Below are 57,671 nucleotides of genomic sequence, written 5' to 3'. Positions count from 1 at the left end.
GCTGGTGTCGGCCGCGCTGGCCGCCCACGACGAGCGGGACTGCGAAGCCGACGACGCGCACGCGGCGCTGGCTCGCGTGCTCGAGCAGAGCGTGGCGCATCGGCTCGACGTCCTCGACGACGACGTGCGGCGCATGATCGAGACGATCTGCGTCGTCACCTCCGATGACGGACCCCTTCCGGCCACGCTGCTCGACGACCCCGAGCGGGTCGCCGCGCAGGGCTACGCGGAGGGACTCCTGCTGCGTGGCGGTCGCCCGGTGCCGATCGTGCAGGTGTCGGTGCGGTCAGGGCTCTCCGTGGGTCGGCTGGTCGACCTGTTCTCGAGCTTTCCCGGCGGCGTGGACCCGCTCGCCGGCGCGGGCCCGGCCGTACTCGCCGGGGTGCGTCACCCCCAGCTGACGACCGCGCTCGTCGAGCGCGGCGACCAGCTCCTCGAGGCCGACCCGCAGCGGGCGCAGCAGCTCTACGGGGCCGCCGCGCAGGCCGGGGCGACCTCGGCCGACCTCGCGGCCAAGCGAGCGCAGGCCACGTGGGCGTGCGGCGACATCGACGGGGCCGCCCAGCTGGTCGACGAGGCGATCGCCGCCGCGGATGGTTCCCCCGCCATGTCGGCGCGCGTCGCCGACACCGCGGCGGCGACCTGGTCGATGCGCGGCATGCTCGAGACCGGGTGCGGCTTCTATGACGTCTTCGCACCCACCGGTGCCGAGGCATCCGTCCGCGCCATGGTGGCCCGCTACGGCATCGGCGACGCGGCGTCGGCAGCGGAAGAGCCCGAGACCGCCTCGAAGGCGGCACCCTCGACCCTCGGCGTCGCGATGAGACTGTTGCGACGTGGGCTGATGGCGACGCTGACCCCGGACCGGGCCGAGTCGGCACTGGCCGATCTGGTGCGCGCATCGCACCTCTACACGTCGTCGCAGAGCTCCACGCCGATGCCGGAGCACCCGGCGGTCATCGCCGCGATCGTCGCCGTCAGCAGTGGCGACCTCTCGGCGGCCCGCTCGGTCATCGACGCCGCCGTCGAAGGACACACCGGCACGCCCTGGATGCTGTCGCGGCTGCTGCTGTGGCGCTCGTGGATCGCGCTGCAGCAGGCGCGGGGTCCCCAAGCCCGCGAGGCACTGGAGTGCGCTCTGGCGCTGGCTCCCAAGGCCGCACCGCGCGACGATCTGCTGGTGCAGGCGATCCGGATCGGCCTGGCCCGGCGCTACGAGGACGCGACCGCCCTCTCGCAGGCGTGGGACAGCGCTCGGGGCCGTCTACTCGACGCCGATGTCGACCTCTACACCCTGCTGCCGCTCGCGGAGTTCGTGTGCGCCGGCGCCCGCCTCGGTGACTCGACGACGACCGACCAGATGCTCGAGAAGGCGCTCGGCATCGTCGAACGACTGGGCTCACCCGCGCTCTGGTCCGCCCACCTTCGATGGGCCGGCATCCAGGAGGGGATCCTCAGCGATCACCCCGACGCACTGAGTCCGCACGCGCACGCGCTCGTCCACGCCGCACCGACTAGTCATGTCGCCGCCACGATGGCGAAGGCGGGGCGGCTGTGGACGTCGGTGCTCGCAGGTTCGGTGGACGCCGACGAGGTCGAGTCGGCGGCGCAGGCGCTTGCGGGGATCGGATTGCAGTGGGATGCCGCACGCCTGGCCGGCCAGGGAGCGGGACGCGCGTCGGACCGCAAGGTCTCGGCTCGTCTGCTCGCCTGTGCCCGGGAGCTCCACCCGCCCGAGAACGTCCGCTCGACGGACGCCGACATGGAGACCACGGGCCCGATCCGAACGGTCTCGGTCGCGGGCTTGAGCGAGCGTGAGACGGATGTCGCGCGCCTCGTCGTGCAGGGCAAGACGTACGCCGAGATCGGCGAGACGATCTTCATCTCCCCGCGCACCGCGGAACACCACATCGCCAGCATCCGGCGGCGTCTGGGCGCCACCTCCCGCTCGGATCTGATCGCCAAGCTGCGGGTCGCGCTGTCGCACTCGAGTGCACCCGAGGAGGGGTCATGACGGTACCCGGCCCGAACCCCCTAAGGAGCCCCCACCGATTCGGGGAAACCCCCGATTCGCCGATTGTGAGAACCACCTAATCTCAGGCATGAGTCTTGAAGTGACAGGAGCCAAGTCATGACAACCCCGCTGGCAACGATTGCCGACGCACTGATCGAGTTCATTCTCAGCCTGCTGAACGACCCGGCGGCAGCGGAGGAGTTCGAAGAGGATCCGCAGGGCACACTGTCGCGCGTCGGGCTGAGCGACGCGTGTGTCGAGGACGTGCGCGCTGTCGCGCCCGTCATCGTCGACCGCCCTGACGTGCACCCCAAGCCCCCGGTTCCGCCGGCCCCTCCCGGACCGCCGTCGGTCGAGAGGGAGATCTGGAACATCACCAACAGCTTCGCGATCGACAACCGGGCGACGATCGTCGACCAGTCGGTCAACCAGAACATCTGGGCGGACGGCGACGTCAACCAGATCTTCGACCAGGAAGCCGTGGTGAACAGTGGCGACAACGGCGCAGCCGCCGGCGAGGACGCCGATGTCGACAACTCCGACACCGACACGACCGTGGGCGATGTGGCGATCGGCAACGAAGAGACCACCACCAACATCGACGGCTCGTTCAACGACGGATCCACGAACACCGAGACGACCGTCGACGTGGACGCGGAAGAGTCGTTCAACGACGAGTCGACGGATGTCGCGGCCGACGTCGAGGTGACCGAATCGGTCAACGACACCACCACGACCGACGTGACGACCGCGGTCGATGTCTCGAACGACGGGAACTACGAGTCGGATGACGCCACGTCCGTCTCGGTCGAAGAGATCTACGTGGAACCCGAGGCCGAAGAACAGCTCTAGGACACGACGTGACCGCACGCAACGACGACGACCACCCGCGCACCCTGGCTCAGCCGGGGCGCGCGGGCGGTCGACGTAAGCCGCCTCCTCCGACCTTCGACGGTGGGCAGGAGCAGCCGGCGCCTCGCCCACAGACGGCGCGCGGATCTGGCCGAAGCACTTCGCCCGTGCCACCCGATGCCGTGCCACCGCCCCCGTCGGGCGCCCAGCCGATCGGCCGAGTGCCGGTGGCCAGGGTCCCCGCGTCGGAGGTGCATCCGGCACAGCCCGCGCCGCAGGAGGGGACACCTCAGCGCGGACGCGGCACTCCTCCGCCCCGGCGTGAAGCACCCGAGCGCCCGCCCACGACGAGTCCCAACGCGGCCCCGGTCCTCACCAAGCGTCCGCCGCCGTTCACCGTCCGGGTGAGCCAGTTCCTCTGGGTGATGAGCCTGCTGGCGGGTGGCATCGCGGTCGTCTATCTCTTCGTGATCCGCGAGGACCAGGTGCCGCTGATCGCCGACTCGGTACGCACCGTCGCGGAGGGCCGCAGCGACGAGACCTACACGGCCGCCGCCGACATCATCTTCTGGTCGGTGTTCGGGATCGCGGTGGGATTGCTGCTGTGGCAGATCGTGCTGCTCGTCTCGTTCTCGAACCGCAAACCCAACGTCAGATGGTGGCAGCTGGCGACGGTCGTTGCGCAGATCCTGCTCTTCCTGCTGTCACTGGAGATCATCGCGGTGGGCGACAACGGGCCTCTGGTCCGGCAGGTGTTCCTCGCTCAGTGGGGACTCGCTCTCATCGCCCTGCTCTTCAGCACCTTCCGCGGCGCCCTGCAGTGGACCGCCCGCCGGCACGACATCCGCCGCGCCGGTGAGGACGGCGGATCCGAGTTCTGACGCGATCTCGTCGAGACTGCGGATGACCACGCGTGCGGCTTCGACCGTCGCGCGCTCGGCGAGCGGCGACTGACTCAGTGTGCGCCAGTGGACGAGCAGCTCGTCGAGGCGCTCGCGCTGCTGCGTGGGACTCGACATCTCATCGAGACCCAGGCGCGCTGTCGCAGACGTTCCGTCTCCGCCGATGATGCGTTCCGCGGTCCGGGCATCGGACGAGCCGAGCGGCAGACCGGCAGCGCGGGCGCGAGAGAGCAGTGACAGCTCCCGCAGCGTGTGCGCAGTGGCGTAGATGCGCTCGATGCCGCCGCGGATGTCGTCCGTGCCCGGAAGCGGCCTCTCGCGGAGAAGCACCTCGAGGGCATCGAGCACTCCGCGCACCTTGAGCGCCCCGGCGCGCGTGCGGAACTGCTCACGGATGAACTGCTGCAGCTCGTTGAGACCGCTCTGCTGCACGAGCTGTTCCGACAGCTGTGTGGAATCCCTCGCGCCTCCGCGGATGAGGGCACTGGCGAGCCGTACCCCGAAGATGCCGAAGCGACCCAGCAGTGCGCGGCGCACGTCGACGGGGAGCGTCGTGAGATCGGACGGCCGCGTGAAACGGTCGGCCGAGACCATGAGCTTCTCGCGGCTCGCCCGGTCGAGATCTGCCAGTTCGCAGAACGCGGCGAACTCATCCTCGCGGAGCGTGCGCGCGCTCTCTGCCAGCAGCCCCGCCACCGGCACGACGCCGAGCGACAGCGACGACAGATCGCCGTCCTTCTCGTAGCGCCGGGCGACCTTGCCGGCCGAGAGCATCGAGTCGATGCGGCCGGAGCCGATCTCGTCCGCCCGCGACAGCACCGCCACCGCATTGACGGTCTGGGATGCCCCCGCCGCCGTGTCGCGGAAGGACTCCAGGAACTTGAGATCGGACGCGTGCATGTGCCGCATGAGGTAGACGATCGCGTCGGCCGACGACGGCTCGGTGTCGGGGGTCAGGAAGTCCGTCGAGCGCGCCGACACGTCGCGCGAGAGCGACGCGATACCGGGCGTGTCGATGAGGATCAGCGAGCGCAGACCGGTCGAGGGCCACCCGACATCGATCCACGCGACATCCTCGGCCGCGACTTCGCCCAGATCCAGCACCAGGTGTCCGTCATCCCGCCGGATCGGCATCCGTCGCGGTGGTCCGTCGTGGGGATGCATAGTCACCATCGGGGTGGCCGAGTAGCGATACCACGTGACGACGCGCGTGCATTCACCGGCGTCCGTCGGCGCGAGCTGCTCGCCGAGCATCGCGTTGAGGAGCGTCGACTTGCCGGCCTTCACCATTCCGGCCAACGCGAGGCGCAGCGGCTCGCGCAGTCGCCGGTCGAGGTCGGACAGCACGTCCATGGCGTGCGGGTCATCGACGTACAGCTCCGATGCGGAGCGGATGAGCGCGCTGGCATCATCCTGAGTCGACAGCCTCACCGCTTCGCTGCCTCCACGGCACGCAGCGGGGGAAGCGTCGGGATCTTCGACTTGAGGGCTTCGAGCTGCTGGACCTGCTGCTGCAGCTCGCGGACCCGCTGATCGCGTTCGCCGGCGTACGAGCCCGCCGCCTGTTTGGCCGCGAGCACCGAGTCGGAGAGGGAGCGGTGCAGCTCATCGGCGATGCTGCCGAAGTGGTCGCGCGCCGCGCGCTGCACGATGCGCAGCCGGTCCTTCAGCTGCTTTCCGACCTGGAACTGCACTTCGTCTATGTGACGGCGCACAAGATTCTTCGCCTCGAAGCGCCGGCGGGACAGTCGCGAGCTCATGTCCTCACGATAGGCCCTGCGGCCCACCAGCACACCCGCCAGAAGGGACAGCGGATTGATGAGCGAGAGACCGACCAGGCCCGTGGCGAGACCCACCATCAGCACCCCGCCGTACGAGCCGCGCACGCCGATGTAGAGCTTCTCGCCGGCGCCCATCTGGCGGTGATCGAGGGCGGCGATGTCCTCCACGGCATCCAGGACGCCCTCGGTGTCGCCGACGTGGATGACTGGCAGGTCCCCTTCACCCTCGATGAACAGTTCGGCCACCTCCTCCGAGAGCCAGCGCGACCGCTCGTCCGTCCACACGAAGGTCTCCGACACGGCCGCAGAGATGCGCTGGTCGAGCCACTCGGTGAGTTGGTCCCAGATCGGTCCGGGGTCGCCGTCGTCGATGGCGTTCTCAGCCTCCCGCTGGACCTTGCGCAGGCGATCGCGCAGGTCGTGTTCCATGTCGGAGATGAGATCGGCCACGCCGTCGTTGAGCTGCACCTGCCATTTCGACGAACGCCCCCGGAACTCGTCGGCGCGGGCCTTCGCGTACTCGAGCTGGGCGATGAGCTTCGGGGTGTCCTCGGGGTGCAGGATCGCCTCGAGCTCGGAGGTCAGCGACATCTTCAACTGGTCGACCACCGACACGAGGTCGTGCACCGCGCTGCGCGCCTGGATGATCTCGGCCCGGCCGAGCACCTCCTGACGAAGGTGCGACACGAGGGCGGGGAACCCGGATTCGATGTTGAGGTCGCGGTCGCGCTCCTCCGCCGCGATGAGCCGCAGGTCGCTCGAGACGGAGAAGATCGGCACGTCGCCGATGTCGCCCAGATGCGTGCGGTCGAGTCGCTCGATCTCACGCCACTCCGGGTACAGGTCGGTCTTGGCGAGGACGGCGGCGACGTTCGGTGAGACCCGCATGGCGTGCTTCAAGAACTGCACCTCGGGCTCGGTGTACTCCTGGGACGCGTCCGAGACGAGCAGCACCGCGTGGGCCGATGACAGCGCCGCCAGCGTCGCGAGCGCGTTGGTGGAGTCCAGCCCCCCGACGCCCGGCGAGTCGACGAGGCGAAGACCGCCCTTCAGGAGCTCCCGCGGCAGCACCACCTCGGCGGAGGTGACCTTGCGCTCGTTGCTGGGATTGCCGCTCTCCGACACGAACTGGACGAGATCCTCGATCGCGATCTGCTGCCGCCGGGGCTCGCCGTCTTCGGCGACCTGAATGGTCACCCAGGCGTCAGGCGTCTCGGCGTAGCCGACGGAGGTGGGAACACTCGTCGCGACGTCGTCGTCCACCGGGCACACCGGGGCGTTGACGAGGGCGTTGATGAGCTTGCTCTTGCCCTTCTTGAACTCGCCGACGACGATGACCCGCACATGGGGGTCGCGCAGTCGGGCGTGCGTGTGCTCCAGCCGCTGGGCGAGGTCATCACGCCCCGTCGACGTCGCCAGCGCACTGACGCTGTCGACGATCGTGACGAGCGCCTTGCTCGCGGCCGGCAGCACCGGCGAAGCCGCCAGGGCGTCGGCATCGGCCCCGCTCTTGTGGACGGCGGTACCCTCAGTCACCGATACTCCCCCTCGATGCACTCCCCCGCCTCACGCTACGCCACGTCTCGGCGTACGGGCAGGGGTGGATCGTTTGCGGTCCGCCGCGGGATTCCCGCGGACAATGGCCTTGCCCGGTCGTCTCGGGAGACGGCCGGGCAAGGCTTCAGAAAGTGAGATCAGAAGTCGACGAGGTCGTCGCCCGCAACATCTCCGCCAGGGCTGAAGAAGTTGCCGCTGTTCTCCCACTCGACCTCGTTCTCGACGTTGGTCACCTCGTAGTCGTTGAACGAGTCCTCGACCTGGACGTCGACGTCGGTCTCTTCCGAGTAGTCGTTGAACGAGTCATCGATCTCGACCTCGAACTCGTTCCACTCGTTGGTGGAGTTGTCCTGGAACGAGTCGCTGATCGTCGTGGTGATCCACTCGTTGCCGATGTTGACATCGCCCACCGTGGTGTTGACGGTCGAGTTGTCGACCGTGGCGTCGTCGCCGGCAGCGGCGCCGTTGTCACCCGAGTTGACGACGGCCTCCTGGCCGAAGAACTGGCTGACGTCATCGCCGGCAGCGACGTTCTGGCTGACCGACTGGTCGACGACCGTTGCGCGGTTGTCGAGCTCGAGGTGCAGCGAGCCCGCGGCCGCCGCAGCTGCCGCCGCGCCGCCGCCCATCATGCCACCGAGGTTCAGGTCGCCGCCGATTCCCGTGTTGTACTGGCGCACGCCGACCGTGACCGAGTCGTCGTTCAGCGTGGTCTCGTTGAACGAGTCCGTGATGTCGACGTCCACGTCGGTCTCGTTGTACGAGTCCTCGTTGCCCACGTCTTCGACATCGATGTCGGTGTCGATCTCGGTGTCAGTCTCGTTGTACGAGTCCTCGTTGCCCGAGTCCTCAACGTCGATGTCGGTCTCGTTGCCCGAGTCCTCGATGTCCACGTCGGTGTCGTTGTACGAGTCCGTGTTGCCGTTGTCCTCGTTGCCCACGACGTTGCCGACGTTGTTGTCGTCGTTGCCCACGACGCTGTCGACGTTGTTGTCCTCGACATCAACGTCGGTGTTGCCCACCTCGACGTTGTTGTCCTCGATGTTGCCGGAGTCGACGATGCTGCCGACGATGTTGTCTTCGATTTCGATGTCAGGCATGTCCCTGTCCTTCTGTCTGAGTGCCAGTGCGGCTGCTCCATCAGTGTGCGACTGGGGGGTGATGCGCAACATCGGGGATCCCCCCGGAGCCTCACCGGCTCGGTTAGGGGTTTGCAGGGGGTTCCGCCGGGCGGACCCCGGGATGGACACGTAGGCTCGGCGAGTGGAACTGTCCGAGCTCACCGCCCTGCTCACGCCCGAGGGGCTGCGCCTTCTCGACGCCACGCCGCCCATCGAATCGGCCGACGACGTCGCCCGGGCGGTGTCGCGACTGCGCAAGGACGGCCACTCGCCGGACCTCGTCTCTGCGGTCGTCGGCCAGGCCCGGCTGCGCGTGCGCGCCCGCGCCAAGTTCGGCGATTTCGCCGAACGGATGCTGTTCACCCGCGCGGGCCTCGAGCAGTCGACGCGCTTGTCGCTCGCGGCGCGCCACGGGGCGCGGTTCCGCGACGCGGGCTTCGCGCGAGTCGCCGACCTCGGCTGCGGCATCGGCGGCGATGCGCTCGGGCTCGCGGCGCTGGGACTTCGAGTGCACGCGGTCGACGCCGACGAGGTGACCGCCGCGATCGCGGCGTACAACCTGGCGCCGTTCGGCGAAGACGTCGAGGTGCGGCACGGCACGGCCGAAGCATCCGATCTGCCCTCCGTCGACGCCGTGTGGCTGGATCCCGCGCGCCGCACTCCCGGCCACGCCGAGACCAAGCGCACGCGCCCCGAGGACTGGTCGCCTTCTCTGGACTGGGTCTTCGACCTGGCACGACGGATGCCGGTCGGGGTGAAGCTCGGCCCGGGCCTGGATCGCGACCTCATTCCCGACGATGTCGAGGCGCAGTGGGTGAGCGCCGACGGTTCGACGGTCGAACTGGTGCTGTGGTCGGGCGCGCTCGCGCGCGAGGGCGTGCGCCGGGCGGCACTGGTGATGCGCGGCGAGACCGCTCACGAGCTGACGGCGGGCGCGGATGCCGAAGACGAGCCGGTCCGCGACCTCGGCGCGTATCTGCACGAGCCCGACGGCGCGGTCATCCGCGCACGCCTGATCGGCGACGTCGCCCGCTCGCTCGAGGCCGGGATGCTCGATGAGCACATCGCCTATCTCACGTCGGACGCTGCACTCACCTCTCCGTTCGTGTCGTCGTTCCGGGTGCGCGAAGTGCTGCCCGCCGACGTGAGGGGCCTGTCGAAGGCGCTCCGCGAGCGAGGCATCGGACGCCTCGAGATCAAGAAGCGGGGGGTGGATGTCGACCCCGCAGCACTGCGGACCCGTCTGAAGCTGAGCGGCCCCGAGTCGGCCACGCTGTTCGTGACCCGCATCGGCTCGCGCCGCACCGCGATCCTCGCCGATCGAGTCTGAGGCCTGGCGCGCCTGAGTCCCGCGGCGCTCAGCCCAGCAGGTTAGCGCGCGTGGCGGCGTAGAGCAGCCATCCGGCACTGTAGAGGATCGAGACGACGCCGATCGCGATCGCCCACACGCACATCGCACGGCTCTCGAGGGGGCGCCGCAGCGCCAGGATCGCCGAGATCACGGCCACCAGCCCGATCGGGAAGCCCCACCCGACGAAGAGCGAGACCACCAGCCCCACGATCGCGAACGCCAGCGCCCAGCCGGCGAGCCCGCGGTGCAACGCCGGCTCGCCCGAGGCGAGCCACTGGGCCGAGGGCGCTTCTTCCTCCGTTCCCGGCTCGACCGGAGCGGACTGCACCGTCACCGGGATCGGCGCGGTCGGCAACCGGCGGAACCCGCCGCGGTGCGCGCCGGGCAGCGGCGAGGCCTCCTCGGCCAGGGCGACGTCCGGCGACGGCCCTTCGACGACGGCGTCCGGCGCGGCCGGGGTCCGGGTCGGCGCGGGCTCGGGCCGCGGCGCGGGCGCGGGCTCGAGCTCGAGCTCGAGCTCGGGCCGCGGCGCGGGCGCGGGCTCGAGCGCCGGCGCGGGCTCGCGCGCCGGCGCGGGCTCGCGCGCCGGCGCGGGCTCGCGCGCCGGCGCGGGCTCGCGCGCCGGCGCGGGCTCGCGCGCCGGCGCGGGCTCGCGCGCCGGCGCGGGCTCGCGCGCCGGCGCGGGCTCGCGCGCCGGCGCGGGCTCGCGCGCCGGCGCGGGCTCGCGCGCCGGCGCGGGCTCGCGCGCCGGCGCGGGCTCGCGCGCCGGCGCGGGCTCGCGCGCCGGCGCGGGCTCGCGCGCCGGCGCGGACTCGCGCGCGGGCGCGGGCTGCGGCTCAGGCCTGGGCTGCGGCGCGGACGCGGGTTGAGGTTGAGAAACCACATCGAGGTTGAGACTCTCCCCTCCGCGCGGTTTCTCAACCGCGGAGTGGTGTCTCACGCTCTCGGCGGGCGGCTGGCCGGACTCAGAGGGCACGGACTCGAGATCGGACCCGCGCGCCGGCTCGGGCTGCGGCCGAGGCCCGGGGTTCGGGGAGGGGCCGGGCGGAGGCATCCGCTCGTCGTCTTTCATGCGGACTCCGCGACCTGGATCTCGGTGACGGGCAGGGTCGAGTCGGCCCCGAACTCGAGGGTCGAGGCCGGCCGGCCCGACATGATCAGCTCCGACGCGAGCGCCGCGATCATGGCGCCGTTGTCGGTGCACAGCGACAGCGGCGGGATGCGCACGGTCACGCCCTCGGCGACCGCGCGCTCGATGGCGACATCGCGCAGGCGGCGATTGGCGATCACGCCGCCGCCGAGCAGCAGGCGGGGCACGCCGTAGTCACGGCACGCGGCGAGCGCCTTCGTCACGAGCACGTCGACGACGGCCTCGCGGAAACTCGCCGCGACATCGGCGACCGGAACGGGCTCGCCCGCGGCCTGGCGCTGCTCGGTCCATCGCGCGACCGCGGTCTTCAGGCCCGAGAACGAGAAGTCGTAGCGGTGGCCGGCCATGTCGCTGGCCCGCGAGAGTCCCCGGGGGAACGCGATGGCGTTCGGATCTCCGGATGCCGCCGCCCGATCGATCTCAGGACCGCCCGGGTACGGCAGTCCCAGCAGCCGCGCGACCTTGTCGAACGCCTCGCCGGCGGCGTCGTCCATCGTCTCGCCGAGCAGCTCGACGTCGCTGGTCAGGTCACGCACCAGCAGCAGCGACGTGTGCCCGCCGCTGACGAGCAGCGCGACCGTGGGGTACTCGAGCGGCGGCGCGCCCGCGCCCTGCTCGTCAGAAGAGAGGATGTCGGCGGCGATGTGGCCGACGAGATGGTTCACGGCGTACAGCGGCTTCTCGAGCGAGACCGCGAGCGCCTTCGCGGCGCCGACGCCGACCATGAGCGCACCGGCCAGGCCCGGCCCCGAGGTCACTGCGACGGCGTCGACATCTGCGAGCGCGACGCCCGACTCGGCGAGCGCTGCCCGGATCGCCGGTTCGAGCGCTTCGAGATGCGCGCGGGCGGCGACCTCGGGCACGACTCCCCCGTAGCGGGCGTGCTCGTCCATCGAGCTGGCGATCGTGTTCGACAGCAGCGTGCGGCCGCGCACGATCCCGATACCGGTCTCGTCGCAGCTGGTCTCGATGCCGAGCACCAGGGGTTCGGCCCGGTTCACGTGCACACCCCGCCCTGCCATGCCGCCTCGGCGGTCGAGCCGCTCGCGTCCGAGACCGAGCCGTACTTCGGGCCCGAGTCCGAGCCCGCGCCGTACTTCGCGTCCGAGCCCCAGCCCGAGCCCGAGCCCGAGCCGTCGATCCGGAAACCGGAGCTCTCGCCTGTTTCCGGAGCATCCGTCATTTCCGCTCCGGAAAGAGTGCGATTCTCCGGTTTCCGGATCCGGTTCTCGGCAGGAGTCCCCGGATCCGGATGCCCCGCCCCGGCCCACCCGCGAAGGTCGAGCTTCATCACCACGGCGTCGACGTCGTCAGGCTGGTAGTAGCGCGGCTTGCGGCCGATCTCGAGGAAGCCCTCCGAGACGTAGAGAGCCTGCGCGACGGGGTTGTCGGCGCGCACCTCGAGGAACACCTCGCGCACGTCACGCTTGGCCGCCTCCTCGAGCAGTGCTCGCAGGAGTGTGCGGCCCCGGCCGCGACCCCGCGCGGCCTCGGCGATCGCGATGGTCTGGATGTCGGCATCCGTCGCCCTTTTCACGGCACGCAGACCCGCGTAACCCAGCAGCCGTCCCGCCTCTTCGTCGACGATGTACCAGCCGTGCGGCGAGGTCAGCTCTTCGCGCATCATCGCCTCGGACCACGCGTCGGTCGGGAACGACGCGCGCTCGAGCGCCATGATCGCTCCGAGGTCGCCGGGGGTGGCTGCGCGGAGAGTCACAGGTTCACCCGCTTCGGCGCGCCGGGCATCGTGACGTCAGGCGAGCGCAGATAGAGCGCGTCGGCCGGCGCGATCGTGCGCCCGGCCGAGAGGGCGCGGGCCGCAGCGAGCGCGAGCATGGCGGCGGGGATGCGCTCGGCATCGCGTCGGATGGCTTCCACCGTGCGCAGCACGTCGTCCAGTTCTTCGCGCGGGGTCAGGGCCGGCCCGTCGAGGCGCACGGGCAGGCCGTCGTCGTCCAGGCCGCGGTACACGGTGTACGCGAACTCGCGGCGGCGCGCGTCGGTGACGACAGCGAAGGCTTCGTCGGCGACGTCCTGGTACCCGCCGGTCAGCGCGTCGTGCAGCAGCAGCTCGAGCGCCACGGCGTCGTGACTGACGACCGGCACGACGGGGACACCCCGACCGAGCGCGAACGTGCGCGCCGCCGCGATGCCGACGCGGAGCCCGGTGAAAGGTCCTGGCCCCATTCCGGCGGCGACGTGCGAGATGTCGGAGACGGTGACGGATGCCTCGGCCAGCGCCCGCTCGATCAGCGTGCCGATCACCTCGGCGTGCCCGCGCGGGTCGGCGCTCTCGACCTGCGCGCGGATGACGCCGTCCGACTCGACCACCGCCACCGCGGAGCCGAGCGAGGTGTCGATGCCCAGGATCACGCCTCCAGCGTAACCGCGGGTCCGGCGCCCTCGCCCACTGCCCCGCCCCTGCCGCTCATGCCATTCCCACGCCGACCACGCCATTCCCACGCCGAGCATGCCGTTTCCGACGCCGACCACGCCATTCGCACGCCGAGCATGCCGATCCGACGCCGATCACGCCGGACAAGGTCGCGAACGAAACGACAAGCTCGGCGGATGCCGCGACAGGCTCGGCGGATGCCGGGGCTACGGGCGGCGCGTGATGGTCACCAGTCGCGGGGCATCGGCGTCGAGCTCGGCCTCGTGCGCGACGCCGTAGCACGCGTCGTCCTGACCACGACCGTGCCACTCCCGGTCGAACTCGACCTCCCACCAGGCCTCCCGCAGGCCGTCGACCATGCCGCGGCCCCACTCGACGATGACGACCGAGGCCTCGAAGTCGATGTCGAGATCGTCGAGCTCAGCCGGCGAGCCGAGCCGGTAGGCGTCCACGTGGACGAGCGGCGCACCTCCGACAAGGGACGGGTGCGTGCGGGCGATCACGAACGTCGGGCTCTGCACCGGGCCGCGGACGCTGAGACCCTGGGCGATGCCGCGCGTGAGGGTGGTCTTGCCGGCGCCGAGCGGACCGGTGAGCACGACGAGGTCGCCGGGGCGCAGCATCCGTCCCATCTCCTCGCCGAGCTGCTCCATGTCGTGCGGTGAGGGGACCTCACGCGTGCCGACCAGCGGATCCAGCCCGTTCACGACCACTCCTCGGTTCGCGATTCAGTCCCGGCGCGCGGCGCCCCGGCCCCCGTCCGCGGAACCCCGCGGCTCGCCCCGCGGAGCCCCACCCGGGAGACTGAATTCCGAACGGCGGCGGGGTTCATTCGGTCACCTGCCGGCGCGGAACGCGGGATCCGACGCGCGTGACGATCTCGTAGTTGATGGTGCCGGCGGCATCCGCCCATTCCGTCGCCGCGGGCGCGCCCAGTGTGGGGTCGCCGAACAGCACGGCCTCGTCGCCGACCGCGACCGGGGTGTCGCCGACGTCGACCACGAACTGGTCCATCGCGATACGGCCGGCGACGGTGTGCCGACGGCCGCCGATCACGACCGGCCCGCCGCCCGAGGCCTGGCGCGGCACGCCGTCGGCATAGCCGAGCGGCACGAGGGCGAGCGTCGTGTCGCAGTCGGTGTGATAGGCGTAGCCGTACGAGACGCCGGTGCCCGCCGGAACGCGCCGCACGGCGGCGACCGTCCCGCGCAGCGTCATTGCGGGGCGCAGACCGAGGTCGGCAGACGAGCGATCGTCGAACGGCGAGAGTCCGTAGATGCCGATGCCGATGCGAACGCACCCGAGCCGTGACTCGGGCAGGGCGATGGCCGCGTGGGTCGCGGCGATGTGCCGCAGCGGCGGCGCGAGTCCGAGCGTCGCCGCCTCGCCGACGGCCTCCTCGAACGTGCGCAGCGCAGCACGGTCGTCGTCGGCGGACGCGTTCGAGAGGTGGCTGAAGAGCGCGATCACGCGCAGCTTGCCGATGCGCTCGAGCCGGGCGGCCTCGGCGAACACGACGCGGTAGTCGGCGGGCGCGATGCCGTTGCGCGACAGTCCCGTCTCGAGCTTGAGGTGCACCGAGACGGGACGATCAGCGGATGCCGCGGCCGCGGCCTGCTGCAGCTGGTCCAGGCTCGAGATGCCGAGCTCGATCCCCTCGGCCGCGGCCCGCGCGAAATCGGCACCTGGCGGGTGCAGCCACGCGAGGACGGAGGCGTCGATGCCGCCGCGCCGCAGGGCGAGGGCCTCGGTGATGTCCGAGACTCCGAGCCGCGTCGCGCCGCCCTCGAGCGCGGCGGCGGCCGAGCGCACGGCGCCGTGCCCGTAGCCGTCGGCCTTGACGACAGCGATCACCTCGGACTGGGTCAGCCGGCGCAGGTGCCGCACGTTGTCGGCGATCGCCCCGACGTCGACGGTCGCCTCGCGCAGGGCGCCCACCGGCAGGCGGCTCATGAGCCCTCCTCCGCGGTCGTGGTGCCGGGGACTACGCCTCCGGACTCGGCGATGACGTAGGCGGTCGCGAGCCCCGCGTCGTGCGAGAGCGACAGGTGCACGGCGGTGATCCCCCGGTCCGCGATGACCGCGGCGGTCGAGCCGGTCAGCATGAAGTGAGGGCGGCCGGATGCCTCGGACGCGACCTCGATCTCGGTCCAGTGCACGCCGTCCGAACCGCCGAGCGCCTTGATGAGCGCTTCTTTGGCCGCGTAGCGCGCGGCGAGCGAATGCGGCTTGAGCGTGCGCTCCGAGCCGGAGAACAGCCGCTCGATCAGGCGCGGAGTGCGTTCGATCGTGCGCTCGAATCGAGCGATGTCGACCAGGTCGACGCCGATTCCGACGATCATGGAGCCCTCCCGCGCGCCGCGTTCGCGGCATCCGTCACCCTATCGCGCACGACGCACCGCACTCTCTCCGACGAGAAGGTGCCCTCCCGGCCGAAAGGGTGCCCACCCCGCCGACAAGGTGCCCACCTTCTGGCGGGCCAACCCCCTTCTCGCGAGCCAACGCACCTGCTCGCGAGCGAAGGCACCTTCTCGGCGGGAAGGAGATAGCGACGCCGCGGCGCGGTGCCCTACTCGACGGTGACGGACTTGGCGAGGTTGCGAGGCTGGTCCACGTCGAGGCCCTTGGCCGTTGCGAGGCCCATCGCGAAGATGTGCAGCGGCACCACGGCGAGGAGCGGCTCGAAGAGGGGCGCGGCCAGCGGGATGCGCAACACCTCGTCGGCCTTGGGCAGCACGGCGACGTCGCCCTCTTCGGCGATCGCGATGACGCGGGCGCCGCGGGCGCGGATCTCTTCGATCGACGAGATGACCTTCTTGTGCATCTCGGCCGATTGACGCGGCGACGGCACGATGACGAACACGGGCTGGCCGGGCTCGATCAGCGCGATCGGGCCGTGCTTGAGCTCGCCGGCGGCGAAGCCCTCGGCGTGGATGTACGCCAGCTCCTTGAGCTTGAGCGCGCCCTCGAGCGCGATCGGGTAGCCGACGTGGCGGCCGAGGAACAGCACCGAGCGGGTGTCGGCCATCCAGTGGGCGAACTGCTCGATGCGCGGCTGCTCACGCTCGAGGATCTGCGAGATCTTGGCCGGAATCGCCTCGAGCTCGCGGACGTGGGTTGCCGCATCCGCTGCGGTCACCACGCCTCGCACGCGCCCGATGTGCAGGCCCGTGAGGTACAGCGCCGTGATCTGCGCGACGAAGGCCTTGGTCGAGGCGACCGCGACCTCGGGACCGGCGTGCGTGTAGACGATCGCGTCGGACTCGCGCGGGATCGTCGCGCCCTGGGTGTTGCAGATCGACAGCGTCTTGGCGCCGTGCTCGCGCGCGTACTTGACGGCCATGAGCGTGTCCATGGTCTCGCCGGACTGGCTGATCGACACCACGAGGGTGTCGGGGCCGATCACCGGGTCGCGATAGCGGAACTCGTGGGCGAGCTCGACGTCGACGGGAATGCGGGTCCACTGCTCGATCGCGTACTTGCCGACCTGGCCGGCGTAGGCGGCGGTGCCGCACGCGATCACGATGATGCGCGAGATACCGGCGAACAGCTCGTCCATGCCGTCCAGCTCGGGGATGACGACCTCGCCGTCGCGGACGCGGCCGAGGATCGTGTTGCGGACGGCCTCGGGCTCTTCCGAGACCTCCTTGGCCATGAACGACGACCAGCCGCCCTTCTCGGCGGCCGAGGCATCCCAGGTCACTTCGAACGGCTCGACCTCGACGGAGTTGCCGTCGAAGTCGGTCACCTCGACGCCGGACGGCGTGATCGCGACGATCTGGTCCTGACCGATCGCGAGGGCGTTGCGGGTGTGCTCGACGAACGCGGCGACGTCGGACCCGAGGAAGTTCTCGCCCTCGCCGAGCCCGATCACGAGCGGCGAGTTGCGGCGAGCGCCGACGACGAGGCCTGGCTGGTCTTCGTGCATCGCGAGCAGCGTGAACGCCCCTTCGAGGCGCGAGACGACGCTGCGGAACGCCGTGACCAGGTCGCCGGTGCGGCGGTACTCGCGGCCGAGAAGCACGGCGGCGACCTCGGTGTCGGTCTCGCTGCGGAAGGTGAACCCTTCGCCGACGAGCTCGGACTTGAGCTCGGAGAAGTTCTCGATGATGCCGTTGTGGATGACGGCGAGCTTGTCGTCGTCGGCCAGATGCGGGTGCGCGTTGCCGTCGGTGGGGCCGCCGTGCGTGGCCCAGCGGGTGTGGCCGATGCCGGTCGTGCCGTCGGCGAGCGGGCTGGTGTCGAGATCGTCGCGCAGCACCTTGAGCTTGCCCGCGCGCTTGCGCATGCCCAGGCCGCCGTCGCCGTCGATCACGGCGATGCCGGCCGAGTCATAGCCGCGGTATTCGAGTCGTGAGAGACCCGAGATCAGGATGGCCTGGCTCTGCCGGGGGCCGACGTATCCGACGATTCCACACATGCGCTCAATGGTAAGCCGGGGGTTTTGCGAGGTACCTGAACGAATATTCCGGATGCCAGTGCCACAGCATCCGGAACCCGTCAAAGCTTGCGCAGCAGCACCGACTCCACCGTGTGGTCGGCGGCCTTCTGCAGCACGAGGTTGGCGCGGTGCCGCGTGGGCTGCACGTTCTCTTCGAGGTTCGGCAGGTTGATGGTGTTCCAGAAGTGCAGCGCCCGATCGACGGCCTCGTCGTCGCTGAGCTGGGCGAAGACGTTGAAGAACGAGTTCGGGTTGCTGAAGGCCGCGCGCCGCAAGGCGAGGAAGCGGTCGACGTACCACTGGGTGATGTGCTCGGGCGCGGCGTCGACGTAGATCGAGAAGTCGAACAGGTCGCTCACGGCGACGTCGTTCGGAGTCGGCGGCGGCTGCAGGACGTTCAGCCCCTCGACGATCACGATGTCGGGCCGGCGTACCGTCACGACGGCGTCGGGCACGATGTCGTACCGCATGTGCGAGTAGAACGGCGCGCGCACTTCGGGCGCCCCGCTCTTGACCTCCGTCAGGAACGACACGAGCGCGCGGCGGTCGTAGGACTCGGGGAAGCCCTTGCGCTCCATGAGACCGCGGCGCTCGAGCTCGGCGTTGGGGTACAGGAAGCCGTCCGTGGTGACGAGCTCGACGCGGGGCGTGCCCGGCCAGCGGCTCGTGAGCTCGCGCAGCAGGCGCGCGATCGTCGACTTGCCGACGGCGACCGACCCGGCGACGCCGACGATGAACGGCGTGGTCGAATCCGGCTCGCCGAGGAAGTCGGCCGTCTCGGCTCCGAGGCGCTTCGTCGCCTGGGCGTACAGCGAGAGCAGCCGCGAGAGCGGCACATACACCTGAGTCACCTCGGCGATGTCGAGCCGGTCGCCGAGCCCCCGGATCTGCACGATCTCGGTCTCGGTGAGCGGCTGGGCCATGCCCGACGCCATGCGCGCCCAGTCCGCGCGGTCGATCTCGCGGTACAGCGAGTGTGCGGGGGCGAGGGTCGCAGCGTCATCCGGTGACATCGCGCCCATCGTATCCGGTGACGAAGCGCAGACGGTCCCCACGGTCCCTCCGCTCGCCGCGAGCACGTCGAGCGGAGCCTCCGGCCGCGTGGGCCCAGCCGCGCCCCCGCCCCCCTCCGCGCGCCCGGTACGCCCGGTACGCCCCGAGTCCAGTCCCGGCTACGGCGCAGGCAGCGGATCCGGAAACCGGAGATTGCTCTCGTTCCGGATGCGCGGGCGGCTGTCGCTCCGGAAACACGACCGAGATCCGGTTTCCGGATCGGGCAGACGTGCGCGTGACCTCCACCGACGGGGCGCGCGAGGCAGGGGGCGCGCGGCAGAGGGCGCGCGGCAGGCCGCTACGCTGAGCCCGTGCGCCTGGGAGTTCTCGACATCGGGTCGAACACCGTTCATCTGCTCGTCGCCGACGTGAGGCCGGGAGGCCGACCGCTGGCCACCACGAGCAAGCGCACCGTGCTGCGCCTGATGCGCTACCTCGACGCCGACGGTGCGATCACCGAGGACGGCGTCACCGCCCTCGTGTCGGCGGTCTCGGATGCCCGCGCTCTCGCGACGGCCGAGAACGTCGACGAACTCCTCGCGACCGCGACGAGCGCCGTGCGCGAGGCTGCGAACGGCGCCGACGTGATCGCCCGCATCGAGGCCGCGCTCGGCCAGCCCTTGCAGGTGCTGGGCGGTGAGACCGAGGCGCGCTACACCTTCCTCGCCGTGCGCCGCTGGTTCGGCTGGTCGGCCGGTCAGATCCTGCTGTTCGACATCGGCGGCGGCTCGCTCGAGCTGGCAGCCGGTGCCGACGAGCTGCCGGATGCCGCGGCATCCGTCCCCCTCGGAGCCGGGCGCATGACGATCCAGTTCCTTCCCGACGACCCGCCGGGAGAGGATGCCGTGGACCGACTGCGCGCGCACGCCCGGGCGACACTCGCGCCGGTCGCCGAGGCGTTCGGGTCGCTGCCCCGGCCGGACCACGTGGTCGGCTCGTCCAAGGCGATCCGGTCGCTGGCGAAGCTCGCCGGATACCCGGTGCCGGGCTGGTCGGGGATCGAGCGCATGGTGCTCCCCCGGCGCGAGCTGAAGGCGTGGATCCCGCGCATCGCGCGGATCCCCGCTTCGACCCGGCAGGAGCTTCCCGGGATCACGGCCGACCGCACGTTCCAGATCGTCGCCGGTGCCGTGGTGCTGCACGAGGCGATGAAGGCGATGGAGGTCGAAGAGCTCGAGGTGTCGCCGTGGGCGCTGCGCGAGGGCGTGCTGCTGCGCTACATCGAGTCGCTCAGCTGGAGCGCGCCTGCCGCTTAGACTGCGACCTTCTCGGTGAAGGCCGTGTACACGCCGTAGACGGCGAGCGCCGCGAGGTGCCACTCGCGAGTACCCTCCGGTCCGAGGGCGATGTCGAAGGAGCCGCCGATCCGCGCGGGGTTGATGCGCTGGTGGTCGCCCATGCCGTCGATCACGGCGACGATCGCGACGGCGAGATCCCGCTCGCTGAGCCCGTCGCGCATGCGCAGGCCGAAGACCCCGTTCAGCTCGCGATAGACCTCGGCCATGCGCTCGACGTACCGATCGACGATCTCGGCGAGCTGCACGCGGATGTTCTCGCCTCCCGGCACGGCATCGCCGCTGGCGAGGGCGGCCGACATCGTCCGGTACACGCGCCAGGCCGCTGTCGTCTCGACGGCGCCCATGTTGTGGGCGACCGTGACTCGGATCGCCTCGCGAAGCGCGATCTCACGCCCTTCCACGGTGCGCATCGCGTCGGCGTTCGCAGTGAGGACCTCGTCGAGGAGCGACTGGGTCGGCGGGTCGAATCCCGTTCCGAAGTTCGGATCCGCCTCGAAGAGGGCGCGCACCAGGTCGGCGACGAACGCCGCGCGATCGGGCCAGATGCGAAAGACGGTGGAGCGGGGAACACCGGCGACGCGGATCAGGTCTTCCAGTTCGATGTTCTCGTAACCCAGCAGCAGCCCTTCGGCGTGGACGCGCTCGACCGCGACCTTGAGCATGAGTGCTCGGGTCTCGCCCGCCGGCCGGCGCGAACGGCTCGCTGCTTGCTGCACCTACCGATTATCCCTCGACCGGCACGCGCATTTGTCGTGGTGCCGGGCCCCCAGAGCCCGACACCACTTATGGCGCCGGGACTCCCGAAGTCCCGGCTATCGGCATGCGCGCATTCCCGAACGCGCACGTCGGCTCCCACAATATGTACTGGGAGTCTCAAGTCTCAAATTTTCGTTGCGCCCGGTTTCGTCGGAAAGAACGGGACCCCTGGACGCTGCCACGGCACGTGGTCCAGACTCTGTTTATGGAGGCGCCCGCGGCGATCCGCACTCCCGACCAGCGCATCCGGGTCTTCGTCAGCTCGACATTGAAAGAGCTGGAGCCCGAGCGGCGCGCGGCGCGCGACGTGATCGAGCGCATGCACCTGGCACCCGTGATGTTCGAGCTGGGCGCCCGTCCGCATCCCCCGCGGGAGCTGTACCGGTCCTACCTCGCGCAGAGCGACATCTTCATCGGGCTCTATTGGGAACGCTACGGGTGGGTGGCTCCCGGTGAAGACATCTCAGGTCTCGAAGACGAGTACCGTCTGTCGACGCGGTTGCCGAGCCTCATCTACATCAAAGAGCCGGCCCCCGAGCGCGAGGAGCGGCTCGGCGGTCTGCTCGACCGCATCCGCTCCGACGACCGCACCTCGTACAAGTCCTTCGCCACGTCCGACGAACTCGCCGAACTGATCGCGCGCGATCTCGCCACGCTCCTGGCCGAACGTTTCGACGCGGCGCGTGTCGCATCGGTCGCCGAGTCGGCTGACGCCTTGTCTCTGCCTGGCATCCCCTCGCCGTACACGTCGCTCGTCGGCCGCGAGGCAGACGTCGAAGCAGTGCGGGCGCTGCTCGCGGACGGCCGCAACCGCATCGTCTCCATCGTGGGTCCCGGAGGCGTCGGCAAGTCACGCCTTGCCATCGAGGTGGCGCAGGATGCCGCCCGTCGCGGTCGCCACGTCGCGTTCGCCCTGCTCGAGACGGTCACCGCGCCCGATCGCGTCATCACGGCCCTCGCGCGCGCGCTCGGCGTGCACGACACCGGTGACGAGCCGCTCGAGGAGAAGGTGATCGCCGCGGTGGACGAACGGGATGTGCTGCTCGTCGTGGACAACATGGAGCACCTTCTCGACGCGGCGGATCTCCTCGTGCGCCTCATCACGCGCACTCCGCGGCTGCAGCTGCTGGTCACCAGCCGCTCGCCGTTGCGCGTGCGGGCCGAGCGGGTGTTCGATCTGGCACCCCTCGAGACGCCCGCGGATGCCGAGGTCGCGGCATCCGCGGTCTCCGATCTCTCGAGCGGTTCGGCGCCTGCGGGCATGTCGGCCATCGCGCTCTTCGTGCAGCGCGCCGAGGCCGCGCATCCTGCGTTCCGGCTGACTACCGAGAATCTCGCGGATGTGATCGCGATCTGCCAGGCCCTGGACGGCATGCCGCTCGCGATCGAGCTGGCTGCGGCGCGCGTGCGGACGATGACCCCGCGCGACATCCTGGCACGCCTGGACTCCGCCCTCGCGCTGCTGGTGGGCGGTGCCCGCGACCTGCCCGAGCGCCAGCGCGCACAGAGCCGCACGATCCAGTGGAGCGTCGATCTGCTCGACGATGATGCGCGCACAGCGCTCGGGGCGATGTCCGTCTTCGCGGGCAGCTTCACGCTCGCGGCCGCCGAGACGGTGCTCGGGGCCGTCGGCATCCGCGATCCGCTCGCGGCCATCGAGTCCCTCATCGACGCCAGCCTGCTCAGTCACAGCAATCGGGACGGGTCGCAGCTGTTCCGACTGCTGTCGCTCGTGCGCGCGTACGCGCGGACCCTCGACGCCCCCGAGAGCCGGCATGCGGCCACCGAAGCCTGGATCGCGCACTACCGCGAGCTCGCCCGCACCGCCGCCGTGCAGTTGCGCGGGGGCGACCAGCTCGAGTGGCTGGCTCGCCTGGAACGGGAGTCCGAGAACCTCGCCGCGGTGATGCGCACGCTGCTGGACCGGGGTGACCACGAGGGCGCCGCCGAGTACGCGTGGTCTCAGTACCTCTTCCTCTGGATCGGCGGCTATCTCGGGCTGGTGCGGGACTGGATGAGCGAGGTGCTGGATGCCGCGGCCCGCGCCGGCCCGGACGCGACACCACTCTCGGCACGAAGTCGCGCGATCGCGCTGTACTACGCCAACGCCGTGCGGTTGTGGGAGGACCTCGAGTTCGACACGGCGCCCGGAGTGCGCGAGAGCCGCGACCTCTTCCGACGTGCGGGCGACATCGCCGGCGCGTCGCTGGCGGGAGTCTCGGTGGCGCTTGCGCTGCTGGCGCGGCCGTCGGGACCGGAGGTCGGCGCGTCGACCGACGAGCTCACCGACAGCCTCAACGGGTTCCGCGACGTCGGCGATGCGTGGGGTCAGGCGATGGCGCTCGTCATGCTCGGGCGCATCGACATGCTCACCGGCGACATGGCCAGTGCGCTCGACCGCTTCGAAGAGAGCCTCACGCTCGCACGCGCACAGGGCGAGGGGCTCGGCGTCGGGATCGCGCTGAACCACCGGGGATGGGCGAAGGCGATGGGCGGAGACGTCGCGGGCGGCCGCGAGGATTTCGCCACGGGGCTCGACAGCTCGCTGGCGCTGGGGCATGACGAGGGCATCGCGTACGGCATCGAGGCGTTCGTGGGGCTCAAGGCGATACAGGGCGACGCGTTCGAGGCCGGACGGCTGCTCGGCGCCGCGCGGGCCCTGCGCCGCCGGAAGGGCATCCTGAATCCCGGCGCGTTCGAGTTCTACATGATCCCCCTCGGTGCTCTGCGCGCGGGGGGCCACGGCGACGACCTCGATCGCGGCATCGCCGAGGGCTCCGCACTCTCCGTCACGGAGGCGCTCCACAGTGTCCGGGCCTGACGACGGGATCCTCCCCCAAACGCGTGGAGTGGCGATCGCGATCACTCCGTTCCTGGTGATCGCGGCGTTCCTGCTGTTCTTCTTCCCGACGCGCACCGGGGAGCTGTTCGCGTGGCCGATCGACCCGCCGATGTCGGCGTTCCTGCTCGCGTCGGCGTACTTAGGCGGCATCTGGTTCTTCGTCGGTGTGGCCAGGGCGAAGGAATGGCACCGCGTGCGGCACGGATTCCCCGCCGTCGTCGTGTTCGCCGGGGCCTTGCTCGTCGCGACCCTTCTGCACCTCGATCGGTTCTCGCAGAACGTCTCGTTCGCCGCGTGGATCACGCTGTACGCCACGACGCCGTTCGTCGTCGCGGCGCTGGCGTTCGCGCAGCGTCACCGGGATCCGGGTTCGCCCGCCGACGTCGACGTCGAGATGCCGCTGTTCGCCCGCTGGGGTCTCGCGCTGATCGGCGGCGCGGCGTTCCTGGTCGGCGCGGCGATGTTCGTGTTCCCGGATGCCGCGGCCGGCGTGTGGGCGTGGCGGCTCACGCCGCTGACCGCCCAGGTGACGGGGTCGGTGCTGAGCCTCACCGGCGTCGTCAACGTCGCGCTCCTCGTCGACGCGCGCTGGAGCGCATTCCGCCTCCTGTTCGGCGCGCAGCTGGTCAGCCTGGCTGCGATCGTCGTCTCGGTGCTGGTCAGGTGGGGCGACCTGCTGTGGGACCGCCCGTTCACCCCGATGTTCCTGGCGCTGGTCGGCGCCGCCGCGCTCTCCTACGGCGCCGTCACGCTGTGGTGCGAGTCCCGCCTGCGCGCGGCCGCTCGCGACGGACGGGTCGCGCGGAAGCGACCCGCCCGCTGATCCGGAAACCGGAGATTCGTCTGGTTTCCGGATGCCACGGACCCGAGGCACCCGGAAACGCAGGGAAAGTCCGAATTCCGGATCCGGCAACCGGCCGGGCGGCAGGGGCTCAGCCGACGGTGCCGAAGACGCGCAACTCGGCGACGTTCAGGATCTGGCCGTTCACGAGCCGGATGTAGCGGTACACGCCCTGGTCCGCGACCGTCCAGCGCTGCCACTCGAGGACCTTGGCGGGAGCGGCCGGGGTCAGCCGAGTCCACGTCTGGAGGTCGTTCGAGCCTTCCAGCCGCATGTCGGCGATCCGCGACGTGCCGTATCCGTCCTGGCGCACCAGGAGTTCGGCACCCGTCAGCGACACCGTGGCACCTTCGCCGAAGTCCCACACATTGCCGTAGACGCCCGCGTTCAGGCGGGTGTCGGAGTGGCTCGCGGAGTCGCCGTCGAACATCTTCGCCGTGTACTGCGTCCAGGCGCTGTCGACGACGCCGTCCGGGCGCAGCACCCGGGCGGCACGGAACGCGTCGTCGATCAGGCCCACGTCGCTCGAGAGGAACAGCTTCGAGCCGTCGGTCGTCGCCGCGACCGGATCGGCCGTCCGCCCCTCGGGCGTGGTGAATGTGAGCACGAACCCGACCCCGCCACCCGCCGGCGCACTCGCCGGGATGACCGCGGTCGCGACCCACTCGCCCGGCGCGGGCGTGGTGAGCTGCGCGGGCTCACCGAGCACGGTCACCGCGACCGCGGTGTTCTCGGCGGGCCCCGTCATGTGCAGCTCGACCCGGTCACCGGCGACCACGCGTCCGGAGACCGCGTCCGGCGACGACATCACGACGGAGTCCATCGCGCCCACCGCTTCGGTGCGGACCCCGTCGATACGGACGTCGGCGAGGCACCAGATGCCCGGGAACGCCGGATCGGAGGGCACGCCGGGCTCATCGACCTGCAGCTTCAGGAAGCGGAACCGCTGGTCGCGCGTCTCCTCCCGCGTGGCGACCCACTCGATCGAGGCATCCTGACCCGCGTTCGGGTGCTCGGTGAGCAGCGTCCACGTCACCAGGTCGTCTGAGCCGTACACGTTCGTGCCCGCCGAGCGGTTGGAGAACGTGTCGCGCGCCTGGAACCCGAACGCGTCCGCGCTGACGCGGAAGCCCGGGCCGAAGTCGAACACGATGCTGCTCACGCGCTGGTCGCCCCAGTGCGTCTGGTTGTCGCCGTCGGCGATCGCGCGCAGCTGGGCCGTGCTGAGGGCGGGGGCGCTCACGATTCCGGTGAAGTCGAGCGATCCGTCGGGCAGGAGCGGCGTGAGCGGCTCGAGGTCGGCGATCGCCGCGCCCAGCTGCGCGAGCAGGTCGGCGAACTCCGCGGCGTCCGCAGTGGTGCGGGCCTTCTTGATCTCGGCACGCAGCCCGTCCACGCGCTCCCAGCTTGCCGTCGTGTACATCTCGCGTTCGCCCTCGATGCGATCCTGCAGCGTGCCGATCGCGGCGGCGCGCGTCGCCGCGACCGTCAGCGAGACCGGCAGCCCGGTGACCGCTGTGCCATCCGACGCGACCACGAGCATCTCGTGCGGGCCCGGGGTCGACGGGGTCCACGCCACCGAGGCACCCGACAGCGCGGCGCCGGCCGGCGCGTCCTGCAACGACAGCTGCACCTCGCCCGCGGCATCCGTCGTCGTGAATTCCCGCGTCCACGGCTCACCCTTCACGAGCACCGCGTCGACCGCAGGTGCGTCGGCGAATGTCGGCGGGGTCAGCACGCCGTTCGCCTGCGCCAGCACGGATGCGACGTCGACGTGCGCGTCCGATCCGGTCGCACGCAGGAACAGGATGTTGTCTCCTACTGCGCCTGGAGTCTTGTCGAGATGCAGGTCGAGCCAGACGTACCGCCACTTCCCGCCCGTGTCGGGCACCACGATCTCGGCGAACGGCGCCTCGATCGTCGTGCGAGCGACCTCGAGGCGCGCCGCGCCGTCGCTGCGCACCTTGACCCCGACCAGCGAGGTCTTGGTGCGGTCCGCCCACACCGCCCGGCGCACGCCGAGCCACGCGTCGTCGGCGGCGGCGTCGAGGCGGATGAACTCGGCGCTGTCATCGGAATCGCGCGCCGCACCATCGCCGAGCGGCGTGCCGAAGGTGCCGACCGACAGCTCGGCGCTCTCGGCGAGCGGTGCCACCGTGCCTTCGACCCCGGCGAGCTCCTCCGGGAAGGCGACCCAGTACTCGGCGCCGGTGAAGTCCGATCCGCGGTCGTTCCAGAAGTTCTGGATGCCGGTGCCGTAGTAGTACAGCGGCCCGTCGCGGTCCTCGTACAGCTGGGCGACGTGCGGCGCCTCGGCCTCCACATCGACACCGGCGACGTAGCGGTACTGCAGGTACAGCTCGCTGAGCGGATCCTGCAGCCGGCCGCGGTAGGCCTGCGAGATCGCGCCGCCCTCGTTCGCGGCGACGTACGGGATCTCCTCGCCCATCATGAAGGCGTAGAACGTGTCGGCGCCGTCGAGGATGCGGTTGTCGAGGAAGTGATACGGCGAGACGGCGTCTGCGGCATCGGACACGGTGCCGTGCACGGGGTCGATCCTCGTTCCCTGGTTGTCGACGATGCGGGCGAGCGCGATCAGGATGTCGACGTCTCCCTGACCGTGCGCCTGGTCGCGCAACATCTCCATGTGCTGCACGAACGAGGTGCCGGTCGTGTTGCGCGGGTCGTCGGCGGGGATCTCGCGGAAGATCGAGGCGAGCGCGCCGTTGACGTCGCCGCCGTAGAGCTCGTGCTCGCTCTCGTACCCGGCGTTGACCGTGAACCACTCGACGCGCTCGGCGTACAGCTCGGCGTCGTCGAGGAAGATCGCGGCGGCCACCATGCCGATCACCCCGTAGAGGTGCTGGTTCCACAGCCGGTTCTGCGAGAACAGGAAGGTGTCCATCACCGGGCGCACGAGGTTGTCTTCGATGCGCTGCTGGTCTGAGTCGGTCCAACGCAGGTCGTAGCCGTCGAGCTCGGCATTCGCCGGCTCGGTGCCGCGCAGGATCTCGGCGGCGATGAGCATGTGGTACAGCGGCACGCCGGTGTGGATGTGCGCGTCGCCGAAGTACGCGTACTTCGCGGGATCCAGGCTGCTCCAGGTCCGCAGCACGTGCAGCGCGTTCGCCCGGTGGCGCTCGTCGCCGGTCACGGCGTACTCCAGGGCCTGCGCCATGGCACCCAGGCTGTCGCGCAGCGCCATCGAGCGCATTCCGGCGTTCGCATACGCGTCGTTGGTCGGCGTGTCAGTGCCGGGTCGCGCGAGCTCGGCGCGGAATCCGGGCGCCGCGTAGCGCGTCTGCGTCATCGCGTCGTAGTAGCTCGCCCACGGGTCGACTCCCGCGAGCACCTGCGTACGCATGTTCTCGAGGTGGTCGGCGGTGAAGCCGATTCCCGGATGCTGGAACCCCGCCCCGCTGACCGTGCGGACGATCTCGGGCGGGGCGGGAACCTCTTCCGCGGCTGCGGCGGGGCTGAGGCCCACCACGCCGGCGAGGGAGAGCGCCCCCGCGGTGAGGGCCGCGATGAGCGGGCGGATCCTGCGTCGTCGTGCGATCTTCATCGATCCTCTTCTGGGTCTGCGCCGTCGGCTTCGACGGCGGGTGAACAATCGGCGGGCGAGTTGGATAGCGTTTGCCACTTAACGATGGCGTGCGCGCGTCGAACCGTCAAGGGGAAGATTCAGGATGCCGCCGCCGGCGCGGAGCGCAGGCTCGCGCGCCCGACATCCACCGTCCAGCCGCGGCCGTCGAGGTCGTCGGCTCGCACGCCGAGGAACAGCCCGGTGAACCGCAGTCGCGGGCCGTGGTCGTCCGACAGCGTCCACGCGGGATGGACGCCGGGCATCGGCATCCACTCCCCCTCTGCGCCGGAGAAGGCGAAGGTCAGAGCCGGCCCGTCGAGCGAGGCGCGCATCCGCAGCGGCCCGGACGGCACCGCGATCGGCTCGGATCGGACTGTGGCAGAGCCGTCGCGCCGCACCACCCGTAGGTGCCGCCCGTGCTCGGGGTCGAAGCCCACCTGCAGCCAGATCCAGCCGGAGCGGTCGTACCACGCGATGAGCCCGGCGGCCTCGCGCACGGTGCGCGGCTCGGCGTCGAGCAGCACCTCGAACTCGGTGCGATGCTCCTCGGCGCGCGTCAGGATCATCGACTGGTCGAAGACCGATCCCGGCGAGTGTCCGCCGCGCAGACGCAGCCACCCGGGTCGCGTCGCGGGGTCGGCGACCGACTCCGTCAGCGCGGCGCGCAGGGTCGACCAGCGCCGATCATCCAGGCGCGGGGTGTCGAACTCCTCGGTCCACTCGCGCATGCCCGCCGCGGCATCCGCTCCCGCACCGGGGCCGCCTACCGGCACCTCGACCTGCGCGTGATGCCCGCCGCCTACCAGACGCAGCCAGCCGTCGCCGTCGAACTCGACCCGCTGCAGGCAGGTCTCGCGGCCGAGGGTGCTGTACCGCTCGCCGAGGTGCAGCGTCGGCCGGCTCGCAAGATGAGCGAGCACCCAGTCCCCGTCCGGCGTCTGGACCAGCTCACCGTGGCCGGCCTTCTGCAGCGGATGCCCCGGCGCGTCGCGCGTCGTCAGCACCGCTTGCTGCGGGTCACGCTCGTAGGGGCCGAGGATGTGGCGCGCCCTCGCGGCGGTGATCCCGTGGTTCCAGCCGGTGCCGCCGGCGGCGATGAGCAGGTGGTACCACCCGCCGATGCGGTAGAGGTTCGGCCCTTCGACCAGCCCGTCCTCGCGGTAGATGACCGTAGCCTCGCCGGTCGTGCGGCGCTGCTCGGGCAGGTACTGCTCGAGCACGAGGCCGGAGAACGACGGATGCTCGGGGCGATGGTCCCACTGCACCCCGACGATCCAGTGCGTGCCGTCGGTGTCGTGGAAGAACGAGAAGTCGAATCCGCGCGATCCGAGGTGCACGGGCTCGCTCCAGGGACCCGTGAGGCTCGGCGCGGTCACGAGGTAGTTGTCGATGTCTTTGTCGTCGCCGTCCATCGTGCGCACGATCGAGTACGCCAGCCAGAACAGGCCGTCCGCGTGCGTCAGGCTCGGGGCCCACACTCCGCCTGAGTCGGGCACGCCGCGCAGATCGAGGTCGAGCGCATGGCCGATCGTGGTCCAGTGCACGAGGTCGGTCGAGTGGTGCAGCCGGACGGCCGGGTGGTACTCGAACGTGCTCGTCGCGATGTAGTAGTCGCGCCCCACGCGCAGGATCGACGGGTCGGGGTTGAACCCGCGCAGGATCGGGTTGCGGATCACCGGCACAGCAACCCCGTCCTCATGCCGGATTCGCGAAGGGGCGGCCCGCGACGAAGCGCTCGACCTCGGCGAGCGCCGCCTGGCCGAGCCGGCGCAGTTCGTTGCCGGTCGAGCCGGCGAGGTGCGGCGTGAGGAACACGTTGGGCAGGGAGTAGAGCGGATGCCCCGGCGCCAGCACTTCGGGATCGGTGACGTCGAGGATCGCCCGCAGTCGCCCCCGCTGCAGCTCGTCGACGAGGGCTTCCTGGTCGATGAGCGCACCGCGCGCCGTGTTGATGACCGTCGCGCCGTCGGGCATCGCCGCGAGCACGTCGCGCGAGATCATGCCCCGGGTCGCGGGCATCTCGGGCGCGTGGATCGACAGGATGTCGCAGCGACGCGCGAGCTCGGCCAGCTCGCCGACCAGCTCCGCCCCCAGCCGTTGCGCGGTCTCGACGGTGGCGTAAGGGTCGTACAGCAGCACGCGCACGTCGCTGCCGGCAAGCTTCTCGGCGACGAGCGTGCCGATGGTCGACGCGCCGACGATGCCCACCGTGGCGCCGTACAGCCCGGTGCGCGGCAGCTCGGCTTCGCGGTCGATGAAGCGCTGCTCGGCGCAGTACCGCCGCGACGTCCAGAACGCGTCCTTCGCGGCGAGCGTGATCATCGCCTGCGTGAACTCCGCGACCGGGATCGCGTTGGCGGCGCGGGCGGTGGAGATCCGGATGCCGCGGCTCGAGGCGGCCGCATCGAGCGGACCGATCCCGCCGCCCCAGTGCACGACGGCGCGCAGGGACGGGAACGCCTCGAGGTCGCCCGGCTCGAGCGGGGCGACTCCCCACCCGGCGATCAGAAGCTCGACACCCGCGGGATCGGGGATCGCCGCGAGCGAAGTGGCGGCGGCTGGGCCCACCCCGCCGGAGGCGCCGCTCGACGCGCCTGGGCCCACGCGGCCGGAGGCTCCGCTCGACGCGCCTGGGCCCACGCGGCCGGAGGCTCCGCTCGACGCGCCAGCGGCGAGTGGAGGGGCCGTGGGGACGGCGAGTGGAGGGGCCGTGGGGACGGCGAGTGGAGGGGCCGTGGGGACGGCGAGTGGAGGGGCCGCGGGGACGATGTCGATCTCCAGCAGCTCAGCGAGCCGGGCGCGTTCGGATTCGCCGAACACGAACGGCACGAGCGCCGGCGCCATCGCGAGCGCGGCCCTCATGCGCCCGGCTCCTCGCTCAACGACCGCGGGAGTGCCACGCCGAGCTCGTCGATGCGCCATTCGTCGCGCCACTCGAGCCGCACGCGGCCGTCTTCTAGCCGCAGCGGCAGCCACACCGCCGGCGACTCGGCCAGCAGTCCGGGGGTCCAGCGGTCACCGACGTAGACGTATCCGTCGCCGACCGGGGCGACGACGCTCACCTGCGACTCGTAGGTGAGCGTGCCGACGGGGGCGATGGGCTGCCAGTGTGCCCACGGCCCGCTCAGGTCCGGAGCGCTCGTGTACATGTTGTCGTTCATGCTCCACCCGGTGAGGTCCGAACCGAAGAGGTAGTAAGAGCCCTCGTGATGCACGAGGGTCGGCGACTCATAGCCGATGGCCGGGTTCGCCTGCTGACGAAGCGTCGCGACGACGGACTCGACGCCCAGGTAGTCGTCGCGCAGGCGGTAGATGTGCAGGCCGTGGTCGCGGTCCTCCGACAGCAGAAAGCCGACGCCGTCCTCCTGGAAGACCCCGATGTCGCGGCTGATGTTGCCGAGCGGGCGCTCGCTGCCGACGTAGGCGTACGGCCCCTCGGGTCGGTCCGCGACCGCGTAGCCGACGCGCGCGAACGCGTAGTCCGCCGTGTCGACGTGCAGCAGCATGACCCACGTCCCGTCCGGGCGCTGCAGCACCTTGGGCCGCTCGACGATGCGGTCCGGCCCGATGTCGCCGTCGCCGGCGACGAGTGCGTCGCCCTCGAACGCCCATCGTGCGAGGTCGGTCGACGAGTAGCACGCGACGGCTGTGAACCGGTCGCCCGCGGTCTTATCCTCACCCCACGCCAGCCAGCGCTCGCCCACGCGCTGCAGTCCGATGCCGTGCAGCTGGGCGGTGCGACCGAGGTCGTCGACGAACACGTGTCCTGGCCGGATCGCCCGGGGCTCAGCCACGGGGCACCCGCAGCACTCGCGCGCCGATTCCGGCGGGCGCGGCGACCGCCAGGGCATCACCGGCGGCCGAGAGCTCCCACGCCGTGTCGCCGGCCGGGAAGATCGTCTCGGCGCGTGCGGCGCCGGGGATCGTGAAGACGTGGGATGCGGCATCTCGATCCCACACGAAGATCAGGTCGTCGTCGGGTCCACGCAGGCCGAGGCATACGACGTCGTCGTCCCACGCGGGGAGGCCGAGCGGCCAGAACGGCGCGGAGTGGGCGAGTGCGCTGCGCAGCCCCTTGTGAAGCGTGACGGCCTCGGCGATGTGCGCGCGCTGCTCGGGGCGCAGGTCATCGAAGAACCCCGACAGGTAGAGCCGGCCGCTGAGGCCCGTGACGAGCGTGAACACCGTCTCATCGTCGCTCATCGCCCGCGCCGGGTAGGCCCAGTTGCCGCACTGCTCGGGCAGGATCGACACCGGCGCCGACGCCGCGATCGGCGGGTACAGGGTGAAGTCCTGCTGGTCGCTGGTGGACTGCAGGTGCGTGACGGCGAGCAGCGAATAGTCGGCCCGCATGGCGCCCGAGCTGCAGTTCTCGATGCGCAGCGACGGATGCCGCTCCTGAACCCGCAGCAGCCAGTCGCGGAACGCGCGGGTGTGGGCCAGCAGCCCCTCGCCGGCCGAGGTGGCGTTGCGCTCGGTGCCGGCACCGGGGTTGATGTTGTAGTCCAGCTTCAGGTAGCCGATGCCGTACGCCTCGACGAGGTGGTCCACCGTGGCATCGAGATGGGCACGGGCAGCCGGATGCCGCAGGTCGAGGTGATAGCGGCGGTCCTCGCGCACGCGCCGGCCGAACCGCTGGAAGAACGCCTCGTCGGGCAGCGCAGCGGCGGCCGGACTGTCGATGCCGACGACCTCGGGCTCGAGCCAGAGACCCGGCACCATGCCGGCGCGGCGGATCTCGTCGGTCACGCCGCGCAGCCCGCCGTGGAAGCGGGCGGCGGCCTCGCGCCACTCCCCCACGGTCGACCACCAGTCGCCGACCTCGGGGTCGGCGAACCAGCCCGCGTCGATGCAGAACACCTCGGCGCCCGCCTCCGCGGCCCGCCGCACCAGCGGCAGCAGGGCCTCGGTGGTCGGCTGGCCCATGAGGGTGTTCATGAAGTCGTTGTAGACGACCGGCAGGTCCTGCGCTTGTGCGCTGCCGCGCAGCCAGCGCCGGTAGCGGGTCAGGTGCGCGATCGCGTCGTCGCGTCCGTGAACGGATGCCGCGAGCGCGACCGGCACCGCGGTGAAGGTCTCACCGGGCAGCAGCTCGGCTGCGAAGTGATGCTCGAGATCGGTCGGCCCGAGCAGCGACAGCACGCCGCCCGACCGGGTCTGACAGAGATCGACGTGCCAGCCGGCGCTGGTCTCGACCTGCCAGGCCAAGGCCTCGGCCGCGCCGCCGTGCCCGTTCGTCGCCGGGGCGGCCGTGGCATCCGTCGTCGTTCGCACGAGGTAGCCGACGGGCACGTGCTCGCCGCTCGACCACGCGCCGTGGCTCGTGAGGGCGAAGTGACCGCGGCCGTCCTGACCGTGCAGGGCGAGTGAGATGTCGGGCAGCATCTCTCGCACCGGTGTCTCGTGCCAGCGGTTCTCGGCGAGCCATTCGCTCTCGGCGCTGCCGAGCACGAACCCGGCGAGGCCGGCCTGCGACGTGCCGAACCCGACCGTGGCCGACGACACCGCCGTCACGACGACCGGCTCGGGCCCGGCATTGCGCACCTCGTTCTCGATGCGCACCGCGGCGGTGCCCGCAGGCGCGGTGAGCGTCGTGCGCACCTCGAGGCCGCTGACGGGGTCGCGCTGGTCGATCACGGCGCGGGTCTGACGGGCATCCGAGACGACCCGCGGCGAGCCGGCCTGCACGCGCAGCCGTTCGCCCACCGAAGACCGCCAATAGGCCTGGCTGGTACGGCCGCGCTGCTCGGTCGAGGTGAAGATCTCGACCAGCCCGATCGCGGCGCCGCCGAAACGCGCCGTCGTGACAGAGCGCAGCGCCACCGGAGAGTCGTCGGTCCACGTGAGCTCGAACTGCCCGATGCGGGCGCGCACGATCGTGGGCGGGGTCTCGACCCGACCCGCGGCGGGGTGCCGGTCGGCGGTCGTATGGTGGGAGATCTCAGTCACGGAGTCCGTCTCGTCTCGTCGTTCAGGAAAAGCGCAGGGCGTCGTTGCAGATGTGGATGCCGACGCCGAGGAGGGCGGGAAGGAACAGCGCGAACGGCGCACCGATGACGGGCAGCGCCGCGAGCGCGACCCCGAGTCCGAGCATCAGGAGCCAGCTCAGCGCGACGTGCGGGCGCCGCGCGGTCGCCTTCGCCGCGGCGGTGAGAAGCTCCACGGGCGACCCGCCGTCGCACGCGGCCGCGACCGCGCACACCGCGATCATGAGGGCGAGCACGATCGCGGCGGCCGCGGCGACGAACAGCAGCATCGCGTCCGAGCCGCCGAAGAGGGCGAGGTCGTAGCCGAGCAGCAGCACGAGGGCGCTCATCGCGATCGCGGCCCACGCGAGGGTGCGTGCACCCCGCACGAACGAACGCCAGAACTCGCGGCCCGCGCCCGCATCCGCCCGCTCGGCGAGCAGTCGCCGCGAGCTGCGCAGCAGCGCGTACACGGCGGGCACGACGGGCAGCAGCGACAGCGCGCCGAGCCACAGCGACAGGTGCGTGGGCTGCCACCCGACCAGCAGCGAGAACGCGACCACGGGGACGAGGCATCCCGCGAACGAGACCGACACCACGAAGTACTGGAACACGGCCAACACCAGCTGCGCGACGGCGCCGTCGAGCGCGAGCACGGCACGCATTCGGGCGAACCCGCCGGCGGAACGGGAGGGGGTGGGAGTGGCGGTCATCCCTTCACCGCCCCGACGGACATGCCCTTGATGAAGTAGCGCTGGAACGCGGCGAAGATCGCGACGGACGGGATGATCGCCAGGATCGCCCCGGTGTAGATCAGCTGCCACTGCGACGTGAGCAGGCCGACCATGCGGTTGATCGCGACGTTGATCGTTCCCGCCGACGACGAGTCGAGGAACACCAGCGGGATGAAGAAGTCGTTCCACAGCCCGAGCGCCTGGATGATGACGAACGCCGAGGTGACCGGCAGCAGCATCGGGAACACGATCGACCAGAACGTGCGGAACTTGCCGGCCCCGTCGATCGAGGCCGCCTCCTCCACCTCGATCGGGATTCCCTTGATGAAGCTGCAGTAGAGAAGGATGCCGAAGCTCGCCGCACCGCCGAGATGCACCAGGATCACGCTCGTCAGGGTGCTGTAGAGCCCCACATCGTCGAAGCCCTTCACCAGCGGGATCATCCGCACCTGGAACGGGATCATGAGGCCTGCGATGAAGAGGACGTAGATCCAGCGCGACGTGCGGCCGCCGATGCGCTCGATGCCGTACGCGGCCATCGGCACGATGGCGACCAGCAGCACGACCGTGGCGACCGTGATGATGAGCGTGTTGATCAGCGCTTCGCCGTAGTCGGTCTGCTGGAACAGCTGGATGTAGTTGTCGAGCGTGAACTCGGTGGGAAGCCCCATCGGGTCCATCGTGATCTCGGAGTACGACCGGAACGAGTTCAGCAGTGCGTACAGCACCGGGCTCGCGACGATGAGCACCAGCACGGCGAGCACGACCATGACGACGATCTGCCCGGGGGTGAGCTTCTTGCGGGTGCGGTCGCGACGCGGCCTCTGCCGCTTCTCGCCGGGGGCGACGAGCAGTTCGGTCTCGGTGCTCATGCCTGGATCTCCCTCTTGCGCATGTAGGCGTTGGCCGCCACCGTGCTCACGATCACGACGAGGAACAGCACGATCGCGGCGGCGCTGCCGAACCCGGCGCGGTACTCGCCGAAGCCGACCTTGTAGATGAAGAACGCCATCGTCTCGCTGACGAACCCGGGGCCTCCCGAGGTGAGGACCATCACCTGATCGAAGATCGTCCACCCCGCGATCATCGCGAGGGTCATGTTGACGGTGACCGCGCCGGCGAGCATCGGCCATGTCACGTGCCGGAACACCTGCCGGCTGTTCGCCCCGTCGATGCGCGCGGCCTCGATGAGGTCCTGCGGCACCGACTGCAGGTTGGCGAGGTAGATCAGGGTGGTGTTGCCGCCGAGCGTGAAGCACGTGATGAACAGGATGACCCACACGACGATCGAGCTGTCGCCCAGCCAGTCGCGCGCCCAGTCGGGCAGGCCGAGGTCGCGCAGGAGCATGTTCACGGCACCGAAGTTGTAGTTGAGGAGGTACTTCCAGATCGTCGCGAGGATGAAGGCGCTCACGAGAGACGGCAGGTACACGGCGGTCCGGAACAGCCCTTGCCACCGGCCGACCTTGTCGAGCATGAGCGCGACGGCGAGTGAGATCGCGTTGATGATGACCGCGGAGCCGAGCCCGAGGATGAGCGTGTTCTTGACCGCGTTCCAGAACCGGCCGCTGACCAGGATCTCTTCGTAGTTGCGGCCGCCGACGTAGTCGTAGTCGGGGCTGATGCCGTCCCAGTTCGTGAAGCTCAACTGCAGCGACTGCAGCGAGGGCACGATGACCATCAGCAGGTAGATGACCAGCGCCGGGGCGATGAAGCCGAGCATCACCCATCGGGCGGCACGGAACCGGCGAACCCGACGCTGCTGCGGCTCGGTTCCGCGGGGCAGGAACGGGACGTCGTCGCGGGCTCCCTCCGGGGCACCGTCCAGCGGTCCTTCGCCGCTCAGCCGCACGGCGGCGCCGACGACCTGGGTCTGCCCCTGCAGAGCGCTCTGATCAGTCATGGAGGCCTCCTCGGCTCCGTGGCCGCGGTGCCCGGGCGCTCGGCCCGGACACCGCGGCGGTTTCGGTCAGCCCGCGGCGACCGTCTTGTCGAACTCTGCCTGGACCTTCGCGATGGTGTCGTCGATCGAGCTCTGGCCGTCCTGCAGCTCGATGCGCGCCTGGCGGAAGAAGGTGTTGAAGGCGCTGAACGTCGACAGCTCCGACACGTTCTCGAACCACGCCAGGTTCGGGTTCTCCAGCAGGGCGAAGTAGTCCTCGGCACCCGGGATCGACGTGTTGCGCTCGATCTCGTCGGCGGCGACAATGTTCGGCGCCAGCCACCCGTTCTCCTCCATGAGGTTCGCGGTGTCGACCTGGTAGAAGAACTCCAGGAACTCCCTCGCCGACGCCAGCTCGGCCTCGTCCTCGGCCGCCTGCGCCGAGATCGCGAGTCCACCGGCCGTGTCGCCGTTCACAGCGTTCTTGAGCACGTTGATCGCGCCGTCCTCGTCCGGGACGATGAACAACCCCGCGTTGAACTCGGGGTCGACCTTGTTGATGTCGTTGAGACGCCCGATCCCGGCGGACGACGTCGCCATCACGGCCATGTCGTTGACCAGCAGCGTCGTCGTCTGCGCGTCGGCGGTGGACTGCCAGCCCTCGAGGACGTACTCGTTGGTGATGTCGACCAGCTCCTGCAGCGGCTCGCGCAGGTCTTCGATCGCCGCGTCGCCGGCTGCGGCCGCGTTCCAGAACCCGCCCTCGTCGGACCACTCGGCGAAGTACGGCGCGGCCAGCTGCTTCCACAGCTGGTCGCTCGGCCACACCTCTGCCGCGGCAGTCGCCAGCGGCGCCTGCCCATTCGCCTTGATGTCGCTCAGCAGATCGAGGAAGTCCTGATACGTCTCGGGCACCTCGAGGTCGTTCTCCTCGAAGTAGTCCTTGTTGTAGACGATGTTGAGGCCGATCTCGCCGTTGAGCGCGCTGTACGGGACGGTGTAGATGTTCCCGTCCGAGGCGGAGCCGACGGCCTCGGGGTCGATCAGCTCGGTGACCGAGTCGGGGATCGGAGCGAGCTTTCCTGCGTCGACGTAGGTCAGGGTGTCGCGCATGTCGACCACCGCGGGCCAGTTGCCGGTGGCATCCATCGTCTTCAGCGCGGTCGCGTAGTCGCTTCCGGCGGGAAGCGGGTCGAGCTGGACGGTCGTCGTCTCGCTCTGTTCGTTGAACGAGTCGACGACGGCCTCGACGACCGAGTTCCAGGTCTCGTCGCCGGTGGCGTAGAGGAAGCGGATCGTCGTCTTCTCGGTGGCGGCGTCACCCTCGCTGCTCGGGGCGGCGCAGCCGGCGAGCGCGAGGCTCGCGGCGGCGATTCCCGCAGCCCCGAGGATCCAGGCCGAGCGGCGGCCCACTCGGGCGCGCACACCTGCCCGCGTCATTGCGTCGTGCATGTGATCTCCCTTGATTCGTGCCGGAACGTTTCCGTCCGGGCGAGCGTACCTCAAAGTGGACAACGTTTGCCACTTGTTTGCCGAATTGCCTCGCGAAGGGCGGAACGGCGGTGTTCAGCGCCCGTCGAGAGGCACGCCATGGAGGATCGGCGTCGCACTCAGGGCGACGGCATCCCTCCCGTCCGGCTCGTCGAGAACCAACGCGAGGGCCGCGCCGCCGAACTCCTCCAGCGGCACCTCCACCGTGCTGAACCCGGGCAGCACGTCGCCCAGCATCGGCACGTGGTCGAAGCCGGTCACCTCGATGCCGTCGGGGAACTCCACGCCCAGCTCGCGCAGGCGTGCGATGACACCGACCGCCATGGCGTCGCTCATCGCGGCGATGACGTCGAACTCGTCCAGGCGAGCGCGCAGCTCGTCCACGGCGCGGTAGCCGCCGTCGCGCGAGAACTCGGTGTGCACGACGTTCCGGTCGTCCACGGCGATCCCTCGCTCGGCGAGCCCCTCGACGAATCCTCCGACGCGCTCGAGCGCGGTGACCTCGGCGTCGGGTCCCGACACGATCGCGAACCGGCGCTTGCCGGCGTCGGCGAGCCCCTGTGCGAGGCGCCGTGCCGCTCCGCGGTTGTCGACGGTCACGGTCGGGAACCCGAGATCGTTGTCGCCGATCACGACGACCTTCGCGCCGTGCTCGCTCAGCACCGAGAGCTGTTCTCTGACGGATGCCTCGCGCCCGGCGTCGACCGTGCGGCTGGTGGCCATCACGACCGCGAGATGGCGCTCGCCGCGCAGCTGCGTGAGCAGCTCGATCTCGCGGGCCGAGTCGTCGCGGGTGGTGCGGACGGCGACCGAGACGCCCCGCTCCTCCGCAGCGTGCATCATGCCCGAGATCATGGTGGCCGACCCGAAGTCGTCGATGTCGCCGACGATGAACGCCACGGTGCGTGACCGACCGCCCTTGATCGTCTGCGCCGCGGGACTCACCGCGTAGCCGAGCGTGCGCGCGGCCTCCTCGACGCGCGTGCGCAGCTCGGGCGAGCCGCTCTGCTTGCCGCGGACCCCGCCGTTCAGCGCGCGTGAGGCGGCAGGGACCGACACGCCCGCGAGCCGGGCGACGTCCGCGAGCGTGGCGGGCTTGGCGGTTTTCGACATCGGCTCCCCTGGACTCGTCTGATAACGCTATCCAGTATCCCCGATCGCCCCCGCCGCCCGGCCCGGGGCGCCGGTGGCCGACCTCCGGATCCGGAAACCGGAGAATCGACTCGTTTCCGGATGCCGCGGGCGCCAGCATCCGGAAACTCACGCGAAGTCCGGTTTCCGGATCCGGCAACCCGTCGAGCGCGCGACGCGAGAAGCCCCCGCCCGTTGTGCGAGCGGCGCGAGACGAAACACCCCGAACCACCGTCGCCACCATGTCCGCGGCGTGCGCGACGCGAGTACGGCGTACCGTCAGCGGACGACGGCGGTCACCGTCGCGAGGCGAGCGAGCACCTCGTGGCTGATCGAGCCGAGCAGGAATCTGGCGAGCGCGCCGCGGCCGTGCGAGCCGACCACCGCGAGCCGCGCGGATCCGGCGAGGTCGTTGATCACCTGCGACGGGTAGCCCCGCTGCACCTTGCGCACGATCTCGAGGTCGGGGTACTGGCCGCGCAGCCCCGCGAGGGCCAGCGCCTGCGCCTCTTCGGTGAGCTTCTCCATGTTGTCGAGGTACTCCACCGGGTACACGCCCATGTTGCGCGGTGCCTCGAGCGGCGTCCACACCGACACGGCGATGAGCGGCTCGCCGAGCCGGTCCGCCTCGGCCGCGGCGAAAGCAACCGCCTTCTCCGACACCGGTGAGCCGTCGACCCCGACGACGACGCCCGAGCGGTCCGACACGTCCACGTCGGGCACCACGACGACGGGGCAGTGCGCACCGGCAGCGATCCGCAGGCCGTGCGCACCGCGAGCGCGCCGGCCGCCCGGCCCGTCGTAGTCGCTGCCGATGACGAGGAGCGTCGCGTGAGCCGAGGCATCCGTCAGCACCGCCACCGGATTGCCGCGGTCGACCCTCATCAGCACTTTCAGCCCGAGACGAGGAAGACCGGATGCTTCGGCCTCGACACGCTCGCGGGCCTCGGCGACGGCGTGGTCGACGACGGTGTCTTCGCCCACCGCTCCGATGGCTCCGCCGACGACTTCGATGAGCTTGAGCGGCAGGCGATGCGCGGCTGCGCGCTTCGCCGCCCACTCGACGGCGCGGTGCGAAGCGGGCGCCGGGGTGACTCCGACGACGATGGGATCGGCCATGATGGCTCCTCTCGGATGCCCTCAGAGTAGACCCGCAGGCCGCCCGGCGGTGTGTACTCCAGGTTCGCCCGACACACAGGCGCCCCGGGGACGCAGCCCCGGGGCGCCTGTTCATGGCGCTACGCGCTCACCGCTTCTTGCCGCTCAGTTCGAACGTCAGCGTCGCGACGTTGCCGGCGACGTCGTACACCTGCAGTTCGTTGGTTCCGACCTCGGCGCCGTACTTGCCGGGCTTGACCGCGTTCAGGTGCGAACGGGTCTTGTTCGGCAGGTCGGTCTCGACGCCGTTCAGCACGACCTTGTCGACCTCGCCGGCATCGAGCAGATCGAAGAAGATCTTGCTGTAGACGCCGTCCTCGCCCTTCGACTGCTTGGCGATCGTGACCGATGGTGCGGTGCGATCCGGCACCGCCGGGAGGGCGATGTCGGTGCGCTTCTCCGGCAGCTGCGCCTCGTCACCGAGGTAGAAGCTGGCGAAGCCCATCTGGTCGTAGCCGTTGTTCTTGTTGGCCACGCCGTTGCGGTACATCGGGTCGTGCATGAGCGTGCGGATGCCGTACTCCGTCGGCGCGAGCGTCGTGACGATGGCCAGGCGGTTGTCGCTCGCCCGCAGGACGAGCTCCTCGCGCCAGTCCCCGAGCAGGTCGCCCTTGAGCGTCGGCGTGCTCTTGTTGCCCGTCGACGTCAGGCCGGTCGCCAGATACGAGGTCGTCGCGAACGTCAGGTCGTCGACGCTGTTGACGGTCGCGCCGTTGACGGCCATGTGCGTCAGCCCGCCCCCGAACCAGATCGCGTTCTGCCCCTGCCCGATGCCGCGAGCCGTCGCGGTCGTGGTGAGGATCTCGCCCGTGACCATGCTCCTGACCTCGGTGGTCGCACCCGCCGAGCCGGCCTGTGCGCCCGGCCAGCGGTTCGAGTAGTTGCCGGCCACGCTGCCCTCGTCGTCGCTGGCCGCATAGACGCCATACAGGAGCGAGTTCTCGTAGACGACCTCGCCGTTCTCGTCCAGCCGCTTCCCCTTCATGGGGTCGTAGCCGGCGGGTCCGGGGATCCAGCCCAGGTGATGGCCGGTGCGCATGTCGTCCAGCAGGTGCTCCTCCATGCCGGACCACTCCCGGATGTTGTTGTCCTTGTCGACCGGAAGCAGCGCGCCGCGATCGCCGTGACGCAGCGGCGCCCAGACGTTCAGCGGGTTGTTGCGCACCTCGTCGGTGGCGAACTGGAACTGACCGGCGACCGGGGGAACGCCGTTCAGCCCCTCGATCGTGGGCATGATGTCGCCGTTGAGGACCTTGGGCAGGATCTTCGTCTTGTCGGCGTTCAGCCCGAGGACCATCGCCTTCAGCACGACCTCGTCCCAGCCGTCGCCGTCGAGGTCCGCCGACTTGGTGTCGTGGTTGCCGCGGTTCTGGTAGTCGTACGCCGTTCCGCCGAGCGACCAGTACTGCTCGTCCGCCGAGTCGAAGCTCGCCTGCAGGTTGACCTGACCGTCCACGATGTTGAAGGCCGCGAGGGTCGTGCGGTGGTAGTACCCGCGCTGCGAGACGGCGTACTTGTTCACGCCGTCGAGGGCCGCGACAACGCCGACATACCGATTCGCACGGTTGCCCTGCGCGTCGCCGAACGAGGCCGCCTTCCACGGGTTCTCGAGCCAGTAGGCCTCCTTCTCGGCCATGATCTGCGCCTTGTAGTCGTTCACCGAACTGCCGGCGCCCGGTCCCGGGAAGGCCAGGTACGAGTAGTTGCCTCGCTGGGTGGCAGGCGTCATGGCCCAGTTCTCGCCGTCGACGCTCGCCTTGTATGTGAACGGGTACTGCTCGCTGTCGACCAGCGTGCCCACGCCGGCCTCGGCATCCCATTCGAACGCCGAGAAGAACTCCTGATCGTCCTTCGCCGGCCCGATCGGTCCCACGTGGTACGTCTTGATCCACCGCTTGATCGCCGGGTCGTTGGGGCCGTCGTTGCCGCCGCCGGCCGTGGGGCTGCGGTACGAGATGGTGAAGCTGTTCAGCAGCGACCAGTAGGTGTCGAGCGCCTGCTCGTCGCCCGTCGCGAAGTACTCCTTGAACCGGTCGGTCGTGGAGTTGAGACCGTCCGCGCCGCCGACGACACCCGATTCCGGGTAGACGACGGTCTGGGATGCCTCATCCCAGTTGCCGATGCGCGTGCCCAGGGCCGTCTTCAGCATGAGCTCGGACTTGCCGTCACCGTCGAAGTCCTCGGCGAACAGCGTCGTCTCGTGGTCGTTGGCCGCGCGCACGTTGTAACCCATGTCGACGCGGAACAGCAGCGTCCCGTCCTGCTTGTAGACGTCGATGTACTCGGGCGCGGTGGTGGTGTTGCTGCCCCCGAAGATGGGCTCGGAGTACATCGGGTCCTGCTGGGTGCTGCGCCACTTCACGACGATCTCGTATTCGCCGTCACCGTCGAAGTCGCCCACCGTCATGTCGTGCGTCGAGTACGGCGCGCTCTGCGACGTATGGATGGCGCCCGTTTCGGTCTTCGCGTACGGCAGGCTGGTGCCGCTGTCGAGCTGCTCGACGTACTGGATGAACTTGGCCTCGAGCTCGGTGTAGAGCGCGTCGCCGATGATGCCGTCGGCGCCCAGGGTCGCCGTCGGCTGCCACGTCTCCTCGTTGTGCGCGTTGAGCTTGTCGACCCACTCGTCGAGGTCGGCCGCTGTGACGGGCGTCTTCTCGGCGTGCGGCTCGCGGAAGGCGCGGAGCAGATCCATGTCGACGGTGTACCAGTGCTGGCCGCCGGTCTCGGGGATGACCATGTTCGCCGCGTTGAGGTTCGTGCCGGGGCCGAACCGCTGGCCGCGGTAGGTGAAGTGTGCGAGCGGCACCGGGGCGGGTGCCGGCTTCAGCGGGATGTAGTGCGCCGCACCACGGTTCTCCTGCCCGGGCTGGCCGGCGAGGTTCGAGAGCATCGGCACGCTCATGCCCTGCCGCTGGCCCTCGACGCCGTCGACAACCGGGGCGACCTCGTACACCGACGCGACGGATCCGTCGGGATCGGTGTAGTTCGATGGAGTGACGTTCTCCTTCACGACGCCGGGATTGCTCTCATACGCGCTCTCGGGCTGCACGTCGCGCGGCTCGACGGTCGCGATCTTCGCGAAGTCGGCGGCGCCGTCCTTGCGGTAGACGTTCCACGACAGGCCGTCGGGCTCGTCGCCGAGGAACCGCCAGCTCAGGAAGACGCCCTCCGCAACCTGGGCGGCGACCAGGCCGCGAGTCAGCTGCTCGACAGGGCGCAGGTCGGGCTCCGGTGGCGCACCCGCCGCGGGTGGGCTGAAGGCGATCAGCGAAGCGCCGATCGCCAGAGTCAGGGGTAAGGGAACGAATTTGCGCAGTGATGTTCGCACGTGATTCTCCTCGTTGAGCGTTGTCGCCCATCCTTGGGCAACCGCTTTCCGGAGTCATGATCCTCCACCCGTCCCACTGACGCAAGAGAAAGTTGGATCGTTTCATCGATTCCTCATGGATCGTTTCACCGATCCGCGGGGCGAGGCGCTCGCGGGACAGGGTGAGGTTGGGAAACCACATACAGGTTGAAACACCCCGCCCGGGGCGGTTTGTCAACATACGTACGGTTTCTCAACCGGCATGTGGTGTCTCGACGGCGCGGGCTGCGCGGCACGGGCAGCGGCACTGGGCGCGTGCGCCACCGCATCGCCGCGCGTGCGCCACCCGCATCGCGGGGCGTGTGCCAGGATGCGCGCGGGGTGGGGCGGGGTGCGCGCGGGACAGGTTGAGGTTGAGAAACCACATATAGGTTGAAACACCCTGCCCGGGGCGGCTCCTCAACCTACATACGGTTTCTCAACCTACCTACGGTTTCCTCAACCGGCATGTGGTGTCTCGACGGCGCGGGCAGCGGCACCGCGCGCGTGCGCCACCCGCATCTCCGCGCCTGCGCCAGGACGCGTGCGTGGGCGGGCGAGGCGCGAGACAGGTTGAGGTTTGAGAAACCACATACAGGTTGAAACACCCGGCCCGGGGCGGTTTCTCAACCTGCGTACGGTTTCTCAACCCGCATGTGGTGCCTCGACGCGCCGGCAGCGCGGTGCCGGCAGCGGTGAGGAAAGCGCGGTGCGCGCACGACGGGCGAGGAAAGAGACGGGGAGCGGATGCCGGGCGTCAGGGGCGCCACGGCCAGGGCCAGTCGCGGGGATCCGTCCCGGGTTCCGGCTCGGGCTCGGGCTCAGGTTCCTGCTCGGGTTCAGGTTCGGGCGCGGGGCCGGCACCGGGGCCGGGAACAGGCGCGGGTGCGGGCGCGGGATCGGGCGCGGGGTGGGCAGCGCCGTCCGAGCCGGGCTGCGACCGCGGGGCCGGGGCATGCTGACGCTGCTCGGCCGCTTCGCGCAGTCTCGACTGCTCCTCCGCGAGTCGCGCCTGCTCACCGCGGAGCGCGATGACCGCTGCCGCATAGGACTCCATGGCTGCCAACGCGGCATCCTCATCCCCGGCGATCGCGGCGGCGTGCGCGGCGACTACCACCGCATCCCGCAATGGGGTCCCCGGCAGAGCATTCTCGGCGACGATCCGTTCGGCGAACGCGGGAAGTCCGCCTCCGAGCATGAGGAGCGCCGTGCGCAGCGCCGCCGTGCGGTCGTCGAGCGATGCCGCGTCCACGCGCACCGCTGCCGCCGCCGCGCTGACGAGCTCGGCGTGTTCGATCGCATCGTCGGCTGCGACGAGGAGCGCTTCCGGATCGGCGTCGTCGACGTCCGCACCTTCGTATGCGGGTGCTGCTGCGGCCGGTCCGGCCAGCTGCGCTGCGAGCGCGTCGAGCGCGCCCTGAGCCGAACCCCGGGCCGGCTCGTCCGACAAACCGGCGAGGGAGTCCAGAACCATGCCCGTTCGGCCCACGGTCGGTGTCGCTGCAGCCGCAAGGATGCCGTAGGCGGCGGCCGCAGCATCCAGCTCCTGCTCCGCGGAGGCGACCACCGCCTCGGCCCCGGCGAGTTCTGCAGCTGCCGCGGTGAGGCGATCGCGCGCCTGCGCCGACTGCACGGTGAAGATCCCGGCGACCACCACGCCCGAGATGAGAACAACGGATGCCGCCGCCACCACCCACCGCGCCCGCCCACGTCGTCGTTGGCGAGGGGTGCTCGGCACGGGTACCGATACGGGTTCGGGCAGGGGCTCGGGCAGAATCACGCTGTCGAAGCCGGCGGGCTCGGGCGCGACAGACGGGGCGAGCACCTCTGCCGAAATCACGGGGCGGGATTGCTCCGACACCGCCGGACCGAAGACTTCGGGCAGCGCCGAGGAGCCGCCCGCCACAACGGCCGACGCGAAAATGTCCGCTGGCAACACGTCGCCGGGCGCCTCTCCCGAAAGCGCCGGTGGTGACTTGGCCGGTCGAAGCGGGACGCCGCCTGTCGGGTCGAACGGGGCAACCGCGCGCGTCGCCTCCGTCCGCGGCCCGCGCGGTGCAGCCGGGTCGAACGGGGCAACGGAGCGCGTCGCCTTCGCCCGTGGCACGCGCGGTGCAGCCGGGTCGAACGGGGCAGCCGCCCGCGTCACCTTCGCCCGCACCTCGCGCGAAACCTCCGGACGCGACATAGCCGGTCGAAGCGCGACAGCGACCTCCGCGGCTTCGGACTCGGGCGCCTCGCGCAGAACTTCCGGACGCGGCGTAGCCGGTCGAGGCGTGGCGGCCTTCGCCAATCCCGCGACGCCATCTGCCGAAGGCACCCGACCGGGCACCTCGCGCAGAACCTCCGGACGCAGAACCTCCGGACGCGACATAGCCGGTCGAAGCGCGACAGCGGCCTCCGCGGCTTCGGGCGCGGGCGCCTCCCGACGCAGAACTTCCGGACGCGGAACCTCCGGACGCGGCATCGTGGGTCGAGCCGCGACGGCGTCCTTCGCCGCCTCCGATCCGACGCCGGGGCTCCGCGGCGCAAGCGGCACGCGTGGTGCAACGGGTCCGAGGGGAGCGACCGTCGGAGCGTGCTCCGGCAGCGGCGCCGCGGTCGCACCGAAATGGGCGATCGCGAGGGCGCTCGCGGCGGCGACCGCTGTCGGGCGCGACCGCTCACCCTCGAGCGGCGGGCCGAAGAGGCGGGCGAGCGCCTCTTCGCGTTCCCGCTCGGCGTGACTCGCCCGATCGAGCTCTGCGTGTGGGGCCGACGCACCTCCCCATGATGCGTCGGCCCTTCCCCGGATCCCCATTGTTCGCCCCGTCCTAAACCGGACAGCGCCAGCGTACGCGCGAGGACTCACCCCGGTCATGGGGGAAAACCCCGCGCCTCCGAACCCGCCCGTGGGGACCCTGGGGGTGGATGCCGGCGACCCGTCGTGGACGAGGTCCGGCACCACCCGCACGGGTCGTCAGCGGCTCATCCGGCCTGGACGCTATCGCGCGGCGCGAGAGGAGCCGCCGCGTCCATCACACCCGCGCGTCCTTGCGCGGCTTGATGAACGTGCTCGGCTCGCGCTTCTCACGCTTCGCCGCGCGCTTCTCCTTCATCGACATCTTCGCGGCCTTCTTGCTGCCGCGTTCCTGTGGTGACTTGCCCGACATCGTGTCCTCGCTTCCCCTTGTCGGCTGGCGGTGAACCTCCGACCATAGCCCCGTTCCACCGGAAGTCAACTCGCCCTCCGACCCCTCCGCGCGGCGCGCCGAGAGCCCTGCCGCAGCCAACGCAGAACCGCCCGACTTGCCTTTTCCTAGGTCCCGGCTATGGTGAGGGCCATGACCTCGATGCCCCGTCTCGCCGCCTCGGAGGGTCCCTCGGACGCCTCCGTCGTGACGTGGGCCGCCGACATCGCCGGGACTCGGCATGAGGTTCTTCCGCCCCGGCGTGCCGCGGCACGTGGCCGGTTCATCCCTGCCACGTCGCGCGCTGCACCCCCGTAGACCCCTTCCGTCGAAGGGCAATCCCGGTCAACCAGCGCGTCGCATCTGCGGCGCGTTTCTCATTTTCAGGAGCCGTCATGACGAACACTTCGAACGACGTCCGCGTGCCGGACGTCGACGCCGCCCGCCAGCAGCTCGAGGAGCAGCTGCAGGAACGACTCGACGTCCTCGCCGAGCTCGCCCCGCGCGCCCTGCCGGGCGTCGACCCGGTCGCCTACCAGGTCGTGGAGTCGAACCGCCTGGTCGTCGAGCAGATCGCCGCCGCGCTGAATCGCCTGGAGGCCGGCACCTACGGCCGCTGCACCCGGTGCGGCGGCCCCATCGCCGCCGCGCGCCTGGAGGTGCTGCCGTACGCCGCCGCCTGCATCGAGTGCCAGAGCCATGCGGACGCCGCGTAACTCCAAGCCGACCCGAATACCGGCTCGTGCGCCGCTCAGGAGGCGTTCGGTCCGGCCGTCGACGAAGCGAGGAAGACGTTGAGAACGGATGCCGCGCCCGCGGTCGTCCCGTCGACCACGCCTATCCGCAGCGCGCTGACCGCGTACTCGCCATCGTCAATGGGGTACGGCGGCGCGGGCTGCGGCGACTGATCGGGCTGGGAGTTGACGCTCACCGAGACCAGTTGCGAGATGAGATCGAGTTCGCCGTCGAGCGCGCCGAGTGCCGTCGCCACAGCGCCGATGAGCGTCGTGGTCATCGTGCCGATCAATCCGGTGGCCGGTGTCACCAGCGAGTTCTGCAGGATCGTGGCGAGGGAGGGCAGGAGAGTCGTGACGATGAGGCCACCGAGCGTGGCTTCGATCGTTCCGACCAGCGCCGCCACGACGCCCGCGAGCGCCCCGAGCGAGCCGGGCAGCACGTCGGCCTCGACGACCGGCACGACGGGCGCGTAACCGGGGGTACCCAGCAGGCCGCCAACGGAACCCGTCATCCCCACCGACACATCGATGGCGTCTACCGTCGTCAGCACCAGCTGCGCGCGGACGATGGCCGTGGCCTGGATGGAGATCGCGGCGTCGAGCACGGACTTCGCCGCAGCGCGTTCCAGGTCGTAGAGCAGCCCCGTCTGCGTCGCGGGGTTGCGCAGCAGGAGGCCGACTCGCTGGACGATCGCACTCATGACTTCGGAGCTGAGTACCGAGGTGTTCGGCGCCAGGCCGTTCAGTCCGTCGGAGGTCTGGTAGATGTCACCGACGAGTGCGGCGAGGTCGACGCTGGCAGTGCCTTGATTCAGATCCACGCTGACGACACCATCGGTGAGGGGCGTATCGAGCACCGCAAGAAGTGGTGCGGTGTTGAGCGTGACGTCGAGCGAGTCGACCGTGACCGATCCGACAGACAGGAGCGGATTGCCGAGGATCCCTCCGAGCAACGGGCCGAGGCCGTTGACGACGGCTGTGCGCAGCAGTCCTTCGACGGTTCCGACAGTGGTGTCCAGCCCTGTCGCCAGCGTTCCGACCGCCGTATCCACGGCGCCACCGAGAGTCGCGACCGCAGGGCTCTCGAATCCGAGGTCGAGTCCGGAGACGAGGTAGTCACGCTGCACGGCGCCGGCCGCGCCGCTCCACCGTTCTTCGCAACCGTCGACGGTCGCACGGGAAGCGACCGAGCCGACCGTGAGTGACAGGTCGGCGATGCCGCCGAGCGCCGGGCCGAGGCCCGGCAGATCGCTCAATCGGAATGTGCCCATCGACGGGGCTGTGCCGGCCTGCACCGCATCCAGGTCGATCGTGCCCTGGTCGGTCACGGTGCCCGAGGCCCCGGTCGACGCGCCGTCAGGCAGCGCCTGTCCGTACTGCGAGTACGCGCCGGCCCCGGCATCCAACGGCAGCGTCAGCCCCAGCTCAGTCGAGACCAGGCCGCCGAGCGCCTGGAGTGCGATCGCCGACGCGTACGCGTCGGCGCCCAGTGACGTCGAGCCGGCAGGCTGCGCCGACGACGTTGCTCCGTCGTTGGCGACGATGATGCCGCTCAGCCCCGCCACCGGATCGAGGCTCTGCCCCACCAGCGATCCCGACAGCACTCGGCCGGTCGCCTGCGACGTGAACCCTTCGGTCACGGCGCAGTCCAGCGTGCCCAGAGCGCCGTTCGCCCACTCGTTGTCGTTCCACGCCGCGTCGGTCGCTGCGAGCGGCACGAGCATCGCGGCGACCAGGCCGGTCGCGGCGAGCGCGGCCGACAGCATCCGTCCCTTGATCGATCCCCGCGACGACTGCGGCGAGCGTGCGAGCTCACGCATCGGTCACCTCCCGCACGCGAGGCCGACCGGCCGCGACCTGCACACCGCCGAGGACGAGCAGGCCGAGCGCGAGCAGCAGCGGGCCGAACGGGTCGGCGCCGGTGGGCGGCAGCGCGCCCTCGGGAGAGTCACCGGATGCTGCGAACCCGAAGCCCACCTCGCCCTCGAGGCCCTCCAGTCCCAGGTCGGCCGCTTCGGTCGGCGTCGAGATGGTCACGAGGAAGTACCGGGACTGGTCGACGAGCAGCGGGTCCAGCTGCCAGAGCTCCCCCGTCGCGGGCGAAGCGACCTCGGCGACCCGGGTGGTGGGCATCAGCAGCTCGGCCGGGCCGGCGCACGTCGGATCGGCCGTGAGTCCAGTGAAGGCCTGGTCGCACTGCGAGATCGCGATGCGCAGACCCATCGGGTCGTCCACGAGAGCGCCGGCCGCACGAAGCGTGAGCGAGAACTCCCGCGAGCTCGCCCCGTCCAGGGTCGCGCGGATCTGCCAGTGGTACGCCTCGCCCGGGACGATCGGATCGATGAATTGCGGGGTGTCTCCCCACGCGAGGCGCAGCTGCCCCGGCATCCCGTTCTCGGCGATGGCGGTGAAAGCCGCCGCGGCGTGTGCGCCTGAGATCACCACGCCGGCGGCGAGGAGCGCCGCGCCCAGCAGGCGCAGCGGTCGCCACCGCGAGACCCCGGCTGCCGCCATCACATGTCCCGTTCCCGAGCCGGCCACAGGCCCCACGCGATGACGCCGGCGAGCGCCAGCGTCATCGCTCCGAGTGCGACCGGGGTCTGCAGGGCGACGAGCACCGCCCCGGCTCCCGGCACACCGAGCAGCACCCGATCAGTCTCGGAGACGACGTAAGGCTGCTGGTCGGGCGTGGCGTTGTCGTCACCCTGCAGCACGACGCTGCGCTGATCCGGTTCGCCGGCCACCGGATCGATCGAGATGATCCGGTGGGTCACCGGAAGCGCTTCGCCGGAACGCTGCACCGTGATGACATCGCCGATCCGCAGCTCCTCGGCCGAGACCGGCGTGCTGACGGCGGCCGCGCCCTGCGACAGCGTCGGCGCCATCGACCCCGTGCGGAACACGATGACCGACAGGCCGAGCAGCTGCGAGGCCACGAACCAGATCACCGCGGCCAACCCGATCACGCCGACGACCCAGAGACCGATGTCTTTGGCCCGCTCCCCCGCCGGAGGGCGTCGCCCATCGGCGGAGGGAGTGGCGGCGTGGCGAGCGCGCGGCCGAAGGCCGGCGGTCGTCATCAGACCGACGTCGAGAGGAACTGCCAGGCGGGTGCGACCGTGCGGCCCTGCAGCGTCTGCGTCACCGCGCTGTCGGGCAGCGAGATCTCGAAGCAGTAATAGTGCACGTCATCCCCTCCGCCCGAGATCGGCTGGTCCGCTGCGCCGGCGCTGCCCAGGCCGCCCGCCGCGACGATCGGGATGACGCCGACTGCGTCGAAGAACGCCTGGTCGCACGTCGGCGCCGCGTCAGCGGCCGCCTGGATCTCGAGGGCCACGCGCACCTGCAGGCTCGTCCAGAGAGTGCCGGCCGGGTCGTCGATCACCACGCCGGTCGCCGGCAGCGCACCGAGCAGATCGACCGTGCCCGCGATCGAGGCATCCGACGTCTTCAACGCGACAGGCGCGTAGAAGGTCTCGCCGGGAGTGAGGGCCAGGATGTCGTCGCCTGCGGTGAGCGGAGAGAACACGAGTTCACCACCGGGGTTGTCGGGCTCTTCGACCCAGCCGGTCGCTCCTTCGCCGTTGGTCGGACTCAGCGTGTTCTGCAGCACGACGAACTCGCTCGTCCCGATGCCGGGACCCCCGTCGGCGCCGCCCCAGACCCATTCCGAGTCGGTCCAGCTGGCGAGGGTCATTGTGCCACCGACGCCGAGGACGAGGCCCCCGGCGAGGACGGCGAGGATGCGCCGACGGCGCAGGCTCCTGCTGACTGATGACGTGCGGTTGAGTGCCACTCGAATCCCCCTTCTCGCGTGCGAAATCGGCACGCGAAGATTCCCCCACCCGGCGCGAGATATCGGCCTGGCGCTCCCCCGAGTGCCGCTGCGAGGAATCTATCGGCGCTGCGAACCGTCGCTCCGCCGGGGTCTTACGACGGGCGAACGCGATGAGGATTTGCTGAGGCAGCTGTCCGGTCAGGCCGCACCGAGGTCCCGTCTCAGGCTGGTGCGCGACCAGCCGCGCGTGTCCGGTTCACCCCTGCGGCGGAATTGAGCGGATACTGAGCCACGAACGCCGCCCGTCGAGCGAGCGAAGCGAACCGAAACACCCGAACTCCCCACCCGTCGAGCGAGCGAGCGAACCGAAACGCCCGAACTCCCCACCCGTCGAGCGAGCGAGCGAACCGAAACACCCGAACGCCCCACCCGTCGAGCGAGCGAGCGAACCAAACGCCTTGAACCCCCACCCGTCGAGCGAGCGAGCGAACCGAAACGCCCGAACGCCCCACCCGTCGAGCGAGCGAACCGAAACGAAACGCCACCCCCGTCGAGCGAGCGAACCGAAACGCCCGAACGCCCCACCCGTCGAGCGAGCGAGCGAACCGAACGGAACACCCGAACGCCCCACCCGTCGAGCGAGCGAACCGAAACACCCGAACGCCCCGCCCGTCGACCGAGCGAACCGAAACGAAACACCCGAACGCCCCGACCGTCGAGCGAGCGAGCGAGACAAGACACCCCCGAGCCCGACGTCGACACCGCGCCCGACGCGTTCAGTCTCGTCGCTGCGCTCCTCGCTCGATGGCCGAACGCCGCCGGCTCATCGAGCGAGCGAAACGAACGCCCCGCTCGTCGACAGCGGGGATCCGAGGCGTTTCGACTCGTCGTTCCCACGCCCTCCACGCAGCGCTGGCGCGCTGCGAGGAGCGTCCGGGGCGCGTGGGCCCAGCGCTCGGCGAGCGGTCCTGCTACAGCGCGAGCCGATCCCGCACCACGTCGGCAAGCGCCTCCGCATGCCGCGATGCTTCGTCTTCCGACGCCGCCTCGACCATCACGCGCACCATCTCCTCGGTACCCGAGGGGCGCAGCAGCACGCGGCCCGACAGGCCGAGGTCGGCGGATGCGCGGGCGACGGCATCCTGAACGATCTCGTCACCGACCCGCGTGCGATCGACGCCGCGCACGTTGATGAGCACCTGCGGGTACACGGTCATGATCGACGCCAGCTCGGCGAGCGACTTGCCGGTGCGGGCCATCTCGGCCACGAGGTGCAGGCCGGTCAGCACGCCGTCGCCGGTCGTGGCGAACTCGCTCATGATGACGTGGCCGGACTGCTCGCCGCCGAGCGAGAAGCCGCCCTCGGTCATGCGCTCGAGCACGTAACGGTCGCCGACCGCGGTGGTCTCGACGTGGATGCCGTGAGCCGACATCGCACGGTGCAGCCCGAGGTTGCTCATCACGGTGGCGACGAGGGTGTCGTCGGCAAGCGCGCCGCGCTCCTTCATGGCCACCGCGAGGATCGCCATGATCTGGTCGCCGTCGACGACACGGCCGGCGGCGTCGACGGCGAGGCAGCGGTCGGCGTCGCCGTCGTGCGCGATGCCGACGTCGGCTCCGACTTCGACGACCCTCTTCGACAGCACGTCGAGGTGGGTCGAGCCGACCCCGTCGTTGATGTTGACGCCGTCCGGGTCGGCCCCGATGACGGTGACCCGCGCGCCGGCGTCCCTGAAGGTCTCAGGAGAGACTCCGGATGCTGCGCCGTGCGCGCAGTCGAGGACCACGTGCAGCCCGTCCAGGCGATGGGGCAACGATCCGAGCAGGTGGACGACGTAGCGGTCTTCGGCGTCGGCGAAGCGGCGGATGCGGCCGACGTCGCCGCCGGTCGGCTGCAGCTTCGGCAGCTCGAGTGCCGCTTCGATGCGGGCTTCGACGATGTCGGGCAGCTTGACGCCGCCGCGCGCGAAGATCTTGATGCCGTTGTCGGGCGCGGGATTGTGGGATGCCGAGACCATGACGCCGAAGTCGGCGTCGATGTCGGCGATCAGGTACGCCGCCGCCGGCGTGGGCAGCACGCCGGCGTCGAACACGTCGACGCCTGAGGATGCGAGCCCGGCTTCGACCGCGGCGGAGAGGAACTCACCAGAGACGCGCGGGTCGCGCGCGACGACGGCCGTGAGACGGCGGCCTTCGGCGCGACGCGCCTCGGCGGAACGGCCCTGGCCCAGGACGACGGCAGTCGCCTGGGCCAGGGTGAGCGCGAGATCGGCGGTGAGGGGGCCGTTGGCCAGCCCCCTCACCCCGTCCGTGCCAAAGAGCGGCATACGGAGCGAGATCCGATCAGCGCTTCGAGTACTGCGGAGCCTTGCGGGCCTTCTTGAGACCGGCCTTCTTGCGCTCGATGACGCGAGCGTCGCGTGAGAGGAAGCCGGCCTTCTTGAGCGTCGGGCGGTTGTTCTCTTCGTCGATCTGGTTCAGCGCGCGGGCGATGCCCAGGCGCAGCGCGCCGGCCTGACCCGAGGGGCCGCCGCCGGAGATGCGCACGATGACGTCGTAGGCGCCGGTGAGGTTGAGCACCGTGAACGGGTCGGTGATCAGCTGCTGGTGCAGCTTGTTCGGGAAGTAGTCCTCGAACTCACGGCCGTTGACGGTGATGGTGCCCGAGCCGGGGATCAGTCGCACGCGGGCGATGGCCTGCTTGCGACGGCCGACGGCTGCGCCGGGAACCGAGAGCACGGGGCGCTCGGCGGCGACGGCTGCGGTCTCGTCGACCGGGGTCTCGGTCGAGTAGTTGGATTCGGTGGTTTCTTCGATCTTCGCCACGAGTGTGTCCTTGTCTCTACGGCGCTTACTGGGCGACCTGGTCGAAAACGTACGTCTTGGGCTGCTGCGCGGCGTGCGGGTGCTCGGCACCGGCGTACACCTTGAGCTTCGACAGCTGGTTGCGGCCGAGGGTGTTCTTGGGGAGCATGCCGCGGACGGCCTTCTCGACGGCACGGACGGGGTTCTTCTCGAGGAGCTCCGAGTAGGTGACCGACTTGAGGCCGCCCGGGTAGCCGGAGTGGCGGTAGGCCTTCTTCTGCTCGAGCTTCTGACCGGTCAGGGCGACCTTGCCGGCGTTGATGATGATGACGAAGTCGCCGGTGTCGATGTGGTTCGCGAAGGTGGGCTTGTGCTTGCCGCGAAGGAGCGTGGCGGCGTGCGAGGCCAGGCGGCCCAGGACGACGTCGGTCGCGTCGATGACCAGCCACTCGCGCTGGGTTTCGCCAGCCTTGGGGGTGTAGGTGCGCGTCACAGTAGTGCTGCTTTCTTGATTCGAACGGAGAGGCTCGTGAATCCCGCTCCGGGGTGGTTTCCTGGTCGACGACCGGGGAAACACGCCAGTGGAGGGCTCACGTTCGTGGTGTCGGGTCAGCTGAGCCGCACACCAAAGATCAATACTACGACAGACGGATGCCTCAGCCAAACCCGCCGCCCGCGACTTCACCGCCGCCCGCGGGCTTCAAAGCCACGGGCAGGGCCACAGCCACGGCCACAGCCACGGCCACGGCCAAAGCCAAAGCCAAAGCCAAAGCCAAAGCCTGACGCCTTATCGCGGCCGGAGGCACGTCACCGCCCCGTGGTCAACAAGACTCCTGGCCATTCCAATCGGGAGTATTCCCGCCGCGGGGGCGTCCCACCCCGAACAGGTCTTCCCCATCCGATGACGTCACCCGTCCCGAACACGTCATCCCCACCCCCGACGACGTCCACAGCACATGCGAGCTCTTCCTCATCGCGACCCCACCCCGGACGACGTCCACCCCGCCCCGAACACGTCAGCCCCGCCCCGAACGACGTCACCCCCATCCCGAACAGGTCTTCCCACCCGATGACGTCACCCACCCCGAAACACGTCATCCCCACCCGACGACGTCACCGCGCCCGAAACACGTCATCCCCACCCGACGACGTCACCGCGCCCGAAACACGTCATCCCACCCGACGACGTCACCCACCCCGAAACACGTCATCCCACCCGACGACGTCACCCACCCCGAAACACGTCATCCCACCCGACAACGTCACCCCGCCCCGAAACACGTCATCCCCACCCCGGAACACGTCCACCCACCCCGAGGACGTCACCCCGTCGCGAGCAACTGATCCTCGTCATGGTGAGGTCATCCTCGTCGCGGGGGCGCGCCCGCCTGCCCGCGAACGACAGACCCTTGCCGGGGTCGTCAGCACCACCCCTCCGGGGCGCGTCGCCGCTTCCTGCGCGAGGTCGTCCCGCTCCTACGCGACTCGGGCGCCGGCTACGTCTGGGACCTCTGGTTGCGGAGGGGTGCGCCAGCGTTCGCGGTCGGGTGGAGGGTCCCAGAGCCATCTCAGCGGGGATTTGGACCGGAGGACGACAGGCTCATCCCCCGATCCTGCGGGTGGGTGCAGCACGAATGGGCCGTCGCCGTCGCGGGTGATCCGCCACCCCGCGTTGTGGAGGTGGAGGTGATGGAATCTGCACAGCAGCACGCCTCGGCCGCAGTCGGTGTTGCCCCCTGCAGCCCAGTGGTCGCAGTGATGGGCTTCGCAGTATTCAGGGGGCCGGTCGCACCCGGGCCACAGGCATCCGCCGTCCCGGATCGCGAGGGTGAGCCTTTGCTTTGCCGTGTAGAGCCGCATCTCACGGCCCAGGTCCAGCGGGTTCCCGGCGGTGTCGGCGAAGACGTCGATGGTTCCGGTCACACATAGCGCGCGTTCCAGCACGGATCCGGGCAGCACCAGCCTCCCGTCCTGCGTGCACGCGGTGGCGACCATCCGGCCGAACACATCGCGGTGCACGGAGTCGCCGGTCACGGTGTCTTTCATGGTGATCAGCCGCAGCCCGGGCTCCTTCGCGCCGTACACACTCTTCGCGTCGGCCCGCGCCCCGGCGCGGAGGACGTCCATGAGCAGGTCGTACGCGAGCTGATCATTCGAGCGCGGATCCTGCGACAGCGCATCCGCATCGGTCTTCTCGCCCGCTGCCACGAACCTCGGCCCGCCACGGCGAGGTGCCAGCGCGGTGCGCAGCAGGTGATCCACCCACTCGCCCATCTCGTCGTCGTACACGATGTGCCCGCGACGCAACCCGTCCGCTCCCACCGACGACCGATACGACCGACTGTCGAACCTCGCCTGAAACCGTTCCTCGGCCCCCGCGGGGTCGAGCATGTCGCGCAGGCAGCGGGCCCGAGCCGCCAAGTCCTCCACCATGCACTGCGCGGCCTCGCTGACCAGAGCCGCCGCGGCGGCGCGCCAGGCCTCGACTACGGCCTCCGCGGTCACGACCACCGCCTCGGCGGACTTCGGCTCCGCGCCCGCCGGCCCCCCCGGGCTGCGTCGATCGCCCCGCCATGGTGGGCGGTTCGCCCAAACCCGACCGGATCGCGTGTACCTGCGCCGTCGTCAAGCCACCGGAGAGCAGCCCGGCCCGCAACGGCTCATGCCACGGCAGCGACTCCGGCGCGGCATCCGCCCTCTCCCCGGAGCCGCCCGCGACATGCGCTTGGCCGTTTTCGGAGACTCCGTCCAGCAGCGCCTCGCCGACCTTCACCGCCCGGACCGCCTCCGCCCGAGTGCCGCCGGTGACCTCCCGCACGAACTCCACCGCGTTGCGATGCCCGGACTCTTGCACCAGGCCGCCATGCCCCCGCTCCCGCGAGGACCGCGCCGCAGCCACCCCGGCAAGCACCGACTGCAGCAGCCCCACATGCTTCGCCAGCAGCGCGGCCTGCCCCAGCAGGTCCCGCACCGACCGATCCGACAACCCGATCACCGACGACGGCAAATCCGCCGCCCCCACCGCAAGCTCCTCGAACACACGAAGCCGTCCCACCACTTCGTCAATATCTTCGAGGAATGTCACGAATCCAGTATGCCGACGTCCACCGACATCGAGTCAGGAATTCGCACAGCTTGTGGATAACTGGCTGAACATATAGAACATAGCTCCGATGTTGGTGAAGAATAGCCCGCGCTCCGAGGCGCTGCCCACCGCGCACGTGCAACTCCTTGAGTTCCGCAGCCGCTCCACCTGTGAAGTCGCGCACCTGGCACCGTCTCGCGGCGACCACGCACAGTGCGCGATTCGAACCGGGCCGAGCGCCGAGTCCCGGAACCCCGCAACCCCGCAACACGCCGCTGCACCCCGACGCCCGGTAGCCCACAACCCCTCACCACCCCGCAGCACACGCCGGCCCCCGCCGCCCGGTAACCCGCGACATCCGGACCCCCTCACCACCCCGCAGCACACGCCGGCCCCCGCCGCCCGGTAACCCGCGACATCCGGACCCCCTCACCACCCGGAGGAC

Annotated in this window: 43 protein-coding genes (1 of these 43 running past the window's edge); 8 read left to right on the top strand and 35 right to left on the bottom strand. The window is 70.4% G+C overall.

Annotated elements, in window-relative coordinates; translation table 11 throughout:
• Both ACLKM7_RS18305 and ACLKM7_RS18300 read left to right on the top strand, forming a co-directional pair.
• Positions 1-2,014, top strand: partial view of a helix-turn-helix transcriptional regulator gene (locus ACLKM7_RS18305; RefSeq protein WP_436448734.1) — the 3' portion only. It extends 530 nt beyond the left edge of the window; 2,014 of the gene's 2,544 nt are visible here — the last part of the coding sequence; its start codon lies beyond the left edge, outside the window; it ends in the stop codon at positions 2,012-2,014.
• A gap of 117 nt (positions 2,015-2,131) precedes the next feature.
• A complete protein-coding gene (locus tag ACLKM7_RS18300; protein ID WP_436448733.1) occupies positions 2,132-2,866 on the top strand; it encodes an IniB N-terminal domain-containing protein in 735 nt (244 codons plus the stop codon).
• 704 nt (positions 2,867-3,570) lie between these two features.
• On the opposite strand, the gene ACLKM7_RS18295 is transcribed toward ACLKM7_RS18300, so the two are convergent.
• From ACLKM7_RS18295 to ACLKM7_RS18285, 3 genes are all read right to left on the bottom strand, one after another.
• Positions 3,571-5,199 carry a dynamin family protein gene (locus ACLKM7_RS18295; RefSeq protein WP_436448732.1) on the bottom strand — a complete coding sequence of 543 codons (1,629 nt, stop codon included), beginning with the start codon at positions 5,197-5,199 and terminating at the stop codon, positions 3,571-3,573.
• A complete protein-coding gene (locus ACLKM7_RS18290) occupies positions 5,196-7,085 on the bottom strand; it encodes a dynamin family protein (RefSeq protein ID WP_436448731.1) in 1,890 nt (629 codons plus the stop codon). Before ACLKM7_RS18290 ends, ACLKM7_RS18295 begins: the two co-directional genes overlap by 4 nt.
• 158 nt (positions 7,086-7,243) lie before the next feature.
• Positions 7,244-8,206 (bottom strand): hypothetical protein, encoded by a 963-nt coding sequence (locus ACLKM7_RS18285; protein WP_436448730.1) that lies wholly within the window; start codon positions 8,204-8,206, stop codon positions 7,244-7,246.
• A gap of 163 nt (positions 8,207-8,369) precedes the next feature.
• Here ACLKM7_RS18285 and ACLKM7_RS18280 point away from each other — a divergent pair, with 163 nt between their 5' ends.
• The gene (locus ACLKM7_RS18280) at positions 8,370-9,557 is read left to right on the top strand and encodes a class I SAM-dependent methyltransferase (RefSeq protein ID WP_436448729.1); all 1,188 of its coding nucleotides are present in this window, start codon (positions 8,370-8,372) and stop codon (positions 9,555-9,557) included.
• 28 nt (positions 9,558-9,585) lie between these two features.
• Here ACLKM7_RS18280 and ACLKM7_RS18275 read toward each other — a convergent pair whose 3' ends face one another.
• From ACLKM7_RS18275 to coaA, 9 genes are all read right to left on the bottom strand, one after another.
• Complete coding sequence (locus tag ACLKM7_RS18275) at positions 9,586-10,461, bottom strand: hypothetical protein (RefSeq protein WP_436448728.1); 876 nt, start codon at positions 10,459-10,461, stop codon at positions 9,586-9,588.
• A gap of 185 nt (positions 10,462-10,646) precedes the next feature.
• Positions 10,647-11,750, bottom strand: coding sequence for a tRNA (adenosine(37)-N6)-threonylcarbamoyltransferase complex transferase subunit TsaD (gene tsaD / locus ACLKM7_RS18270; RefSeq protein ID WP_436448727.1), 1,104 nt, complete (start codon positions 11,748-11,750; stop codon positions 10,647-10,649).
• Positions 11,726-12,445: a ribosomal protein S18-alanine N-acetyltransferase gene (gene rimI, locus ACLKM7_RS18265; protein ID WP_436448726.1), complete on the bottom strand. Its 720-nt coding sequence runs from the start codon at positions 12,443-12,445 to the stop codon at positions 11,726-11,728. The genes tsaD and rimI overlap by 25 nt, the downstream gene beginning before the upstream one ends.
• Positions 12,442-13,101, bottom strand: a complete 660-nt coding sequence (tsaB, locus tag ACLKM7_RS18260; RefSeq protein WP_436448725.1) for a tRNA (adenosine(37)-N6)-threonylcarbamoyltransferase complex dimerization subunit type 1 TsaB — start codon at positions 13,099-13,101, stop codon at positions 12,442-12,444. Before tsaB ends, rimI begins: the two co-directional genes overlap by 4 nt.
• Positions 13,102-13,329: 228 nt before the next feature.
• A complete protein-coding gene (tsaE, locus tag ACLKM7_RS18255) occupies positions 13,330-13,836 on the bottom strand; it encodes a tRNA (adenosine(37)-N6)-threonylcarbamoyltransferase complex ATPase subunit type 1 TsaE (RefSeq protein WP_436448724.1) in 507 nt (168 codons plus the stop codon).
• A 115-nt stretch (positions 13,837-13,951) separates the two neighbouring features.
• Entirely contained in the window at positions 13,952-15,076 is a 1,125-nt protein-coding gene (alr, locus tag ACLKM7_RS18250; protein WP_436448723.1) for an alanine racemase, read from the bottom strand.
• Positions 15,073-15,465, bottom strand: a complete 393-nt coding sequence (locus tag ACLKM7_RS18245) for a holo-ACP synthase (protein ID WP_436448722.1) — start codon at positions 15,463-15,465, stop codon at positions 15,073-15,075. Before ACLKM7_RS18245 ends, alr begins: the two co-directional genes overlap by 4 nt.
• A 227-nt stretch (positions 15,466-15,692) precedes the next feature.
• Positions 15,693-17,543 carry a glutamine--fructose-6-phosphate transaminase (isomerizing) gene (glmS, locus tag ACLKM7_RS18240; RefSeq protein WP_436448721.1) on the bottom strand — a complete coding sequence of 617 codons (1,851 nt, stop codon included), beginning with the start codon at positions 17,541-17,543 and terminating at the stop codon, positions 15,693-15,695.
• A gap of 80 nt (positions 17,544-17,623) precedes the next feature.
• Entirely contained in the window at positions 17,624-18,577 is a 954-nt protein-coding gene (coaA, locus tag ACLKM7_RS18235; RefSeq protein ID WP_436448720.1) for a type I pantothenate kinase, read from the bottom strand.
• A 351-nt stretch (positions 18,578-18,928) separates the two neighbouring features.
• Here coaA and ACLKM7_RS18230 point away from each other — a divergent pair, with 351 nt between their 5' ends.
• Positions 18,929-19,873, top strand: coding sequence for a Ppx/GppA phosphatase family protein (locus ACLKM7_RS18230; RefSeq protein ID WP_436448719.1), 945 nt, complete (start codon positions 18,929-18,931; stop codon positions 19,871-19,873).
• On the opposite strand, the gene ACLKM7_RS18225 is transcribed toward ACLKM7_RS18230, so the two are convergent.
• Positions 19,870-20,631 carry a hypothetical protein gene (locus ACLKM7_RS18225; RefSeq protein ID WP_436448718.1) on the bottom strand — a complete coding sequence of 254 codons (762 nt, stop codon included), beginning with the start codon at positions 20,629-20,631 and terminating at the stop codon, positions 19,870-19,872. The two genes, ACLKM7_RS18230 and ACLKM7_RS18225, sit on opposite strands and share 4 nt — an antisense overlap.
• Before the next feature lie 245 nt (positions 20,632-20,876).
• Here ACLKM7_RS18225 and ACLKM7_RS18220 point away from each other — a divergent pair, with 245 nt between their 5' ends.
• Both ACLKM7_RS18220 and ACLKM7_RS18215 read left to right on the top strand, forming a co-directional pair.
• Positions 20,877-23,492, top strand: a complete 2,616-nt coding sequence (locus ACLKM7_RS18220; RefSeq protein ID WP_436448717.1) for a DUF4062 domain-containing protein — start codon at positions 20,877-20,879, stop codon at positions 23,490-23,492.
• Positions 23,493-23,520: 28 nt separating this feature from the next.
• Positions 23,521-24,336 carry a hypothetical protein gene (locus ACLKM7_RS18215; protein ID WP_436448716.1) on the top strand — a complete coding sequence of 272 codons (816 nt, stop codon included), beginning with the start codon at positions 23,521-23,523 and terminating at the stop codon, positions 24,334-24,336.
• Between the two features lie 109 nt (positions 24,337-24,445).
• On the opposite strand, the gene ACLKM7_RS18210 is transcribed toward ACLKM7_RS18215, so the two are convergent.
• The 14 genes from ACLKM7_RS18210 to ACLKM7_RS18145 form a co-directional block, all read right to left on the bottom strand.
• Positions 24,446-27,919: a hypothetical protein gene (locus ACLKM7_RS18210; RefSeq protein WP_436448715.1), complete on the bottom strand. Its 3,474-nt coding sequence runs from the start codon at positions 27,917-27,919 to the stop codon at positions 24,446-24,448.
• A gap of 119 nt (positions 27,920-28,038) precedes the next feature.
• A complete protein-coding gene (locus ACLKM7_RS18205) occupies positions 28,039-29,622 on the bottom strand; it encodes a glycoside hydrolase family 43 protein (protein WP_436448714.1) in 1,584 nt (527 codons plus the stop codon).
• 13 nt (positions 29,623-29,635) lie between these two features.
• Positions 29,636-30,802: a hydroxyacid dehydrogenase gene (locus tag ACLKM7_RS18200; RefSeq protein ID WP_436448713.1), complete on the bottom strand. Its 1,167-nt coding sequence runs from the start codon at positions 30,800-30,802 to the stop codon at positions 29,636-29,638.
• A complete protein-coding gene (locus ACLKM7_RS18195; RefSeq protein WP_436448712.1) occupies positions 30,799-31,734 on the bottom strand; it encodes a family 43 glycosylhydrolase in 936 nt (311 codons plus the stop codon). Before ACLKM7_RS18195 ends, ACLKM7_RS18200 begins: the two co-directional genes overlap by 4 nt.
• Complete coding sequence (locus ACLKM7_RS18190; RefSeq protein ID WP_436448711.1) at positions 31,727-33,889, bottom strand: alpha-galactosidase; 2,163 nt, start codon at positions 33,887-33,889, stop codon at positions 31,727-31,729. The genes ACLKM7_RS18195 and ACLKM7_RS18190 overlap by 8 nt, the downstream gene beginning before the upstream one ends.
• 22 nt (positions 33,890-33,911) lie before the next feature.
• Positions 33,912-34,619 (bottom strand): hypothetical protein, encoded by a 708-nt coding sequence (locus ACLKM7_RS18185; RefSeq protein WP_436448710.1) that lies wholly within the window; start codon positions 34,617-34,619, stop codon positions 33,912-33,914.
• Positions 34,616-35,512 (bottom strand): carbohydrate ABC transporter permease, encoded by an 897-nt coding sequence (locus ACLKM7_RS18180; protein ID WP_436448709.1) that lies wholly within the window; start codon positions 35,510-35,512, stop codon positions 34,616-34,618. Before ACLKM7_RS18180 ends, ACLKM7_RS18185 begins: the two co-directional genes overlap by 4 nt.
• Positions 35,509-36,543, bottom strand: a complete 1,035-nt coding sequence (locus ACLKM7_RS18175; protein WP_436448708.1) for a carbohydrate ABC transporter permease — start codon at positions 36,541-36,543, stop codon at positions 35,509-35,511. Before ACLKM7_RS18175 ends, ACLKM7_RS18180 begins: the two co-directional genes overlap by 4 nt.
• Before the next feature lie 66 nt (positions 36,544-36,609).
• Complete coding sequence (locus ACLKM7_RS18170; protein ID WP_436448707.1) at positions 36,610-37,974, bottom strand: ABC transporter substrate-binding protein; 1,365 nt, start codon at positions 37,972-37,974, stop codon at positions 36,610-36,612.
• Between the two features lie 114 nt (positions 37,975-38,088).
• On the bottom strand, positions 38,089-39,126 hold the full coding sequence (locus ACLKM7_RS18165) for a LacI family DNA-binding transcriptional regulator (protein WP_436448706.1): 1,038 nt from the start codon (positions 39,124-39,126) through the stop codon (positions 38,089-38,091).
• Positions 39,127-39,423: 297 nt separating this feature from the next.
• Entirely contained in the window at positions 39,424-40,263 is an 840-nt protein-coding gene (locus tag ACLKM7_RS18160; RefSeq protein WP_436448705.1) for a universal stress protein, read from the bottom strand.
• Positions 40,264-40,390: 127 nt separating this feature from the next.
• Positions 40,391-43,633, bottom strand: a complete 3,243-nt coding sequence (locus tag ACLKM7_RS18155; RefSeq protein ID WP_436448704.1) for a hypothetical protein — start codon at positions 43,631-43,633, stop codon at positions 40,391-40,393.
• A gap of 775 nt (positions 43,634-44,408) precedes the next feature.
• Positions 44,409-45,491: a hypothetical protein gene (locus tag ACLKM7_RS18150; protein ID WP_436448703.1), complete on the bottom strand. Its 1,083-nt coding sequence runs from the start codon at positions 45,489-45,491 to the stop codon at positions 44,409-44,411.
• A gap of 1,177 nt (positions 45,492-46,668) precedes the next feature.
• Positions 46,669-46,803: a hypothetical protein gene (locus ACLKM7_RS18145; protein ID WP_436448702.1), complete on the bottom strand. Its 135-nt coding sequence runs from the start codon at positions 46,801-46,803 to the stop codon at positions 46,669-46,671.
• Between the two features lie 171 nt (positions 46,804-46,974).
• On the opposite strand from ACLKM7_RS18145, the gene ACLKM7_RS18140 reads away from it, so the two are divergent.
• Together ACLKM7_RS18140 and ACLKM7_RS18135 are read left to right on the top strand one after the other, a co-directional pair.
• The gene (locus ACLKM7_RS18140; protein WP_168912801.1) at positions 46,975-47,139 is read left to right on the top strand and encodes a hypothetical protein; all 165 of its coding nucleotides are present in this window, start codon (positions 46,975-46,977) and stop codon (positions 47,137-47,139) included.
• A 77-nt stretch (positions 47,140-47,216) separates the two neighbouring features.
• The gene (locus ACLKM7_RS18135; protein ID WP_436448701.1) at positions 47,217-47,537 is read left to right on the top strand and encodes a TraR/DksA family transcriptional regulator; all 321 of its coding nucleotides are present in this window, start codon (positions 47,217-47,219) and stop codon (positions 47,535-47,537) included.
• A gap of 35 nt (positions 47,538-47,572) precedes the next feature.
• On the opposite strand, the gene ACLKM7_RS18130 is transcribed toward ACLKM7_RS18135, so the two are convergent.
• The 8 genes from ACLKM7_RS18130 to ACLKM7_RS18095 all read right to left on the bottom strand — a co-directional run bounded on the left by ACLKM7_RS18130 (position 47,573) and on the right by ACLKM7_RS18095 (position 56,646).
• Complete coding sequence (locus ACLKM7_RS18130; RefSeq protein WP_436448700.1) at positions 47,573-49,378, bottom strand: choice-of-anchor G family protein; 1,806 nt, start codon at positions 49,376-49,378, stop codon at positions 47,573-47,575.
• On the bottom strand, positions 49,371-50,072 hold the full coding sequence (locus ACLKM7_RS18125) for a hypothetical protein (RefSeq protein ID WP_436448699.1): 702 nt from the start codon (positions 50,070-50,072) through the stop codon (positions 49,371-49,373). Before ACLKM7_RS18125 ends, ACLKM7_RS18130 begins: the two co-directional genes overlap by 8 nt.
• On the bottom strand, positions 50,072-50,638 hold the full coding sequence (locus ACLKM7_RS18120; protein ID WP_436448698.1) for a signal peptidase I: 567 nt from the start codon (positions 50,636-50,638) through the stop codon (positions 50,072-50,074). Before ACLKM7_RS18120 ends, ACLKM7_RS18125 begins: the two co-directional genes overlap by 1 nt.
• Entirely contained in the window at positions 50,638-51,354 is a 717-nt protein-coding gene (locus ACLKM7_RS18115) for a SipW-dependent-type signal peptide-containing protein (protein WP_436448697.1), read from the bottom strand. Before ACLKM7_RS18115 ends, ACLKM7_RS18120 begins: the two co-directional genes overlap by 1 nt.
• Before the next feature lie 953 nt (positions 51,355-52,307).
• A complete protein-coding gene (glmM, locus tag ACLKM7_RS18110; RefSeq protein ID WP_436448696.1) occupies positions 52,308-53,663 on the bottom strand; it encodes a phosphoglucosamine mutase in 1,356 nt (451 codons plus the stop codon).
• A gap of 16 nt (positions 53,664-53,679) precedes the next feature.
• Positions 53,680-54,162 (bottom strand): 30S ribosomal protein S9, encoded by a 483-nt coding sequence (gene rpsI, locus ACLKM7_RS18105; protein WP_168912817.1) that lies wholly within the window; start codon positions 54,160-54,162, stop codon positions 53,680-53,682.
• Between the two features lie 25 nt (positions 54,163-54,187).
• The gene (gene rplM / locus ACLKM7_RS18100) at positions 54,188-54,634 is read right to left on the bottom strand and encodes a 50S ribosomal protein L13 (RefSeq protein WP_168912818.1); all 447 of its coding nucleotides are present in this window, start codon (positions 54,632-54,634) and stop codon (positions 54,188-54,190) included.
• Between the two features lie 983 nt (positions 54,635-55,617).
• Entirely contained in the window at positions 55,618-56,646 is a 1,029-nt protein-coding gene (locus ACLKM7_RS18095) for a DUF222 domain-containing protein (RefSeq protein ID WP_436448695.1), read from the bottom strand.
• Between the last annotated feature and the right edge of the window lie 1,025 nt (positions 56,647-57,671).

This window comes from Microbacterium sp. I2 (assembly GCF_051364985.1).
GTDB lineage: Bacteria > Actinomycetota > Actinomycetes > Actinomycetales > Microbacteriaceae > Microbacterium.
Note: the sequence above shows the minus strand (reverse complement) of the source record. Positions and strands in the feature narration are given on the sequence as shown.

What these genes read in the sequence shown, in the direction of transcription:
- ACLKM7_RS18300 (WP_436448733.1), top strand. Translation starts at nt 2,132, where the DNA reads ATGACAACCCCGCTGGCAACGATTGCCGACGCACTGATCGAGTTCATT.
- ACLKM7_RS18285 (WP_436448730.1), bottom strand. Translation starts at nt 8,206, where the DNA reads ATGCCTGACATCGAAATCGAAGACAACATCGTCGGCAGCATCGTCGAC.
- tsaD (WP_436448727.1), bottom strand. Translation starts at nt 11,750, where the DNA reads ATGGCAGGGCGGGGTGTGCACGTGAACCGGGCCGAACCCCTGGTGCTC.
- alr (WP_436448723.1), bottom strand. Translation starts at nt 15,076, where the DNA reads ATGAGCCGCCTGCCGGTGGGCGCCCTGCGCGAGGCGACCGTCGACGTC.
- ACLKM7_RS18245 (WP_436448722.1), bottom strand. Translation starts at nt 15,465, where the DNA reads ATGATCGTCGGAATCGGCGTCGACCTGGTCGACATCGCTCGATTCGAG.
- glmS (WP_436448721.1), bottom strand. Translation starts at nt 17,543, where the DNA reads ATGTGTGGAATCGTCGGATACGTCGGCCCCCGGCAGAGCCAGGCCATC.
- coaA (WP_436448720.1), bottom strand. Translation starts at nt 18,577, where the DNA reads ATGTCACCGGATGACGCTGCGACCCTCGCCCCCGCACACTCGCTGTAC.
- ACLKM7_RS18220 (WP_436448717.1), top strand. Translation starts at nt 20,877, where the DNA reads ATGGAGGCGCCCGCGGCGATCCGCACTCCCGACCAGCGCATCCGGGTC.
- ACLKM7_RS18210 (WP_436448715.1), bottom strand. Translation starts at nt 27,919, where the DNA reads ATGAAGATCGCACGACGACGCAGGATCCGCCCGCTCATCGCGGCCCTC.
- ACLKM7_RS18200 (WP_436448713.1), bottom strand. Translation starts at nt 30,802, where the DNA reads ATGAGGGCCGCGCTCGCGATGGCGCCGGCGCTCGTGCCGTTCGTGTTC.
- ACLKM7_RS18185 (WP_436448710.1), bottom strand. Translation starts at nt 34,619, where the DNA reads ATGACCGCCACTCCCACCCCCTCCCGTTCCGCCGGCGGGTTCGCCCGA.
- ACLKM7_RS18180 (WP_436448709.1), bottom strand. Translation starts at nt 35,512, where the DNA reads ATGAGCACCGAGACCGAACTGCTCGTCGCCCCCGGCGAGAAGCGGCAG.
- ACLKM7_RS18175 (WP_436448708.1), bottom strand. Translation starts at nt 36,543, where the DNA reads ATGACTGATCAGAGCGCTCTGCAGGGGCAGACCCAGGTCGTCGGCGCC.
- ACLKM7_RS18170 (WP_436448707.1), bottom strand. Translation starts at nt 37,974, where the DNA reads ATGCACGACGCAATGACGCGGGCAGGTGTGCGCGCCCGAGTGGGCCGC.
- ACLKM7_RS18165 (WP_436448706.1), bottom strand. Translation starts at nt 39,126, where the DNA reads ATGTCGAAAACCGCCAAGCCCGCCACGCTCGCGGACGTCGCCCGGCTC.
- ACLKM7_RS18160 (WP_436448705.1), bottom strand. Translation starts at nt 40,263, where the DNA reads ATGGCCGATCCCATCGTCGTCGGAGTCACCCCGGCGCCCGCTTCGCAC.
- ACLKM7_RS18145 (WP_436448702.1), bottom strand. Translation starts at nt 46,803, where the DNA reads ATGTCGGGCAAGTCACCACAGGAACGCGGCAGCAAGAAGGCCGCGAAG.
- ACLKM7_RS18140 (WP_168912801.1), top strand. Translation starts at nt 46,975, where the DNA reads ATGACCTCGATGCCCCGTCTCGCCGCCTCGGAGGGTCCCTCGGACGCC.
- ACLKM7_RS18135 (WP_436448701.1), top strand. Translation starts at nt 47,217, where the DNA reads ATGACGAACACTTCGAACGACGTCCGCGTGCCGGACGTCGACGCCGCC.
- ACLKM7_RS18130 (WP_436448700.1), bottom strand. Translation starts at nt 49,378, where the DNA reads ATGCGTGAGCTCGCACGCTCGCCGCAGTCGTCGCGGGGATCGATCAAG.
- ACLKM7_RS18125 (WP_436448699.1), bottom strand. Translation starts at nt 50,072, where the DNA reads ATGGCGGCAGCCGGGGTCTCGCGGTGGCGACCGCTGCGCCTGCTGGGC.
- ACLKM7_RS18120 (WP_436448698.1), bottom strand. Translation starts at nt 50,638, where the DNA reads ATGACGACCGCCGGCCTTCGGCCGCGCGCTCGCCACGCCGCCACTCCC.
- glmM (WP_436448696.1), bottom strand. Translation starts at nt 53,663, where the DNA reads ATGCCGCTCTTTGGCACGGACGGGGTGAGGGGGCTGGCCAACGGCCCC.